At 61.4% G+C, this 57671-nt stretch carries 41 protein-coding genes (1 of these 41 running past the window's edge); 12 read left to right on the top strand and 29 right to left on the bottom strand.

Going from position 1 to position 57671, the window contains the following annotated elements; all coding sequences use genetic code 11:
- Positions 1 to 580, top strand: partial view of an AI-2E family transporter gene (locus tag ACIOUG_RS10685; protein ID WP_401065090.1) — the 3' portion only. 434 nt of this gene lie to the left of the window's left edge; the window shows 580 of its 1014 coding nt (coding positions 435-1014); its start codon lies off the left edge, out of view; the stop codon is at positions 578 to 580.
- 128 nt (positions 581 to 708) lie between these two features.
- On the opposite strand, the gene ACIOUG_RS10680 is transcribed toward ACIOUG_RS10685, so the two are convergent.
- Positions 709 to 1983 (bottom strand): Hsp70 family protein, encoded by a 1275-nt coding sequence (locus ACIOUG_RS10680; RefSeq protein WP_401065088.1) that lies wholly within the window; start codon positions 1981 to 1983, stop codon positions 709 to 711.
- 291 nt (positions 1984 to 2274) lie between these two features.
- Here ACIOUG_RS10680 and ACIOUG_RS10675 point away from each other — a divergent pair, with 291 nt between their 5' ends.
- The gene (locus ACIOUG_RS10675) at positions 2275 to 3225 is read left to right on the top strand and encodes a DnaJ C-terminal domain-containing protein (protein ID WP_401065085.1); all 951 of its coding nucleotides are present in this window, start codon (positions 2275 to 2277) and stop codon (positions 3223 to 3225) included.
- A 23-nt stretch (positions 3226 to 3248) separates the two neighbouring features.
- Positions 3249 to 3554 carry a chaperone modulator CbpM gene (locus ACIOUG_RS10670; protein ID WP_003221201.1) on the top strand — a complete coding sequence of 102 codons (306 nt, stop codon included), beginning with the start codon at positions 3249 to 3251 and terminating at the stop codon, positions 3552 to 3554.
- A gap of 139 nt (positions 3555 to 3693) precedes the next feature.
- Here the strand turns inward: ACIOUG_RS10670 and ACIOUG_RS10665 are convergent, their stop codons facing one another.
- The 24 genes from ACIOUG_RS10665 to cbiE all read right to left on the bottom strand — a co-directional run bounded on the left by ACIOUG_RS10665 (position 3694) and on the right by cbiE (position 29235).
- On the bottom strand, positions 3694 to 4821 hold the full coding sequence (locus tag ACIOUG_RS10665; protein WP_401065082.1) for an ATP-binding protein: 1128 nt from the start codon (positions 4819 to 4821) through the stop codon (positions 3694 to 3696).
- A 147-nt stretch (positions 4822 to 4968) separates the two neighbouring features.
- On the bottom strand, positions 4969 to 6669 hold the full coding sequence (gene ureC, locus ACIOUG_RS10660) for an urease subunit alpha (RefSeq protein ID WP_027613556.1): 1701 nt from the start codon (positions 6667 to 6669) through the stop codon (positions 4969 to 4971).
- Positions 6670 to 6839: 170 nt separating this feature from the next.
- The gene (locus tag ACIOUG_RS10655; RefSeq protein WP_401065081.1) at positions 6840 to 7148 is read right to left on the bottom strand and encodes an urease subunit beta; all 309 of its coding nucleotides are present in this window, start codon (positions 7146 to 7148) and stop codon (positions 6840 to 6842) included.
- The gene (locus ACIOUG_RS10650) at positions 7145 to 7681 is read right to left on the bottom strand and encodes a GNAT family N-acetyltransferase (RefSeq protein ID WP_401065079.1); all 537 of its coding nucleotides are present in this window, start codon (positions 7679 to 7681) and stop codon (positions 7145 to 7147) included. Before ACIOUG_RS10650 ends, ACIOUG_RS10655 begins: the two co-directional genes overlap by 4 nt.
- 4 nt (positions 7682 to 7685) lie before the next feature.
- Positions 7686 to 8219, bottom strand: coding sequence for a GNAT family N-acetyltransferase (locus ACIOUG_RS10645; protein ID WP_401065078.1), 534 nt, complete (start codon positions 8217 to 8219; stop codon positions 7686 to 7688).
- A 9-nt stretch (positions 8220 to 8228) separates the two neighbouring features.
- Positions 8229 to 8531 (bottom strand): urease subunit gamma, encoded by a 303-nt coding sequence (ureA, locus tag ACIOUG_RS10640; protein WP_003221215.1) that lies wholly within the window; start codon positions 8529 to 8531, stop codon positions 8229 to 8231.
- Positions 8532 to 8675: 144 nt separating this feature from the next.
- Positions 8676 to 9515, bottom strand: coding sequence for an urease accessory protein UreD (locus ACIOUG_RS10635; RefSeq protein ID WP_401065075.1), 840 nt, complete (start codon positions 9513 to 9515; stop codon positions 8676 to 8678).
- Positions 9516 to 9545: 30 nt separating this feature from the next.
- Positions 9546 to 10244, bottom strand: coding sequence for an urea ABC transporter ATP-binding subunit UrtE (urtE, locus tag ACIOUG_RS10630; protein ID WP_401065074.1), 699 nt, complete (start codon positions 10242 to 10244; stop codon positions 9546 to 9548).
- A gap of 120 nt (positions 10245 to 10364) precedes the next feature.
- The gene (urtD, locus tag ACIOUG_RS10625; RefSeq protein ID WP_401065072.1) at positions 10365 to 11234 is read right to left on the bottom strand and encodes an urea ABC transporter ATP-binding protein UrtD; all 870 of its coding nucleotides are present in this window, start codon (positions 11232 to 11234) and stop codon (positions 10365 to 10367) included.
- Complete coding sequence (urtC, locus tag ACIOUG_RS10620; protein WP_401065070.1) at positions 11231 to 12310, bottom strand: urea ABC transporter permease subunit UrtC; 1080 nt, start codon at positions 12308 to 12310, stop codon at positions 11231 to 11233. Before urtC ends, urtD begins: the two co-directional genes overlap by 4 nt.
- Positions 12310 to 13812 (bottom strand): urea ABC transporter permease subunit UrtB, encoded by a 1503-nt coding sequence (gene urtB / locus ACIOUG_RS10615; RefSeq protein ID WP_401065068.1) that lies wholly within the window; start codon positions 13810 to 13812, stop codon positions 12310 to 12312. The genes urtC and urtB overlap by 1 nt, the downstream gene beginning before the upstream one ends.
- Before the next feature lie 237 nt (positions 13813 to 14049).
- Positions 14050 to 15315: an urea ABC transporter substrate-binding protein gene (gene urtA, locus ACIOUG_RS10610; RefSeq protein WP_401065066.1), complete on the bottom strand. Its 1266-nt coding sequence runs from the start codon at positions 15313 to 15315 to the stop codon at positions 14050 to 14052.
- Positions 15316 to 15639: 324 nt separating this feature from the next.
- Positions 15640 to 16650 carry a FecCD family ABC transporter permease gene (locus ACIOUG_RS10605; protein WP_401065064.1) on the bottom strand — a complete coding sequence of 337 codons (1011 nt, stop codon included), beginning with the start codon at positions 16648 to 16650 and terminating at the stop codon, positions 15640 to 15642.
- The gene (locus ACIOUG_RS10600) at positions 16647 to 17594 is read right to left on the bottom strand and encodes an ABC transporter substrate-binding protein (RefSeq protein WP_401065062.1); all 948 of its coding nucleotides are present in this window, start codon (positions 17592 to 17594) and stop codon (positions 16647 to 16649) included. Before ACIOUG_RS10600 ends, ACIOUG_RS10605 begins: the two co-directional genes overlap by 4 nt.
- Positions 17591 to 18379, bottom strand: a complete 789-nt coding sequence (locus ACIOUG_RS10595) for an ABC transporter ATP-binding protein (protein WP_401065060.1) — start codon at positions 18377 to 18379, stop codon at positions 17591 to 17593. The genes ACIOUG_RS10600 and ACIOUG_RS10595 overlap by 4 nt, the downstream gene beginning before the upstream one ends.
- A 120-nt stretch (positions 18380 to 18499) precedes the next feature.
- Entirely contained in the window at positions 18500 to 20623 is a 2124-nt protein-coding gene (locus tag ACIOUG_RS10590; RefSeq protein ID WP_401065059.1) for a TonB-dependent receptor, read from the bottom strand.
- Positions 20624 to 20773: 150 nt separating this feature from the next.
- Positions 20774 to 22153, bottom strand: a complete 1380-nt coding sequence (locus ACIOUG_RS10585) for a PepSY-associated TM helix domain-containing protein (protein ID WP_401065057.1) — start codon at positions 22151 to 22153, stop codon at positions 20774 to 20776.
- A gap of 123 nt (positions 22154 to 22276) precedes the next feature.
- On the bottom strand, positions 22277 to 24397 hold the full coding sequence (locus tag ACIOUG_RS10580) for a TonB-dependent copper receptor (RefSeq protein ID WP_401065055.1): 2121 nt from the start codon (positions 24395 to 24397) through the stop codon (positions 22277 to 22279).
- Between the two features lie 85 nt (positions 24398 to 24482).
- Complete coding sequence (locus ACIOUG_RS10575; RefSeq protein ID WP_401065053.1) at positions 24483 to 24929, bottom strand: DUF2946 domain-containing protein; 447 nt, start codon at positions 24927 to 24929, stop codon at positions 24483 to 24485.
- A 21-nt stretch (positions 24930 to 24950) separates the two neighbouring features.
- Positions 24951 to 25427: a copper chaperone PCu(A)C gene (locus ACIOUG_RS10570; protein WP_401065052.1), complete on the bottom strand. Its 477-nt coding sequence runs from the start codon at positions 25425 to 25427 to the stop codon at positions 24951 to 24953.
- 47 nt (positions 25428 to 25474) lie between these two features.
- The gene (locus ACIOUG_RS10565; protein ID WP_401065051.1) at positions 25475 to 25873 is read right to left on the bottom strand and encodes a DUF2946 domain-containing protein; all 399 of its coding nucleotides are present in this window, start codon (positions 25871 to 25873) and stop codon (positions 25475 to 25477) included.
- A gap of 335 nt (positions 25874 to 26208) precedes the next feature.
- The gene (locus tag ACIOUG_RS10560; RefSeq protein WP_401065049.1) at positions 26209 to 26937 is read right to left on the bottom strand and encodes a cobalt-precorrin-6A reductase; all 729 of its coding nucleotides are present in this window, start codon (positions 26935 to 26937) and stop codon (positions 26209 to 26211) included.
- Positions 26934 to 28031, bottom strand: coding sequence for a cobalt-precorrin-5B (C(1))-methyltransferase (locus ACIOUG_RS10555; RefSeq protein WP_401065047.1), 1098 nt, complete (start codon positions 28029 to 28031; stop codon positions 26934 to 26936). The genes ACIOUG_RS10560 and ACIOUG_RS10555 overlap by 4 nt, the downstream gene beginning before the upstream one ends.
- Positions 28024 to 29235, bottom strand: a complete 1212-nt coding sequence (cbiE, locus tag ACIOUG_RS10550) for a precorrin-6y C5,15-methyltransferase (decarboxylating) subunit CbiE (protein ID WP_401065045.1) — start codon at positions 29233 to 29235, stop codon at positions 28024 to 28026. The genes ACIOUG_RS10555 and cbiE overlap by 8 nt, the downstream gene beginning before the upstream one ends.
- A gap of 233 nt (positions 29236 to 29468) precedes the next feature.
- On the opposite strand from cbiE, the gene ACIOUG_RS10545 reads away from it, so the two are divergent.
- From ACIOUG_RS10545 to ACIOUG_RS10515, 7 genes are all read left to right on the top strand, one after another.
- Entirely contained in the window at positions 29469 to 30125 is a 657-nt protein-coding gene (locus tag ACIOUG_RS10545) for a hypothetical protein (protein ID WP_401065042.1), read from the top strand.
- 148 nt (positions 30126 to 30273) lie between these two features.
- Positions 30274 to 31572 carry a precorrin-3B synthase gene (cobG, locus tag ACIOUG_RS10540; RefSeq protein ID WP_401065163.1) on the top strand — a complete coding sequence of 433 codons (1299 nt, stop codon included), beginning with the start codon at positions 30274 to 30276 and terminating at the stop codon, positions 31570 to 31572.
- The gene (locus tag ACIOUG_RS10535) at positions 31565 to 32191 is read left to right on the top strand and encodes a precorrin-8X methylmutase (protein ID WP_401065040.1); all 627 of its coding nucleotides are present in this window, start codon (positions 31565 to 31567) and stop codon (positions 32189 to 32191) included. Before cobG ends, ACIOUG_RS10535 begins: the two co-directional genes overlap by 8 nt.
- A complete protein-coding gene (locus ACIOUG_RS10530; RefSeq protein WP_007967900.1) occupies positions 32188 to 32922 on the top strand; it encodes a precorrin-2 C(20)-methyltransferase in 735 nt (244 codons plus the stop codon). Before ACIOUG_RS10535 ends, ACIOUG_RS10530 begins: the two co-directional genes overlap by 4 nt.
- Entirely contained in the window at positions 32922 to 34622 is a 1701-nt protein-coding gene (gene cobJ / locus ACIOUG_RS10525) for a precorrin-3B C(17)-methyltransferase (RefSeq protein WP_401065161.1), read from the top strand. The genes ACIOUG_RS10530 and cobJ overlap by 1 nt, the downstream gene beginning before the upstream one ends.
- Positions 34623 to 35035: 413 nt before the next feature.
- Positions 35036 to 42118, top strand: a complete 7083-nt coding sequence (locus tag ACIOUG_RS10520; protein WP_401065037.1) for a TcdA/TcdB pore-forming domain-containing protein — start codon at positions 35036 to 35038, stop codon at positions 42116 to 42118.
- A gap of 110 nt (positions 42119 to 42228) precedes the next feature.
- Positions 42229 to 49194 (top strand): TcdA/TcdB pore-forming domain-containing protein, encoded by a 6966-nt coding sequence (locus ACIOUG_RS10515; protein ID WP_401065158.1) that lies wholly within the window; start codon positions 42229 to 42231, stop codon positions 49192 to 49194.
- Positions 49195 to 49266: 72 nt separating this feature from the next.
- Here ACIOUG_RS10515 and ACIOUG_RS10510 read toward each other — a convergent pair whose 3' ends face one another.
- Entirely contained in the window at positions 49267 to 49860 is a 594-nt protein-coding gene (locus ACIOUG_RS10510; protein ID WP_401065034.1) for a MarC family protein, read from the bottom strand.
- Between the two features lie 236 nt (positions 49861 to 50096).
- Between ACIOUG_RS10510 and ACIOUG_RS10505 the strand changes: the two genes are divergently transcribed.
- Complete coding sequence (locus ACIOUG_RS10505; RefSeq protein ID WP_401065032.1) at positions 50097 to 50879, top strand: hypothetical protein; 783 nt, start codon at positions 50097 to 50099, stop codon at positions 50877 to 50879.
- Between the two features lie 60 nt (positions 50880 to 50939).
- Positions 50940 to 51629 (top strand): hypothetical protein, encoded by a 690-nt coding sequence (locus tag ACIOUG_RS10500; protein ID WP_401065029.1) that lies wholly within the window; start codon positions 50940 to 50942, stop codon positions 51627 to 51629.
- Between the two features lie 50 nt (positions 51630 to 51679).
- On the opposite strand, the gene ACIOUG_RS10495 is transcribed toward ACIOUG_RS10500, so the two are convergent.
- The 3 genes from ACIOUG_RS10495 to purH all read right to left on the bottom strand — a co-directional run bounded on the left by ACIOUG_RS10495 (position 51680) and on the right by purH (position 57607).
- The gene (locus ACIOUG_RS10495; RefSeq protein WP_401065027.1) at positions 51680 to 54454 is read right to left on the bottom strand and encodes a response regulator; all 2775 of its coding nucleotides are present in this window, start codon (positions 54452 to 54454) and stop codon (positions 51680 to 51682) included.
- Positions 54455 to 54553: 99 nt separating this feature from the next.
- Positions 54554 to 55849, bottom strand: coding sequence for a phosphoribosylamine--glycine ligase (purD, locus tag ACIOUG_RS10490; RefSeq protein ID WP_103485973.1), 1296 nt, complete (start codon positions 55847 to 55849; stop codon positions 54554 to 54556).
- A 150-nt stretch (positions 55850 to 55999) separates the two neighbouring features.
- Positions 56000 to 57607 carry a bifunctional phosphoribosylaminoimidazolecarboxamide formyltransferase/IMP cyclohydrolase gene (gene purH / locus ACIOUG_RS10485; RefSeq protein WP_401065025.1) on the bottom strand — a complete coding sequence of 536 codons (1608 nt, stop codon included), beginning with the start codon at positions 57605 to 57607 and terminating at the stop codon, positions 56000 to 56002.
- Between the last annotated feature and the right edge of the window lie 64 nt (positions 57608 to 57671).

Below are 57671 nucleotides of genomic sequence, written 5' to 3'. Positions count from 1 at the left end.
GGGCAAGGACGCGGCGCACATGTTCGTCACCCTGCTGATCGGCATGGTCCTCGGCGCGATCATTGCCTTGCAGCGAGTGCCGGACCTGACCAAGCGCAAACCGCTGGCCGCGGCCCTGTTCGACCGTCTGCACCTGGTGGTTCAAGCCTTTCGCAACATCGTCTTCGCGCAGATCAAGATCTCTCTGCTGAATACCCTCTTCACCGCGATTTTCCTCGTTGTGGTCCTGCCGCTGTTCGGCATCAAGCTGCCGCTGACCAAGACCCTGATCGTCCTGACGTTCCTGCTCGGCCTGCTGCCGGTGATCGGCAACCTGATGTCGAACACGCTGATCACCATCGTCGGCCTGTCGCTGTCGATCTGGGTGGCGGTGGCGGCGCTGGGCTATCTGATTTTTATCCACAAGCTCGAATACTTCCTCAACGCGCGCATCGTCGGCGGGCAGATCAGTGCCAAGTCGTGGGAGTTGCTGCTGGCGATGCTGGTGTTCGAAGCCGCGTTCGGCCTGCCGGGGGTGGTGGCGGGGCCGATTTATTACGCGTATCTGAAGAGTGAGTTGAAGCTGGGCGGAATGGTTTAGGGCGATCCTCTGTGGCGAGGGAGCTTGCTCCCGCTGGGGCGCGAAGCGCCCCCCCGCTCTTTGAATCAAGAGCTTGGGCCTGCTGCGCAGTCCAGCGGGAGCAAGCTCCCTCGCCACAGGTTGTGTGATCAGTTCATGGCGCCGTAACGCTTCATCGCCTCAATCGCCAGACCGCTGCCAATGCTGCCAAAAATATTCCCTTCGACATGTCGCGCATTCGGCAGCATCGCCGAGACGCTGTTGCGCAGTGCCGGAATGCCGCTTGAACCGCCGGTGAAGAACACCGTATCGACCTGCGCCACCGACACGTTGGCATCGTTCAACAGCTGCGTGACGCTGCCGCGCACGCGCTCAAGCAAGGCGTCGATGGAGGCTTCGAACAGGGCGCGGCTCAGTTCCACGCTCAGGCCCGGCTCGATCCGGTCCAGCGGTACGTGGCGGCTGTCGGCGTGGGTCAGCTGGATCTTGGTTTCTTCGACTTCCATCGCCAGCCAGTGCCCGGCGCGCTGTTCGATCAGCTTGAACAGACGGTCGATGCCGCCAGTGTCCTCGATGTCGTAGCGCATGCTGCCCAGCGCCAGAGTCGACTTTTGCGAGTACACCGAGTTGATGGTGTGCCAGGTCGCCAGGTTCATGTGGTGGCTGGTCGGCATGTAGGCGCCGCTCTTCATCCGGCTGCCGTAGCCGAACAGCGGCATCAGGCCTTGCAGGCTCAGCTGCTTGTCGAAGTCGGTCCCGCCGATGTGCACGCCGCCGGTGGCGAGGATGTCATCGTGACGGTTGTCCATGCCGCGACGCTCGGGCGACAGGCGCACCAGCGAGAAGTCGGACGTACCACCGCCGATGTCGACGATCAGCACCAGTTCTTCTTTTTCGATGGTCGACTCGTAGTCGAATGCCGCGGCAATCGGTTCGTACTGGAACGACACGTCCTTGAAGCCGAGCTTGCGCGCCACTTCGACCAGGGTGTCTTCGGCTTCCTGGTCGGCCAGCGGGTCGTCATCGACGAAAAACACCGGACGCCCCAGCACCACCTGCTCGAACTCGCGACCGGCGGCCGATTCAGCGCGGCTCTTCAGTTGGCCGATGAACAGCCCCAGCAGGTCCTTGAACGGCATCGCCGTGCCGAGAACGCTGGTGTCGTGCTTGATCAGCTTGGAGCCGAGCAGGCTCTTGAGCGAGCGCATCAACCGTCCTTCGTAGCCTTCCAGGTACTCGTGCAGGGCCAGACGACCGTAAACCGGACGGCGCTCTTCGATGTTGAAGAACACCACCGACGGCAGGGTGATCTTGTCGTCTTCCAGCGCGATCATCGTTTCCATGCCGGGGCGCAGCCAGCCGACGGTGGAGTTGGAGGTGCCGAAGTCGATACCGCAGGCACGGGCTGGAGAGGCGTTGTTCATGTCTTTCGGGTTCCGGTCAAAAAACGGCCGCGCAGTGTATGTCAGTGCGCGGCAGATTCGAAGGCCGGTCATCTGCTATTTCGCGACTAAGCTTCTTGAAAGTCGCAGCTTCGCCCCAAACTTGCTGGCATGGGCCGGCAGACATACCGGCGGTCGCAAGAACCGTCGTCCACTGCCGATAAACTTCTGCTGCGCCACCCGGTCACAAAGTTGAGATCGGTCAACCCGGCACGCGCGAATGAGCGCATGCTGGCCTCGGCGCGAAATCGATAACGGATGGTGATTCCTTCGATGGACTTCAAAGACTATTACAAGATACTCGGCGTGGAGCCGACAGCGGACGACAAGGCGATCAAGGCTGCCTATCGCAAGCTGGCGCGCAAATACCACCCCGATGTCAGCAAGGAAAAAGACGCCGAGGCCAAGTTCAAGGACGCCTCGGAAGCCTATGAAGCGCTGAAAAGCGCCGACAAACGCGCCGAGTACGACGACCTGCGCCGTTATGGCCAGCATGGTCAGCCGTTTCAGGGCCCACCGGGCTGGCAGAGCCGTGGCGGTTTTGGCGGCGGCGGTGGCGACACCGGCGACTTCTCGGACTTCTTCAGTTCGATCTTCGGCAATCGCGGCCCCGGTTTCGGTGGCGGCGAAGGTCGGCAACAACGCAGTGCAGGGCGCCGAGGGCAAGACGTGGAAATGGAACTGCCGGTCTTCCTTGAGGAGACCCTGTCGGACGAATCGAAGAAGGTCAGCTTCCAGGTCCCGCAATACAACGCCAATGGGCAGCACGTCAGCAACACCAGCAAGAGCCTGAACGTGAAGATCCCGGCGGGCGTGACCGACGGCGAGCGTATCCGCCTCAAAGGCCAGGGCGCACCGGGCATCGGTGGCGGGGCCAATGGCGATCTGTACCTGACCATTCGCTTTGCACCGCATCCGAAATTCGATGTCGAAGGCGAAAACCTGATCATCACCCTGCCATTGGCACCGTGGGAGCTGGCGCTGGGCGCTGAAGTCGCCGTGCCGACCCTGACCGGCAAGATCAACCTCAAGGTTCCGGCCGGCAGCCAGAATGGCCAGCGCATGCGCGCCAAGGGGCATGGCTTGAAAAACAAGGCCGGTGAACGCGGTTATCTGTTCGTCCAGCTCAAGGCCGTGATGCCGAAAACCTCGGACGACGAGGTCAAGGCGCTGTGGCAGGAACTGGCGAAGAAAGCCGCGTTCAACCCACGCGAGAACTTCTGAACCCGACGACGGAGTAGCCCATCATGAGCAGCCCCCTGATCGTTCAACTGGACATGGCAGAATTCTGTGAGGCGGCCGATCTGTCGGACGTCTACGTGATCGAAATCGTCGAACACGGCATCCTCGAACCTCAGGGCGCGCAGCCCCGGGAATGGCGGTTCACCGATTACGAGCTGAGCCTGGCCAAACGCGCCGCGAAGTTGCGGCGCGAGCTGGAGCTGGAGTGGGAAGGGGTCGCCCTGGCACTGAATCTGCTGGAGGAAGTGCATGAGTTGCGGGCGGAAAACCGGATGCTCAGGCAGCGCTTGGGGCGCCTGGTGGTCGAGTAGGTTCTCGGTGGTATGGGCCGGCCTCATCGCTGGCAAGCCAGCTCCCACAAGGAACTATGTCGTACACAAAGTTTGTATTTGACTCCGGACCTGTGGGAGCTGGCTTGCCAGCGATGAAATTCACCGCAGATTTCCCTGCTTAAACCTTTCTCGGCAACACCACACTGAACAACGTCCCGTCAGCCTCGCTTGAGCTGACTTTGATCGTCCCGCCATGGGCAATCACCACTTCCTTGACGATAAACAGGCCCAACCCGAGGCTGGTCGATGGCTGCCCGAGTTCTTCGTCGGCGCTGCGCACCAGCGGGTCGAAAATCGTGCCGATTGCCTCCTCGGAGATCGGTGTGCCGTAGTTGTGCACCGACAGGTACACGTTGTCGCCTTCGCCACTGATGGCGAGGGTTACGTCGCGGGTGTGGCTGCCGTGCTGCAGGGCGTTGCCGATCAGGTTTTGCAGTAATTGATCGAGCCGCCCGGCGTCCCAGGTGCCGCGTGTGTCGCCGCTCACCTTGAGCTTCGGATCGGATAGCGGATTACCGGCGCAGGCTTCGGCAATCGCCGCTCGCGCTGCAACGGCCAGATCCATCGGCACCGGCTCGATCGGCAGGCTTCGGCCCAGACGACTGCGCACCAGTTCCAGCAGATCGCTGACCATCGTCGCCATGTGCCGCGCACCGCGCTTGATGTGCTGGGCGCAGGCCAGCGCATCGCCCTCAAGGCTGGATTTGCGCAGCAGCAGTTCGGTGGACATGCTCACCGCCTGCAGCGGCGCGCGCAGGTCATGGCCGAGGATGGCGAGGAAAATGTCCCGCGAGCGGTTGACCTGCTCGGCGTAGGCCGCTGTGGATTCGGCGAGGGCTTCGTCGATGGCTTCGTTGAAACGGATCATGTCCTGAAAATAGGTCATGTCCGGTGACGTCAGGCTGCTCACCCAGCGGCGGATCACGCAGGCGCGCAAATGGCGGAATTCGCTGGTCATCTGCACCAGATCGAAACCGACGGTGTGGCGCAGTTCGCCATGGCTGGCGCCGGCCTCGTCCAGACTCGGGGTCTTTTCCGGGCCTTCGCCCTTGGCTTTGGCAGCCTGTTCGGCGGCGCTTTGCGGCTTGTTCATGTCGCGCGCGGCGGCCCGCAGAATCTCGCTGGCGTGATCGCGCAGCGCAGTGGAATCCAGATAGTCGGCGGCCGGCGTGATGGTCGCTGCGAACTGTTCCCACTCATCGACGATAGGGTCGATATTGGCCACGATGAACTCGGAAAGACGCATGGGCAGTTCCTGAAAATAGGCGGAGCGAATCGAATATTAGCCCCTTTGGCGGGAAATACACGACCGTTTGCACCGTGCTTTTCCAGCACCCTGAAAAAGGCCCTGAAGCCGTGCGCGGGACACGGCTCCGGGGCCTTTTGCCGTGCGTCAGAACAGGAAGTAGCGCTGCGCCATCGGCAGGGTTTCCGCCGGTTCACACCAAAGCAGCACGCCATCGGCCTTGACCTGATAGGTCTGCGGGTCGACGTCGATGTTCGGCAGGTAATCGTTGTGGATCAGGTCGGTTTTCTGCACGTCGCGGCAGCCTTTGACCACGCCGATTTTCTTCTTCAGGCCCAATGCCTCGGGCAGCCCGGCCTCCTGCGCGGCCTGACTGATGAAGGTCAGGCTGGTGGCGTGCAGCGAACCGCCGTAGCTGGCGAACATCGGGCGGTAGTGCACCGGTTGCGGGGTTGGAATCGACGCGTTGGCGTCGCCCATCAGACTGGCGGCGATCGCCCCGCCCTTGAGGATCAGCGTCGGTTTCACGCCGAAGAACGCCGGACGCCAGAGCACCAGGTCGGCCCATTTGCCGACCTCGATCGAACCCACTTCATGGCTGATGCCGTGGGTGATCGCCGGGTTGATCGTGTACTTGGCGATGTAGCGCTTGGCGCGGAAGTTGTCGTTGCCTTCGCCGTCCTGCGGCAGCGGGCCGCGCTGCTTTTTCATCTTGTCGGCGGTCTGCCAGGTGCGTGTGATGACTTCGCCGACGCGGCCCATGGCCTGGCTGTCCGAGCTGATCATCGAGAACGCGCCGAGGTCGTGGAGGATGTCTTCGGCGGCAATCGTCTCGCGGCGGATGCGGCTTTCGGCGAACGCCACGTCCTCGGCGATACTCGGGTCGAGGTGGTGGCAGACCATCAGCATGTCGAGGTGTTCGTCGATGGTGTTGCGGGTAAACGGCCGAGTCGGATTGGTCGAACTCGGCAGCACGTTAGGGAAGCCGCAGGCCTTGATGATGTCCGGCGCATGGCCGCCACCGGCACCCTCGGTGTGGTAGGTGTGGATGGTGCGGCCCTTGAACGCGCCGAGGGTGGTTTCGACGAATCCCGATTCGTTGAGGGTGTCGGTGTGGATCGCCACCTGCACGTCGTACTGGTCGGCGACGCTCAGGCAGTTGTCGATGCTCGCCGGGGTGGTGCCCCAGTCTTCGTGCAGCTTGAGGCCGATGGCGCCGGCCTTGACCTGCTCGATCAGCGGCTCCGGCAGGCTGGCGTTGCCCTTGCCGGTGAGGCCGATGTTCATCGGGAACGCGTCGGCGGCCTGGAGCATGCGCGCCAGGTGCCACGGCCCTGAGGTGCAGGTGGTGGCGTTGGTGCCGGTGGCAGGCCCCGTGCCGCCGCCGATCATGGTGGTGACGCCGCTCATCAGCGCTTCTTCGATCTGCTGCGGGCAGATGAAGTGAATGTGCGTGTCGATGCCGCCGGCAGTCAGGATCATGCCTTCACCGGCGATCACTTCGGTGCTGGCGCCAATGGCGATGGTCACGTTCGGTTGTACGTCCGGGTTACCGGCCTTGCCAATCGCGGCGATACGCCCGTCCTTGAGGCCGACGTCGGCTTTGACGATGCCCCAGTGGTCGATGATCAGCGCGTTGGTGATCAGCGTGTCGACCACTTCGGCGGCGAGCAACTGGCTCTGCCCCTGGCCGTCACGGATCACTTTGCCGCCGCCGAACTTCACTTCTTCGCCGTAGGTGGTGAAGTCTTTTTCGACTTCGATCCACAACTCGGTGTCCGCCAGGCGCACCTTGTCGCCGACGGTGGGGCCGAACATGTCGGCGTAGGCTTGCCGGGAAATCTTCATTTCAATTCCTTGCACAAATTTATTGTGGCGAGGGAGCTTGCTCCCGCTGGGCTGCGCAGCAGCCCCAAAACCTGCCAATGATTTCTTACAGACACACCGCGTTCCCCGAGTTGGCGAGTGCTACGCACTCGAGCGGGAGCAAGCTCCCTCGCCACAGGGTTGTGTGCATGTCAGTCGAGATCACCCATCACCCGCCCGGTAAAGCCGAACACCCGCCGATGCCCGGCATACTCCACCAGCTCGACTTCACGGCTCTGCCCCGGCTCGAAGCGCACCGCCGTGCCGGCCGGAATATTCAGGCGCATGCCACGGCTGGCGGCGCGGTCGAAGGTCAGGGCGTCGTTGGTTTCGAAAAAGTGATAGTGCGAGCCGACCTGGATCGGCCGGTCGCCGCTGTTGGCGACTTTCAGGCTGAGGGTGCGGCGGCCGACATTCAGTTCGATGTCGCCGGGCTGGATCTGATACTGGCCGGGGATCATGGCCGGGCTCCTTGCAGAATCTTGTAGTAGAGGGCGGTCGGTCGATACGTGCCCTGCGGATCGCAGGCGTAATCGGGAATTTCGCCGGCACGTGTGTAACCCAGGGCCTTGTAGAAATCTTCGGCGGGCGAACCGGCCTCGGTGTCGAGGTAGAGCATGCCGCGCTTGTGCTTGGCCGCTTCAAGTTCCAGCGCATTCATCAATTGCTGGCCGAGGCCACGACGCCGCGCCTGTTCGCGCACCAGCAGTTTCTGCACTTCGGCGCGATTGAGGCCGTTGGCCTTCTGGCACAGGCCCAACTGCACGCTGGCCTGCACCTCTTCATCCTTGACCACCACCCAGAGCAACACGCTGCCCTTGTTCACTTGTTGCTGCACTTCATCGAAATAGGCGCGGGCCTGCGCGGCATCGAGGTCGGCCATGAAACCGACGCTGGCGCCATAACCCACGGCGTCGAGCAGCAGATCAATCAGGCCCTGACGATAGTGCGCAAAACTTTCCGCATTGACGCGTCGCAGTTGGGCGGCGTTCATGGTGTCACTCCTTGTTGGCTGCAGGCGGCTCCGCGCCAGGATTGAGGGTCAGTTGCATGAAGGTCAGATCGAGCCAGCGGCCGAACTTGGTGCCGACTTGCGGCATCTGCCCGGTGATGCTGAAACCGGCGCGTTCATGCAGACGAATGGAAGCGGTATTGCCGCTTTCGATGGCGGCGACCATCACGTGCTTGTCGCAGGCTTTGGCCCGCTCGATCAACGCAGTCATCAGTTGCGGGCCAAGGCCGTTGCCGCGTTGGTCGCTGCGCACGTAAACCGAGTGCTCTACGGTGTGGCGGAAACCGTCGAACGGCCGCCAGTCACCAAAGGAAGCGTAGCCGAGCACGCTGTTGTCGGCGTCGACGATCACCAGAATCGGGTAGGCCTGGGCCTGCCGGGCGCTGAACCAGGCCTGGCGGTTGCCGAGGTCGACCGCCGATTCGTTCCAGATCGCCGTGGTGTTGAGCACCGCGTCGTTGTAGATGTCGCGGATCGCCGGCAGATCGGCGTGCAGGGCATCGCGAATGGTGTAGGTCATGGCGCGGCCTCAGACGATCGGTTGGTGGACGGTGACTAGTTTGGTACCGTCGGGGAACGTCGCTTCGACCTGAATCTCCGGAATCATTTCCGGGATCCCTTCCATCACCTGCTCGCGGCTCAGCAGGGTGGTGCCGTAGTGCATCAGCTCAGCCACGGTCTGGCCGTCACGGGCGCCCTCAAGCAGGGCGGCGGAAATGTAGGCCATGGCTTCCGGGTAGTTGAGCTTCACGCCACGGGCCAGTCGGCGCTCGGCGACGAGGCCGGCGGTGAAGATCAACAGCTTGTCTTTTTCGCGTGGGGTCAGGTCCATTTGTTTTTCAAATCTCGGCAGAAGAAAGTTAAGTCGTACACCCTGTAGGAGCTGCCGCAGGCTGCGATCTTTTGATGTTGATTTTTTAAAGCAAGATCAAAAGATCGCAGCCTGCGGCAGCTCCTACAGGGGTTGGATTGCATTTCAGGTGTTCCAGATTCGCGGGGGCTGGGCTTCACGGCCGAGCAGAACCGGGCGTAACAAACGCCACAAATCGATCAGCCAGGCACGGGCGAGCAGTGCTTCTGACGCCAGACACCGGGCTACCAACAGGCCGGGCAACTGGGTCAGATCACCGCGCACGTCATGGCTCAGTGAACGGCAGCGTTCCAGCAATTCGGCATCAATTTCACCGGTGACCAGCAGCGTCGCCAACACCGGATGGCCATCCAGTCCGATCGGTGAATCAAGCAAACCATCATTGCCACTGATGCGTTGACGCTCATGCCAGAGCAATCGCCCGTCGCGGCGGATATCCAGATGCGCTTGAAAGTGTCCGAGGTCGAAGCGCTCGCCACTCGCCGGTCGGCCCAGCGCCACCACGTCCCAGTAGAACAGCCGCGCATCGCCCTCCAGCTCGATCGAGGTGCTGAGTTCGGCCTGGGCGGCGCTGTAGACGATGGTTTCCTGCGGCAGCCACTCCAGCGTCGCGCCAGCCGCGATTTTCAGGTCAAGCTGCTGATACGCCGGCCCCGCTGCGCGATACCACTTGGCGGCGCCGGGACTGGTGATCTGCGCCCAGGCGTCCCGTTCGATGCGGGCGCTGATGTTCAGCCGGTCACCCCCGGCGATGCCGCCCGGCGGGTGGACGATGATGTGCTGGCAGACTTCGGGGCCTTCGGCGTACAGGTGCTTTTGCACGCGCAGCGGGCCGAGGTGTCGGCGCTGAACCGGGCGCGTGCAGTCGCCGAAGCGGGCGTAGGCCAGCTCCAGCTCGGCGTGCCAGCTCGGGGTAAACAGGGCAGTGGAAAGCGCTAAATTCATGGTTTGTAATTATCGTTAGGAAGCTACAGATTAAATTGTTACCAGACCTCGTACACCCTCGGCCTCCATATTTTCACCACGGCCCTGCTGCACGATCTCGCCCCGGGACATCACCAGGTACTGATCGGCCAGTTCGGCGGCGAAGTCGTAAAACTGCTCCACCAGCAAAATCGCCATGTCGCCCCGCGCCGCGAGCTTCTTGATCACCGCGCCGATCTCCTTGATCACCGAGGGCTGGATGCCTTCGGTGGGCTCGTCGAGGATCAGCAAACGCGGACGACTGGCCAGGGCGCGACCGATAGCCAGTTGCTGTTGCTGACCGCCGGACAGGTCGCCGCCGCGGCGCTGCTTCATTTGTAGCAGCACCGGGAACAATTCGTAGATGAAACTTGGTACTTCTTTCGCTTCGCTGCCGGGAAACCGCGACAGGCCCATCAGCAGATTTTCGTCCACCGTGAGCCGGCCGAAGATTTCCCGGCCCTGTGGCACATAGGCGATCCCGGCGTGTACCCGCTGGTGCGGCTTGAGCGTGGTGATCGCTTTGCCTTCCCAGTTCACCACGCCCTCCTTGGCCGGCAACAGGCCCATCAGGCATTTGAGCAGGGTGGTCTTGCCCACGCCGTTGCGCCCGAGCAGGCAGGTGACTTCGCCGACTTTCACGTCAAAGCTCAGGCCGCGCAGAATGTGGCTACCGCCGTAGTACTGGTGCAGCTTGTCGACTTGCAGCATGTTCAAATTCTCCTCAAATCCCTGTGTAGGAGCTGCCGCAGGCTGCGATCTTTTGATCTTGATCTTAAAAACAAGATCAAAAGATCGCAGCCTGCGGCAGCTCCTACAGGGGGTGGATCGTCAGCGGCCGAGGTAGACCTCGATCACCCGCTCGTTTTCCTGCACCTGCTCCAGCGAGCCTTCCGCCAGTACGCTGCCCTGATGCAGCACCGTCACGTGGTCGGCAATCGAGCCGACGAAGCCCATGTCGTGCTCCACCACCATCAGCGAATGCTTGCCGGCCAGCGACTTGAACAGCTCGGCGGTAAATTCGGTCTCGGCGTCGGTCATGCCCGCCACCGGCTCGTCGAGCAGCAGCAATTGCGGGTCCTGCATCAGCAACATGCCGATCTCCAGAAACTGCTTCTGCCCGTGGGACAACAGTCCGGCAGGGCGATTGACCGAGGCCGTCAGACGAATGGTTTCCAGCACTTCGCTGATGCGATCCTTCTGCTCACCGCTCAGGCGTGCGCGCAAACTGGCCCACACTGACTTGTCGGTTTTCTGCGCCAGCTCCAGGTTCTCGAACACGCTGAGGGCTTCGAACACCGTCGGTTTCTGAAACTTGCGCCCGATCCCGGCCTGGGCAATCTGCACTTCGCTCATCTGCGTCAGGTCGAGGGTTTCTCCGAACCACGCCTTGCCGTGACTGGGGCGGGTCTTGCCGGTGATCACGTCCATCAACGTGGTCTTGCCCGCGCCGTTGGGGCCGATGATGCAGCGCAGTTCGCCGACGCCGATGTACAGGTTCAGATTATTCAGCGCGCGGAAGCCGTCGAAGCTGACGCTGATGTCTTCCAGGGTCAGGATCGTGCCGTGGCGGGTGTCGAGGCCCGGGCCGACGCGCTGGCCGAGGCCGATCGAGTCGCGGCTGGTGCCTTCGTCCTTGTTCGGTTCCACGGGGAAAAACGCCGGCTCGAGCATGAATTCAGCACTCGCAGTGACTCTCATTGTTCACCTCGTTTTTTCAGCAGGCCGATCACGCCTTTGGGCAGATACAACGTCACGACGATGAACAGCGCGCCGAGGAAGAACAGCCAGTATTCGGGGAAGGCCACGGTGAACCAGCTCTTCATGCCGTTGACCACGCCGGCACCGAGCAGCGGCCCGATCAGTGTGCCGCGACCGCCGAGGGCGACCCACACTGCCGCTTCGATCGAGTTGGTCGGCGACATTTCGCTGGGGTTGATGATGCCGACCTGCGGCACGTACAACGCTCCGGCCAGACCGCACAGCACCGCGCTCAAGACCCAGACGAACAGCTTGAAGCCGCGCGGGTCGTAGCCGCAGAACATCAGGCGGTTTTCCGCATCGCGCAGCGCGGTCAGCACCCGGCCGAACTTGCTCTGCGCCAGACGCCAGCCGATGAACAGACTCGCTACCAGCAACAGCACGGTCGCCAGAAACAGCACCGCGCGGGTGCCCGGCTCAGTGATGCCGAAACCAAGAATCGTGCGGAAATTGGTGAAGCCGTTGTTGCCGCCAAACCCGGTCTCGTTACGGAAAAACAGGAGCATGCCAGCGAAGGTCAGGGCCTGGGTCATGATCGAGAAATACACGCCCTTGATCCGCGACCGGAAGGCGAAGAAGCCGAACACCAGCGCCAGCAGACCCGGTGCCAGCACCACCAGACACATCGACCAGATAAAACTGCTGGTGCCGCTCCAGTACCACGGCAGTTCGGTCCACGACAGAAAGGTCATGAACGCCGGCAAGCCATCACCGGCGGCCTGACGCATCAGGTACATACCCATCGCATAACCGCCGAGGGCGAAGAACAGGCCGTGACCCAGCGACAGCAGCCCGGCGTAACCCCAGACCAGATCCAGCGCCAGGGCGACGATGGCGTAGCAGAGGATTTTGCCGACCAGCGTCAGCGTATACGCCGACACATGCAGCGCGTTGTCCGGCGCCAGCAGCGAGAGCAGCGGCAGGGCAATCAGCAACGCGAGGATCACCGCGCCGACGGCGAGGGTGAGTTTCGGGCCGGCCTTTTGCGTGGCCGTGACAAGTAGAGGCTGGTTCATCAATCGATCACCCGTCCTTTCAGTGCGAAGAGGCCTTGCGGACGTTTCTGGATGAACAGAATGATCAGCGCGAGGATCAGGATCTTGCCCAGTACCGCACCGATCTGCGGTTCGAGAATCTTGTTGGCGATGCCCAGCCCGAATGCTGCGAGCACGCTGCCGGCAAGTTGACCGACGCCACCGAGCACCACCACCAGGAACGAGTCGATGATGTAGCTCTGGCCGAGGTCCGGGCCGACGTTGCCGATCTGGCTCAGCGCCACGCCACCGAGGCCGGCGATGCCCGAGCCGAGGCCGAAGGCGAGCATGTCGACGCGCCCGGTGGGCACGCCGCAGCAGGCGGCCATGTTGCGGTTCTGCGTGACCGCTCGGACGTTAAGGCCGAGGCGGGTCTTGTTCAGCAACAACCAGGTCAGCACCACCACGAACAAGGCGAAGGCGATGATCACGATGCGGTTGTACGGCAGCACCAGATTCGGCAGCACCTGAATCCCGCCGGACAGCCATGCCGGGTTCGCCACCTCGACGTTTTGCGCCCCGAACAGCAGGCGCACCAACTGGATCAGCATCAGGCTGATACCCCACGTGGCGAGCAGGGTTTCCAGCGGTCGGCCGTAGAGATGGCGAATCACCGTGCGTTCCAGCGCCATGCCGATCGCCGCCGTGACGAAGAACGCCACCGGCAGCGCGATCAGCGGGTAGAACTCGATGGCTTGCGGGGCGTAACGCTGGAACATCAGCTGCACCACGTACGTCGAGTAGGCGCCGAGCATCAGCATCTCGCCGTGGGCCATGTTGATCACCCCGAGCAGGCCGAAGGTGATCGCCAGACCGAGTGCCGCGAGCAGCAGAATCGAGCCGAGGGACATGCCGCTGAACGCCTCACCGAGGATTTCGCCGACCAGCAGTTTGTGTTTCACCTGCGCCAGACTGGTTTCGGCGGCAGTACGCACGCCGGCATCGCTTTCGACGCCGGGTTCGAGCAAGCCTTCGAGGCGGGTGCGGGCCAGTGGGTCGCCGGTTTCACCGAGCAGGCGCACCGCGGCCAGCCGCACCGCCGGATCGCCGTCCACCAGTTGCAGGTTGGCCAGCGCCAGGCTCAGGGCGGCGTGGACGTTCTCATCTTTTTCGCCAGCCAGTTGCTGGTCGAGGAATTTCAGCTGCGCGGGTTTCGCGCTTTTCTGCAATTGCTGCGCGGCAGCCAGACGGATTTTGGCGTCGGCGGCGAGTAATTGGTGGCTGGCCAGAGCGGTGTCGATCAGACCCCGCAGGCGGTTGTTCAGGCGCAGGGTTTTCGGCTGGCCGTCGACGGTCAATTCGCCTTGTTGCAGGGCGTTGATCAGCTCGACACGTGCCGGCTCGGGCTGCGCGGCCCAAGCTTCGAGCAGTTTGGCTTGCTGCACGGGATTGGCGGCGACGAAGTCTTCGGCGTCGCCGGCAAAGGCAGTCATCGGCAACAGCAGTGCCAGGGCCAGGATGAAGCGAAAAAGGGCGGTGGGCATGGTAAGTCGCCTTGACACGGACATTGTGGGAGCTGGTTTTGTGGCGAGGGGATTTATCCCCGATGGGTTGCGAAGCAGCCCTGAATCCAGCGGTCGCGGTGTATCAGATTGATCGCGCCGACTGATTTCGCGACTGCTTCGCAGCCGGTCGGGGATAAATCCCCTCACCACAAAAGATTGTTCCCACAGAGGGATTGTGTCGGGCCGAAAATGCTCATCAGCCCGACACCCAATGGCTCAGTTGCTCTTCACCGCATAATCCGGCTTCTTGTCGTTGCCATCGATAAACGGGCTCCACGGCTGGGCACGGATCGGGCCTTCGGTCTGCCAGACCACGTTGAACTGACCGTCGCTCTGGATTTCGCCGATCATCACCGGCTTGTGCAGGTGGTGGTTGGTCTTGTCCATGGTCAGGGTGTAACCGGACGGCGCGGCAAAGGTCTGGCCGGCGAGGGCTTCGCGGACCTTGTCGACGTCGGTGGACTTGGCTTTTTCCGCTGCTTGCGCCCACATGTGGATGCCGACGTAGGTGGCTTCCATCGGGTCGTTGGTCACCGCTTTGTCGGCGCCCGGCAGATTGTGTTTCTTCGCGTAGGCCTTCCAGTCAGCGACGAACTTCTTGTTCACCGGGTTCTCCACGGACTCGAAGTAGTTCCACGCGGCGAGGTTGCCCACCAGCGGTTTGGTGTCGATGCCGCGCAGCTCTTCTTCACCCACGGAGAACGCCACCACCGGTACGTCGGTAGCCTTCAGGCCCTGGTTGGCCAGCTCTTTGTAGAACGGCACGTTGGAGTCGCCGTTGACCGTGGAAATCACCGCGGTCTTGCCGCCGGCAGAGAATTTCTTGATGTTGGCGACGATGGTTTGATAGTCGCTGTGGCCGAACGGGGTGTAGACCTCTCCGATGTCCTTGTCGGCTACGCCTTTGGAGTGCAGGAACGAGCGCAGGATCTTGTTGGTGGTGCGCGGGTAGACGTAGTCGGTGCCGAGCAGGAAGAAACGCTTGGCACTGCCGCCTTCTTCGCTCATCAGGTATTCAACCGCCGGGATCGCCTGCTGGTTCGGCGCGGCGCCGGTGTAGAACACGTTCGGCGACATCTCTTCGCCTTCGTATTGCACCGGGTAGAACAGCAGGCCGTTGAGTTCTTCGAACACCGGCAGCACCGATTTACGTGACACCGAGGTCCAGCAGCCGAACACCACGGCGACCTTGTCCTGAGTCAGCAACTGCCGGCCTTTCTCGGCGAACAGCGGCCAGTTCGAAGCCGGGTCGACCACCACCGGTTCGAGCATCTTGCCGTTAACGCCGCCCTTGGCGTTGATCTCGTCGATGGTCATCAGCGCCATGTCCTTGAGCGACGTTTCGGAGATCGCCATGGTCCCGGACAACGAATGCAGAATCCCCACCTTGATGGTCTCGGCGGCCTGGACAGTCCAGGTCATGCCCATCGCGGCAATGGATGCCGTGAGTGTGAAAGCCTTGATCAAACTGCGACGCTTCATTGTGCGATCTCCATGAACATTAAAGTTTTTTATGGTTGGCAGATGCGGACGACTGAAGGTGTGTTTTGCAAGGGCTGTGCCCGGTCGGGATCGGGCAGGAAAATGTCGGTTTAGAGCGGTTGCGCGCTGGCGGGGTGCACCATGAAGGAACGCGGAGAGCGCGTTGGTGCAGGCAACCGCGCCAGATTGGGGCGCGATTTCAAGGACAACACTGTCCCCTGTAGGAGTGAGCCTGCTCGCGATAGCGTTCTGTCATCCGCATTGATGTCGAATGTGCCGCCGTCATCGCGAGCAGGCTCACTCCTACAAGTTGATTGTGTTGTGTCAGCGGCGGCGCATCAGGCCGATGAAGAACAGGCCGCCGATAGCCGCTGTGGCCACGCCGATGGGCAGGTCTTCGGGGGCAATCATCGTGCGCGCGGCAACATCGACCCACACCAGAAACAGGCTACCGAGCAGCACACAGGCCGGCAGCAATCGCCGGTGTTCGGCACCGACCAGACGCCGGGCAATGTGCGGCACCATCAGCCCGACAAAACCGATCGAGCCACTGATCGACACCAGCACCCCGGTCATCAGCGACGCGATCACAAACACCCGCAAACGCACCGCGCGGGCATTCAGGCCGAGGGTGACGGCGGTCTGTTCGCCGGCCATCAATGCGTTCAATGGCCGAGCCATGCCGAGCAGCAGACCGAGGCCGAGCAACACGCTCAGCGCCGGCACCGCCAGCAACTCCCAACGTGCCAGGCCGAGGCCGCCGAGCATCCAGAACATCACCGCCGAGCTGGCGCGATGGTCGCCCATGAACAGCAGCAGATTGGCGATCGCCATCATCACGAACGACACCGCCACGCCGCACAGCAGCAAGCGGTCGCTGTCGAGCCGACCCTGACGGTTGGCAATGCCCAATACCAGAAACATGCTCAGCAAGGCGCCGATGAACGCAGCAATCGGCAAGGTCAGCAGGCCGACGATTTCACCGATGTGCAGCACCACGATCACGGCGCCGAGGGTCGCGCCGGAGGTGACGCCGAGCAGGTGCGGATCGGCCAGTGGATTGCGCGTCACCGCTTGCAGCACCGCGCCGATCAACGCCAGCCCGGCACCGACCAACGCCCCGAGCAACATGCGCGGCACGCGGACCAGCCAGACGATGTGTTCCTGCCCGGCGCTCCAGCTCACCTCGCCGAGACCGAAGGCCTTGTGCAGCAGAATCCGCCACACCACGTCCACCGGCACCCGCGCCGGACCAAAGCCCAGCGACACCACGCACGACACCAGCAACACGGCGCCGAGGGCGGTCAACAACAGGGCGTAGCGCCGGTCGATCATTCGCCGTGGAACCCCTTGGCCAGGGTTTCCACCGCCAGCACGTTATCGATCCCCGGCGTGGCCTGCACGTAGGGGATGACGATGAAACGCTGGTTCTTGATCGCATCCACCGATTGCAGCGCCGGGTTCTTCAGCAGGAATTCGATCTTCTGCTCGGCGGTGATTTCGCTGTAATCGACGATCACGATCACCTGCGGATTGCGTTCGACCACAGTCTCCCAATTGACCCGGGTCCAGCTCGCCTCGACGTCATCGAGAATATTGCGCCCGCCTGCGGCATCAATCAGCGCTTGCGGCATGCCGAGACGCCCGGAGGTCATGGCGCGGTCTTCGCCGCTGTCGTAGAGAAACACCCGTGGCTGGTCGGCGGGCAGGTCTTTGCGGATCTCGGCGACCTGATTCTGCATGTCGGCGATCAGTGCGTTGGCGCGATCCTGTACGTCGAAAATCTTCCCGAGATTGCGCAGGTCGTTATAGGTGTCGTCGAGTGTCGCCGCCGGACGTTTCATCACGAAGGCGCAGGATTCGGTCAGCTCATACACGTTGATGTCCAGCGGTTGCAGGGTCTGCGGGGTGAGGTCACCGCCGACGCGCATGCCGTAATCCCAGCCGGCGAAGAAGAAATCGACGTTGGCGTTGAGCAGGGTTTCCACCGACGGATATTTCGCGGCCAGTTCCGGCAAACCATCGAGCAGCGACTGCATCGCGGGCGTCACCGACTTCCAGCCACTGACGCCGCTGTAACCGGCCATGCGCGATTTGAGGCCGAGGGCGAGCATCATCTGGGTCATGTTGATGTCGTGACTGACCGCGTGTTTTGGCGCTTCCTTGAAGGTCACTTCACGGTTGCAGCTGTGGATGGTCAGCGGGTATTTCGTGGCTTCGGCCAGGGCTTGAGCACTGCACAACAAAAGAGCGACGCAAAGCAGGGAACGCACAGTCATGGTCGGGTTATCCAGGTGATTCGCGGGTAGCCGTGGAGGGGGTGGGAGTCGATCAGCGCCTCGACGCCGAACACGTCGCGCAGCAGCTCGGTGGTGAGTACTTCCTGCGGCGTGCCGCTGGCGACAATGCGCCCGTGATTGATCACGTACAGTCGGTCGCAGAAGGCGGCCGCGAGGTTCAAGTCATGGATGCTGGCGAGGGTGCCGATCTGCAAGCGTTTGACCAGTTGCAGCAGCTCGAGCTGATAACGCGGGTCGAGGTGGTTGGTCGGCTCGTCGAGGATCAGCAGTTGCGGTTGCTGGGTCAGGGCGCGGGCAAGGATCACCCGCTGCTTTTCACCGCCGGACAGCGTGGCGAAAGCATGGTCTTCGAAGCCGTCGAGACCGACGGAGGTGAGCGCTTGCGTCGCCAGATTGCGATCCTCCAGCGTGTCGCCATCGAACAGGCCTTTGTGCGGAGTGCGGCCCATGGCGACCACTTCTTCGACGGTCAGGCCAAAGGCATCGGGGAATTCCTGCAAGACCACGGCGATGCGTTTTGCGCACCAGCGCGAGGATTGCTTCCATACGTTGTGATGATCGAGTCTGACCTCGCCGCTTTCCGGCTGACTGAAGCGATAGGCGCACCGCAGCAGGCTGGTCTTGCCGCTGCCGTTGGGGCCGATCAGCCCGACGAACTCACCGGCGGCCACCTGCAACGAGGCGTCACGCAGCTGGAACTGGTGATGGCAATGGCCGTGGCCCAGAGGTGTCCAGGCGAGGTTGGTGAGGTTTAGCGAGGTCATCAAATGCTCATGATGCTTGCCCCTGTAGGAGCTGCCGAAGGCTGCGATCTTTTGATTTTGTTGTTTAAGAAGATCCAGATCAAAAGATCGCAGCCTGCGGCAGCTCCTACAGGGATTGGGTTAGAAAGTGTAATCAGCGGTGACGAAGAACGATCTCGGCTCGCCGAGAATCCACTGCTGGCCCTCATTGTATTGGCTTTGTGCGTACTGGCGGTCAAACAGATTGTTCACCTGCAGGCCGAGCGTGGTGTTGCGCAGGGCTTGCCACGACAGGGTTGCATCGACCACGGTGTAACTCGGCAGCTCGTTGCGATTGGCCATGTCGGCGTAACGCGCATCGACATAACGCACGCCGGCACCGGCCTTGAGGTCATCCGTGAGGTTTTTGTTCAGCCACAGATTGGCCGTACGCCGTGGCACATCCACCGGGCGATTGCCGTTGTACGACAGCGTCTGCCCGTTGATCACTTCGGAGAAGTCATCGTACTTGGCCTTCACAATCGCCGCGTTGGCCTGCAATTGCCAGGCGTGCGGCAGTTGCAGGTCAAGGCTGGCTTCCAGGCCGTTGGACGATTGCTGGCCGACTTGCTGCTTGAGCGTCGGGTTGCCCGGATCGTCGGTCAGCAGTTTCTTTTTGACGATGCGATAGGCCGCCAGGGTGAACTCGCCGCGTTGATCCCAGAACAACTGCTTCATGCCGACCTCGGTCTGGCGTGCAGTCGACAGGTCGTATTGCTGCTGGCTCGGGCTCAGCGAAATCAAGCCACCGATGCCGTCGGTGCTGGTTGCGACCTGGCCGTAGAACGAGGTCTGCGGTGTCAGGGCAAACACCAGCCCGGCCTTCCAGTTGTTGCCGGTCAGGGTCCTGTCGCTCTGGCTGTCGTCCACCAGGTTGGTGCGATCCACATGTACATAGTCGCGGCGCACGCCGGTCACCAGCGACCAGCGCTCGCTCAGTTGCGTGCGGTTTTCCGCGAACACTGACATCTGTCTGGTGGTGCTGTCGAACTGGTCGCGGTACGGGTTGGCGCTTTCGAAATAGCCCGGTTGCGGGTGATACAGGTCAAGCACCTGACCGTTCGGCAATACATCGTTGAAAGGCGAGTTGCTGTTGAGCTGGAAGCGGATGCGGTTGTAATCGACGCCGGTCACGGTCTGGCTGTCGAGGCCGAACAGCGAGTGCTTGAAGGTGAAGGTCTGGCGGTCGCCGACCTGCTCTTGCTGGTGGCCGATGCCGAAGTAGCCGCTGCGGCTGAGTTGTTGCGTGGCAGCGTCGAAGTTGTAGTTCTCGGCGTTCTGCCAGCGGCGCTGGGCCTTGAGGTAGTACAGCTCGTTGCTGGCGCTGACCGCGTCGTTGATCTGCCAATCGGTAGTCAGGCGTGTCCACTGATCGTTGTAGTGCTGCTGGTCGTCGCGCACGTTGTAGTTCTTGTTGCGCAGGCTGTTTTTCAATTCGCCGTTGATCAGTGGCGTGCCGAAGTAGTTCTGCGGGCGCTGATCGCCGTAGTCGTGGGCGAGGGTGAAGGCCAGGTCGTCGGTGGCTTGCCAGCGCAGGGCGGCGCTGATGAAGTCGTTTGAAGAATCACCGCGATCGACCCAGCCGTTGCTGCGCAGACGGTTGAGATTGAGCCGATAGCTCAGGGTGTCGCTCAGCGAACCGCCGCTGTCGAACGCCTGTTGCTGGCTGTCGTAGGAACCGTAGCCGAGGCGCAGGTGATTTTCGATTTCGCCCTCGAACGGTTTCTTCGGGATCACGTTGACCACCGCGCCGGTCGCGCCTTCGCCGTACAGCACCGAAGCCGGGCCGCGCAGCACGTCGACGCGCTGCACCGCCCAGGTGTCGACCGGAAAGGTCACCGTGCCCATGCCGGTGTACATCCGATTGCCGTCATACAACTGCATCACCGAACTCTGCCCGGTAAAACCGCGTGCCTGCAACGAGGTGCCGCCATCGCCCGGGGTGCCGGTGCGGCTGATGCCGGTGCTGCGCGACACCGCGTCCTGCACGCTGCGATCACCACGGGCGCGTATTTGTTCGCCGCTGAGGCTTTCGACGCTGGCCGGGGTTTCCATGGCCGTCAGGTTCAGGCGCGAGCCGGCGGTGGTCGGCGTGCTCAGGCTGACACTTTCTTCGTCAACCGCAGGCGCGGAGATGGTGCCGGCGGGCAGCGTCAGCGGTTGGCCGTCGGCGTTGGCGTTGTTCAGGGCAAGCAGGCAGAGGCTGGACAAGAGGTACTTGTTCATCGGGACGGTGAATCACTTCTTCAAAAGAAAGCCCGCAACTTGTGGTTGCGGGCAGAGCGGCATATTTGGGTTATACAGTAACACTAAAAAATGCCGGAGCTTAAGCCCCGGCAGTTTAAAGATCTGTCTGAAACACGCATCTCGCCTGCTTCATGATGAAGTTGAGGCAGATTCAGCTTGGCGGCCCAGACGCGACAACAGCAGGCGATCCAGCAACCACACCACCACCAGCGAAGCCCCCACCAGCGGGAAAATCACCGCCAGCCCCAGCATGATCGCCACCCCGGTTTTCCACTTCGGCAGGTCATGGCGCAGCGGCGGCACGCCGAATTTGCCCTGCGGACGACGCTTCCACCAGATCACCACACCGCTGACGGCGCTGAGCAGAATCATCAGGCAGATCAGCAGCACGACGATCTGGTTGAAGGTGCCGAACATCTTGCCTTCATGCAGCATCACGCCGATTTCCGTGGCCCGCGCCACCGCGCCGTACTGTTCGAAACGCACATCGGCGAGGACCTTGCCGGTGTACTGATCGACATGCAGGGTCGCGTCGTTGCGCGGGTCGTCGGCGAACACGGCGATGGTGAACACACCGGTCGCGGTGGTCGGCAGGGTGATGCTGTAGCCGGGCTCGACCTTGCGTTCAATGGCGATGTTCTGCACGTCTTGCAGGCTGATGATCGGCGCGGCGGGGCCGTGCTGCATGCCGCCGTGGGCCATGTGTTCGGCGTGGTCGCCGGACATCGGCATCGGCGTGTTTTCCATTGCCCATGGCACGGTCTGACGCGCGGCGTTATTGAGGCTGCCGGCCTCGACGTCGGAGGTCGGCACGTTGTTCCACATCGCGGCCGGGAACACGTTCCATACCTGCGCGTACTGCTTGCCCCAGAAGCCGGTCCAGGTCATGCCGCTGAGCAGCATCACCAGCAGCAATGCCGCGCCCCAGAACCCGGTAACCGCGTGCAGATCACGCCACAACACCCGACCACGACTGTTCAGCCGTGGCCACAGAATTCCGGCGGCTTGCCCGCGCGGCCACCACAGAAAGACGCCCGATACCACCAGCACCACGCCCCAACCGGCAGCGAGTTCGATCAGGCGATCCCCCACCGTGCCGATCATCAATTCGCCATGAATGGCGCGGGCGATGGCTTGCAGATTTTTCTTCGCATCCTGCTCGCCGAGGATGTCGCCGTGGTAGGGATCGATGAATACGTTGAGTTCATTGCCTTCATTCTTGACGACAAACTGAGCGCTGCGTTCGGCGTTGACCGGCGGCAGGTATTGGGTGATCTGACCCTGTGGGTAAGCGCTCTTGACCCGTTGCAGCAGATCATCGGCCGGCACCGCGTGATGCCCGGCGGGGACGTTGAGCAGGCTGCTGTACATCAGCGCGTCGAGTTGCGGTTTGAACAGGTAGATGATGCCGGTCAGGGCCAGCATCACCATGAACGGCGCGACGAATAATCCGGCATAGAAATGCCAGCGCCAGGCCAGGTTGTAGAAATTCGGTTTGGGCTTTTGCATCACGTTTGCTCCGCTTGGCGAATCGTTTTTAGATCAAAAGATCGCAGCCTTCGGCAGCTCCTACAGGATCTACGCGTTCCCCTGTAGGAGCTGGCGCAGCCTGCGATCTTTTGATTTTTCTTGTTAGAAACTCATATCGACCTTGGTCCAGAGCGTGCGCCCCGGTTCGTTGATCGCTTGCGGGTCGTTGGCCGGGTAGCCGAAACCGGCGTTACCGGCCAGGTTCAGGTGCTCGGCGTAAGCCTTGCCGAACAGGTTGTCGATGCCGGTGCTGACCTTCCAGTTCTTGTTGATCCGGTAGGCGCCATTGAGCGAGAACACGCCAAAGCCGCCGCTCTTGTCGTAGTCCTTGCCGACCACGTTGCCCTTGTTCTGGTCGATGCGGTTTTGCGCCGCGACCACGCGCCACAGGGCCCCGGCGCTCCAGTTGTCTTCGCTGTAAGTCAGGCCGAAACGGGCGTCCAGCGGTGGCATTTGCGGCAGGGCCTTGCCGTCGCTGCTGTTCTTGCCCCAGGCGTAGGCCAGGGTCGCATCGGCTTTCCAGTGCTCGGTGAGCTTGTACGCAGCACCAAGTTCACCACCCATGATTCGCGCGTCGATGTTCTCGGCACGGGAGCTGCTCATGCCCATCATCGTCGGCGTGTAGTCGAACAGGATGTAGTCGCGCACCACGCCGATGTAACCCGAGGCCCAGGCTTCGAGTTCGGCGGTCTTGTAGTTCACGCCGAAGTCGAACTGGGTGGTCTTCTCCGGTTTGATCGAGTCGAACGCATTCAGCGAACCGGCCGGCCCGGACTTCGGTGAAAACAGCTCCCAGTAATCCGGGAAGCGCTGCGCGTGGCCGAGGCCGGCATACAGCGTCGCCGGGCTGTCGGCCAGGTCATGCTCGTAACGCACGAAACCGCTCGGCAGGGTGTCGGCACGCGTGTCGTTGGCGGTCGGGTTGGGGCTGCTCATCATTCCGGAACCGATGCTCTGCCGGTAATCCTTGGCCGAAGCACGGTCGACCCGGGCGCCAGTGATCAGCCGATCACGGTCGGCGGCGTACCAGGTCATTTCGCCGAACACGCCGTAGTTATGGAAATCGGCGTCCTTGGTGTACGGCTGATCCTTGTAGGTGTCGATGCCCATGCCGCTGCGCTGGCGGTGTTCGTTGGTCTGCGCATCGAGGCCGGTGATCAACTGGATGTCGGCCCAGCGCCAGGTCGCCTTGATCCGCGCGCCGAGGGTGCGACGGTCGACGTTGGAGGCCATGGGACCGGCCATCATCCCGGTGCCGGAGGGTGTGCGCAGGGTGTAGTTGTCCATCACGTGGTCGGCGTAGTTGTAGTAGACCTGTGCTTCGAGTTTTTCCAACACGTCGGTGATGTTGGACTTTTCGAAGCGCAGGCCGAGGCTTTCGCGCAGGAACTGCGAACCGTCCATGCCGCGTCCGGCGTAGCGTGCTTCGCCGTCGCCCTTGCCGGCGGTCAGTTCGAGCAGGGTGTCGGCGTCCGGGGTCCAGCCCACTGCGATGTCACCGTTCCACTTGTCGTAGCGCGACGGCACGCTGTCGTTGTTGCCGTCGCGATAGTCGTCGGAGTGCGCGGTGTTGCCGACCACTCGCACGTAGCCCAATGGCCCGCCGGCAGCGGCGTCGACCACCTTGTCGAAGCGTCCGTTGGAGCCGGCCAGCACGCTGGCATTCACCCGCGTGCCGAGCTCGCCGAAGCTTTCCGGCTCACGGTCGAAGAGGATCGTGCCGGCCGATGCGCCCGGCCCCCAGAGCACGGTTTGCGGGCCCTTGATCACTGTGAGCTTGTCGTAGGTTTCCGGCGAGATGTACGAGGTCGGCGCGTCCATCCGCCCCGGGCAGGCGCCGAGCAGCATGCTGCCGTTGGTGAGAATGTTCAGCCGTGAACCGAACATTCCGCGCAGCACCGGATCACCGTTGGTGCCGCCGTTGCGCACCAGGGCGAAGCCGGGAATGGTCTTCAGGTAATCGCCGCCGTCACTGGCTGGCACCGGTTGGCGCGGGTCCTTGGGGTTGGTGACGATGGTCAGTGGCGAGCTGGGAGCGATGGCAGTGATCACCGTTGGACTGAGTTCATCAACGTGACCGGCGTGGTCATCGGCCAGCACCAGCGGCGATAACAGGACGCCGCAAAGGACGGCGATGGCGTGCGAGAAACGAATGCGCGATTCGTTCAAGGCAAAGGACGCCTGAGCAGCGCTCAAACGTGGAACAGCAGAAAACCTGGACATGACAATTTCCATCAAACAGTCGTAAACGACACGGCCGGCAGCCTGAGGCTGTCTTCTCAACCGTGTGCAATCAAAGGTGCGGTGTTTACGCGGCGATGGGCGGGGCGCGGGTACGGGCGCCGGGAAAGAAGGTCTGCCGGGCATGGCCCAGACGTGGGGAGGGTGGAGTGAAGGTGTTGGCGTGGGCGATGCTGAACGTAGCGAAAGTGCCGCCACCGGTCAGCGCCGGGCAGTTGAACAGCAGGCTGCAATAACCGCATTTTTCCCATAGGGCGTGGTGCGAGGATGGCGGCGGACAGTGTTCGGCAGGCGGTTGTGCGCCGTGCGCGGCGTGATCCATGCCCGGCATGTCCATCGCCATGTCCATGGGCATCGCCATGGAGGTCGAGGCGTGCTGATCCATCGGCATCGACTGAGAAATCAGCGGGCCGATGAAGATCATCAACATGGCGAACAGGGCGATCCAGCTACCGCGAGTCAGAGTCTGGCTCTGGCGATGCAGGCGGGATGCCCCGGCGCGTTGCGGGTGCACGGGCGTGGTCAGCCGGATCGGTTACTGGGCGTGATCGTGTGCCTGGGTTTCCGGCGGCTTCTTCTGCACCGCGACTTCGACGGTCACGTCACCGGCTTTCTCGAAATGCAGGGTCAGCGGGAAGCGTTTGCCGTCGCTGAGCAGGCTGCGGTCTTTCGGGTTGAGCAGCATCACGTGATAGGCCATCGGCGCGAACGTGACCTTGCCGCCGGCAGGAATCACCACGTTGGGCACTCGCTGCATTTTCATCAGGTCGCCCTGCATCACATGCTCATGCAGTTGTGCTTCGGCGGTGATCGGCGAGTCGACGCTGAGCAGGCGGTCGTCGGTCTTGCCGGGATTGCTGATCACGAAGTAAGCGGCAACGGTCGGTGCGTTGGGCGGCAGCTCCTGTGACCACGGGTGAGCGATTTCCAGCTCGCCGGCCTTGTATTCGTGGGCATGGGCGAAGCACGCCGGCAGCAACAGCGCAGCGATGACGAAGAGTTTGTTCAACATGGCAGTTCTCCAGAACGATGTGAAACGCAGGTCAATTGCGAGACAGATCAGACCAGAGGCGAGGCGCGGGGATTGAGGCTCGGCCATTGCTGGCGCGGTGTCGGTGTTTGCAACGAGGGCGGCGCCACGCTGCGATTGCTTTCGTAGCGGGCGAAATACAGCTGCGGTGTATGGCCCGGCAACGCCACCAGCGGCGCTGAACCCGAGCAGCACCAGCAATGCTGCATGTTGGAATGGCTGTCGTTGGCCGGGGCTTTCTGCTCGGTGGTGCCGATATTGATCGCCACCATCTTCGTGCCGCTGCCGGTGCAGAAACTGCTCCACAGCAATTGTTCGGCCGGTGAACTGGCCGCCTGCGCCATCGCCCCGGTCATCGGCATGGCGAGCATGTTGAACAGCACTGCGAAGCAGGCGATCCAGGCAAATGCGAGCCGGTGTCGGTTCATGGGACAGATCCGTTGGGTGGGCGATCAGGCGCGGCTATTTAGCCTGATCAGGGCCGATAAGTAAAAAGGCGTCGTGCGGTTTGGTGTCGCAGATCAATTGAAAAGAGTGTAGCGGTGGAAATTCGCCACGCCATTCTCCTGTAGGAGCTGATGAGTGAAACGAGGCTGCGATCTTTTGATCTGTTTTTACGTTCAAGTTACGAGCTGTCAGGTCACACGCCTTCGCGAGCAAGCCCGCTCCCACAGGATCCCTGGCATACACAGACTATGCAGTCGCCGCCGACCACTGTGGGAGCGGGCTTGCCCGCGAAGGCGTACTCGAGATCTGCGCTTAGTTAAAGTCGAGTGAAGGAGGCAAGGGCAGCGAGGACTTCAGCCGTCGTCAGAAACTCCCGATCAACCCCCGCCAACTCCGGCCGCTTCAACACCATCACCGGCACGCCCAACTCCCGCGCCACTTCCAGCTTCGGCTCGGTCGCGGTGCTGCCGCTATTCTTGCTGATCAGCACGTCGATCTGCCGGCGCTTGAACAATGCGCGTTCTTCCTCAAGCAGAAACGGCCCACGGGCGCCGATCACTTCGCAGCGTTCGTTGCCGGGGTAGACGTCGAGGGCGCGCAGGGTCCAGTACTGGTTGGCAGGGATTTCGTCGAGGTGTTGCAGTGGTTCGCGGCCGAGGGTGAACAGCGGGCGGCGGAACGGTTTGAGAGCTTCGCTCAGTTCGGCCCAGTCGCTGACTTCGCGCCAGTCGTCACCGGCCTGCGCCTGCCACGCGGGGCGGCGCAGGGCCCAGCAGGGGATGCCGGACAGTTGCGCGGCGCGGGCGGCGTTGTGGCTGATTTGTGCGGCGTAGGGATGGGTCGCGTCGAACAGCAGGTCGATGCCTTCAGCGCGAATGAACTGCGCCAGACCTTCGGCGCCGCCGTAGCCGCCGACCCGCACCCGGCAGGTCAGATCGGTCGGCACCCGGCCCACGCCCGCCAGGCTGTAAATGTGTTCTGGCCCCAGCGTGCGGGCAATGGCCAGCGCCTCGGTGACGCCGCCCAGCAACAAAATGCGTTTCATGCAAAACCTCCGGCGTGCCCGACGATGCCGCCCTGACGATCAATCGCAAACACCTCGACTTGTACCTGCGCCGGGACCACGCTGCGGGCGAAATTCAACGCGTGACGACAGACCTCATCGCCGAGGGCGACGCCTGCCGCGTTGGCCATCGCCAAGGCCTGCTGGCTGGTGTTCGCTTCACGAATGCTCTGCTGCAACGCCTGATCAGCGCCAATCGCCGCCGCCCATTCGGCCAGTTGCGGCAGGTCGATACTCGAATGCCGCGAATGCAGATCCATGTGCCCGGCCGCCAGTTTACTGATCTTGCCAAAGCCGCCGCACAGGCTGAGTTTATCCACAGGCACTTTGCGCAAGTGCTTGAGCACCGCACCGACAAAGTCACCCATTTCGATCAGGGCGATTTCCGGCAGGTCGTAGACCCGGCGCATGGTGTCTTCGCTGGCGTTGCCGGTGCACGCGGCGATGTGCAGATAGCCGTTGGTTTTCGCCACGTCGATGCCCTGATGGATCGAGGCGATGTACGCCGCGCAGGAAAACGGCCGGACGATGCCGCTGGTGCCGAGGATCGACAGGCCGCCAAGAATGCCCAGGCGCGGGTTCATGGTTTTCAGCGCCAGCGTTTCGCCGCCCTCGACATTGACGGTGATCTCGAAACCGCCGGCATAACCGCTTTCGGCGGCGAGCAGGCTCAGGTGATCGCTGATCATCTTGCGCGGCACCGGATTGATCGCCGGTTCACCGACTCCGAGTACCAGCCCCGGGCGGGTGACGGTGCCGACGCCTGCGCCTGCGATGAAGCGAATCCCCGGTTCAGCCAGCAGCCGCACGTGTGAATAGAGCAGCGCACCGTGGGTCACGTCCGGGTCGTCGCCGGCGTCCTTGATCGTCCCGGCCTCGGCGCCGTCCGCGGTCGAGCGGCAGAATTCCAGGCGCATCTGCACCTGTTTGCCTTTGGGCAAGACGATCTGCACCGCATCTGCCGACGTACCGCCAAGCAGCAGGCGTGCGGCGGCGAGGCTGGTGGCGGTGGCGCAACTGCCGGTGGTCAGGCCGCTGCGCAGGGGCGCGGGTTGTTCAGCGGTTTCGTCACGCATCGAGGGGTTTGACCAGATCCAGCAGGGTGATCGGCAGCGCCTGACGCCAAGTGTCGAACTCGCCCAGCGGTTGCGCCTGGGCGACATGGATACGGGTCAGTTCGCCGCCGTGGCGTTCGCGCCAGTTCATCAGGGTGACTTCGCTTTGCAGGGTCACGGCGTTCGCGACCAGTCGACCGCCGGGTTTGAGTTGTTCCCAGCAGGTTTCAAACACGCCTTCACGGGTCACGCCGCCGCCGATGAAGATCGCGTCGGGTCGCTCCAGCCCGGCAAGTGCCTGCGGCGCACGGCCACGCACCAATTGCAGGCCGGGTACGCCCAGCGCGTCGCGGTTGTGTTCGATCAAGGCCTGTCGGCCTGCGTCCGCCTCGATGGCGATGGCGCGACAGCTTGGATGCGCGCGCATCCATTCGATGCCGATCGAGCCGCAACCGCCGCCGACATCCCACAGCAGTTCGCCGGGGATCGGTGCGAGGCGGGCGAGGGTGATGGCGCGTACATCGCGTTTGGTCAGTTGGCCGTCATGCTGAAACGCCGAGTCAGGCAAACCGGCAAGACGCGACAGGCGCGGCGCCTGCGCATCGGCCAGGCATTCGATGGCGATCACATTCAGATCGGCAATCGTTGGCTCATTCCAGTCATTGGCAGTGCCGTCGATACGCCGTTCGGCGTCGCCGCCCAAGTGCTCCAGAACACTCAGGCGACTGCCGCCAAAACCGCGCTCACGCAGCAGCGCCGCGACCGCCGCCGGACTCTGCCGGTCATTGCTCAGCAGCAACAGGCGTACGCCGCTGAACAGATGCGCATTGAGTGCTGCCAGCGGCCGCGCGACCAGCGACAGAATCACTGCATCCTGCAACGGCCAGCCGAGTCGGGCGGCAGCCAGAGAACAGGAGGATGGCGCCGGCAGGATCAACATCTCGGCGCTCGGCACCTGGCGCGCAAGGCTGGCGCCGACGCCATAGAACATCGGATCACCGCTGGCCAGCACGCACACCGCTTCGCCGCGCCGCTCCAGTACCGGCGCGAGGGCAAACGGGCTCGGCCACAACACGCGTTCGCCGCGAATGCACACCGGCAGCAGGTCCAGCTGACGCTGACCGCCGATGATCCGCGAGGCGCCCAGCAGGGCGCGCCGGGCATTTTTGCCCAGGCCCTTGAAGCCGTCTTCACCGATTCCCACAACCGTCAGCCAGGGTGTCATGCCGTTCCTCAAATCCAGGGTAGATCGTCAAGGGCGGCATGATAACGCGGCGGCCGCCCTCTGACGCGGGTCTGTCGTCGCGGGGTAGCGAGTACGGCGCGGAAACTTGCTGTTGAGCAATAGTGGTTTTTTCAACAGGCATTTTTGTTAGTTTGGTTTCGGTCAGTTATTTTAATAAGTCTGGCGCAATCAAACCTATAACTTTAATCAGTGCCAAGTTGGCAGGAGATGATATGGATATCAGTTCCAGTACACGTTTAAGTCAAATTGATGCAGTGGCCGTTAACAATATGTTATTCACCGGCCTCGAAGGTCGGGCCGAGGCCGATAACAATTTTGTGAAGAACTGCATTTATCTCGCGCAGATCAAGGCAGACAGCGTTTATAACAGCAGTACTCAGCCTGCGCAGTGGTTCGATCATTTTGCCGGCATCCTCTGGGCGTTTGGCTGGAGCCTTGAGGAACAGCCGGTGGTGCTGGTCCAGACGGAGTTTTCCGGGAGTGTGCAGGAGGCGTGGCGGCGATTGGCAGCGCCTTTGCTCACTCGTTCACAGTTGGCCCAGGTTGAAGCAGGGCTTGCAGCGCTGGAAAAGGACGCGGCGATCCTGAAAAGGTTTACCGCCCTGAGTGGCAAAACCTTCAACTCGCACATTTTGCCGGTCAGTCAGAGCGCCAGTGGCGAACTGGTCGTGGTGCTCAGCCATATCCGCTTTATCAAGCTGGTATTGAGTACCAACTATCTGTTCTGGCAGGTCCACCAGCCGATGTCGCAACTGGACATTCGCGCCAGAAAACTGGTGATCAAGCGCCGGGCCATGGACGCCAACCGGGCAAGCGTGGAGCAAGCCATTCGCCAAAGTGCGTCCAGGTTTGAGGAATACCAACTCTGAAGCAGTGCCAAACGGGCAGATTTGCAGCCTGGGTGCAGTTTCCGACCGGCAGGCATTTTCATGCGCTCGGGCAAAGCAGGCATAATGGCGACCTTTCGCCCACCACAAGCGCTGCCAGCCAGCCGGTCATCCCTTGAACGAACGCCCTCTGTCCACCGCTTTGCGCCCCTCGGCTTGTCCGGGGTTGCTGCGTATTGTCCAGGCGCTGGACGGTGGCATCTGCCGGATCAAGCTCAATGGCGGCTCGATCAGCGCCGATCAGGCCGACGCGGTCGCCAATGCTGCAGAGCGTTTTGCCAGTGGCGCGATCGAGGCGACCAATCGCGCCAATCTGCAGATACGCGGCATTGGCGAGCAGTCCGCAGCGTTGATCGACAGTTTGCTCACCGCCGGCCTGGGGCCACAAACCGCAGCGGGCGACGATGTGCGCAACCTGATGCTCAGCCCGAGTGCCGGGATCGATCGGCAACTGCTGTTCGATACCCGGCCACTGGCCGAACAGATTCTGGCGACCCTGCAGACGCATCCGCGCTTTCACGAGCTGAGCGCCAAGTTCGCCGTGCAACTGGACGGCGGTGAGGCGTTGGCGATGCTCGAGCATCCGCATGATCTGTGGTTGTCGGCGTTCCAGCGCGACGGTGAAGTCTTGTTGGCGTTCGGTCTGGCCGGCTGCCCGACGGATCGTGCGGCCGGTGCCGTGACCGTGGAAAACGGCCATGCGCTGGTGGTCGCGGTGCTGGAGTTGTTCCTCGAGCTGGCTCGGCCGGAGCAGACGCGCATGCGCCACTTGCTCGATGAATGGCCGATGCTGGCCTTCCTCGAGCAGTTGCGCGAACGCGTGGCGATCAACGCCGCCGTTGCCCGCCAGCGCACGCCGTTGGCGGATGCGCTGCACATCGGTGTTCACGCGCAAAACGCTGACGACCGGGTGTATGTCGGTGCGGTGCCGGCGCTCGGCCGTCTCGATCCGGCCATGCTGCGTGGTGCGGCCCGACTGGCCCGCGAGTTCGGTGATGGCAGCCTGCGTTTCACCCCTTGGCAAAGTCTGCTGCTGCCCAACGTGAAGCCCACCGACGCGGCGCAAGTCTTGCAAAAACTGGCGCAATTGCACTGGCTGACCGACGCCGGCGAGCCGCTGTCCCGGCTGATTGCCTGCACCGGCTCCAGCGGCTGCGGCAAAGGCCTGGCCGATACCAAAAACGACGCCCGGCTGCTGGCGACGCTGTTGCCACAGGCGCAGCACGTGCACCTGTCCGGTTGCCCGCGTTCTTGCGCAGCAGCCCATCGCACCCCGGCGACATTGCTGGCGGTCAGCCCCGGTCATTACGACCTCTATTTTCGCGATGCCGCGCTGCCGGGTTTTGGCACGCTGCACGCACGCAACCTTACTATTGAAGCGGCCGCGATCCTGCTCGACGCCCGCTCACGGAGCCCCCTTGATGCTTGATTACATCCGCGACGGTCAGGAGATCTATCGCAACTCCTTCGCGATCATTCGCAGCGAGGCCAATCTGGCGCGCATCCCGGCCGACCTGGAAAAACTCGCGGTGCGGGTGATCCACGCCTGCGGCATGGTCGAGGCGGTCGACGGTCTGCAATTTTCCGAGGGTGCCGGCAAGGCCGGGCGCGATGCGCTGGCGGCCGGTGCGCCGATTTTGTGTGATGCGCGGATGGTTTCCGAAGGCGTGACCCGTGCGCGTCTGCCGGCCAATAACCAGGTGATCTGCACCCTGCGCGACGACAGGGTGCCGGAGTTGGCCCGCGAGCTGGGCAACACCCGTTCGGCGGCGGCACTGGAGTTGTGGCGGCCGCACCTGGAAGGCAGCGTGGTGGTGATCGGCAACGCGCCGACGGCGCTGTTCTATCTGCTGGAAATGCTCGACGCCGGCGCACCGAAACCGGCGCTTATCCTCGGCTTCCCGGTGGGCTTCGTCGGTGCCGCCGAATCGAAAGCGGCGCTGGCGGCCGACAGTCGCGGTGTACCGTTCGTGATCATGCAAGGCCGGCTTGGCGGCAGCGCCATGGCCGCCGCCGCAGTCAACGCGCTCGCCACGGAGATCGAATGATGCAGGCAAAAGGACGTCTGATCGGCCTCGGCGTGGGCCCCGGTGATCCGGAACTGATTACCGTCAAAGCCCTGCGTCTGCTGCGCGAATCGCCGGTGGTGGCGTACTTCGTCGCCAAGGGCAAGAAGGGCAATGCGTTCGGCATCATCGAAGCGCACCTGCAAGACGCGCAGAATCTGCTGCCGCTGGTGTACCCGGTGACCACTGAAGTGCTGCCGGCGCCGCTGTCGTACGAGCAAGTGATCAGCGATTTCTACGATGAAGCCGCCGAGACCGTGGCTGCGCATCTGGACGCCGGCCGCGATGTCGCCGTGATCTGTGAAGGCGACCCGTTCTTCTACGGTTCTTACATGTATCTGCATGATCGGTTGTCCACACGCTATGAAGCCGAAGTGGTGCCGGGCGTTTGCTCGATGCTCGGCGGGGCGTCGGTGCTCGGCGCGCCGCTGGTGTATCGCAACCAGAGCCTGTCGGTGCTTTCCGGCGTACTGCCGCATGAAGATCTGAAGCGCCGTCTGGCCGACGCCGATGCGGCGGTGATCATGAAGCTGGGGCGCAACTTTCCCAAAGTTCGTGCGGTACTCGAAGAACTCGGTCTGGCCGAGCGGGCGCTGTACGTCGAACGCGCGACCATGGCCAATCAGAAGATCGTGCCGCTGGATCAGGTCGAGCCGATGTCCTCGCCGTACTTCTCGCTGATCATCGTCCCGGGCGAACGGTGGCAAGGTTGATCACGCCATCCACACCGGCCATTGTCATCCTTGGACAGGGCGCACTCGCCACCGCGCGACGGATCCAGCAGTTGTATCCGACGGCGCAGATCCACGGCCTCGCCGGACGCGTCGAAGGTGCCGACTGCAGCTATCAGGAATTCGGTGCGACCCTGCGTGAACTGTACCAGCAGGACGCGCCGATCATCGCCCTGTGCGCGGCCGGCATCGTCATCCGCACCCTGGCGCCGTTGCTGCTGGAGAAGGGCGCCGAACCGGCGGTACTCGCCGTAGCGGAAGACGGCAGCGCCGTGGTGCCGCTGCTCGGTGGCCTCGGTGGGGTGAATGTCATGGCCCGGGAAATCGCTGCCGCATTGCAGGTCGCCGCGGCGATCACCACCAGTGGTGAACTGCGCTTCGGCACCTGTCTGCTCAATCCACCCAACGGTTATGCGCTGGCGGATCTGGAGCTGGGCAAGCGTTTCGTTTCCGATCTGTTGGCCGGGCACAGCGTGCGCATCGAGGGGGCGGCGCCGTGGCTGGATCAGGCGCAGTTGCCGCAAGACCCGCAGGCGCAGCGCTCGATTCATGTCGGCAGTGCCGAGCGTGTCGCGAGCGCCAACGAGTTGTTGATCTATCCGCGCAGCGCTGCGGTGGCGGTGACTGCGCAGCTGGACGATCTGCCGAACGCCGTGCGCGCAGCGTTGCAGCAGGCCGGGGTTGCGCAGCAGTCGCTGGCCTGTCTGCTGGCGGCTGACACTGAAATGGCTTCGACCGGACTGCGTGAAGCCGCCCTTGAACTGGGTGTGCCGCTGCGCTTTGTCGCGGCGCAAAAAGACCTCGGCGAGTTGGCTCGTCACGCACTGCCAGACGCCACAATCAGCAATGCCAACGGCCTGACGATTGCGCTCGCCGAACAACCGCTGGACGTCGCGCAGATCGGTCGCCCGCGTGGACGCCTGGCGGTGATTGGCCTCGGCCCGGGCGCTGCCGAATTGATGGTGCCGGCGGTCAAGGCGGAACTGGCGCGGGCCACCGATGTGCTCGGTTATGAAACCTATGTGCGCATGGCCGGCCCGTTTCGCGATGATCAGGTGCAGCATTGCACCGACAATCGCGAGGAAATGCAGCGCGCCCGCCACGCGTTCCGGCTGGCGGCCGAGGGCCGTTCGGTGATCGTCGTCTCGTCCGGCGACCCGGGCGTGTTCGCCATGGCCGCGGCGGTGCTCGAAGCGTTGCACGAGTCGACCGATCCGGCCTGGCACAGCGTCGAGCTGGAAATCCTCCCCGGGGTGTCCGCCTCGCTCGCCACGGCTGCGCAAGCGGGTGCGCCGCTGGGGCATGACTTCTGTGTGATGTCGCTGTCGGACAACCTCAAACCGTGGTCGATCATCGAAAAACGCCTGGACCTTGCCGCCGAGGCCGATCTGGCCCTGGCCTTCTACAACCCGATTTCGCGGGCGCGTCCTTGGCAACTGGGGCGCGCACTGGAAATTGTCGCGCAACATCGCACGGCGGCAACGCCGGTGGTGCTGGGGCGCGACATTGGCCGGCCGGGGCAAACCCTGCGGGTGACTACCCTGGGGCAATTGACTCCGGATCAGGTCGACATGCGCACCATGGTGCTGATTGGCTCCTCGACCACCTGTACCTTCCCCAGGGCTGAAGGTGGCGAGTGGGTGTACACCCCGCGCTGGTACGGCGAAAAACCGCTGTCCTGACGGGTTGGCGAGGGAGCAGGCTCCCTCGCCACGTCCGCAATCGGATGCACCGTGCTGGCGTGGGTGGATTTGCCTGTGTCGTATTTATCGGCAGTCTCTGTAGGATTTGCTTCGCCTGGTTGTGGGCGCTTTCTTGTTACTTATATTTTGTTCGACTTATCTTGAATCCATATAAACAGGCACAAACAGTCAGGCACGTTACTTTTGCGACTTGATTAATTGTATGGATTTATATCTGCACTTAGAGTAATGCCCGGTTACTGTTACAGGTGTTATTAGTTGTTTTTAAATGGTCTGTCTTGACATGTATTGAAAGTCTTGAGGTTTGTAGCTTTATTCTCCGGTCGTTAGTTTTACCTTCATGCAAGTGCCAGTGGCACTCATGTCATGGGTCAAGGTAAAGGAGAACTTTCATGCAGGATCAGAGACCGCAAGACGCTAGTGGTTATGTCAACTTTATCAACTTGTTCAAACAGGCGGATCTGGAACAGGCCATGCTGTTGCACCGAGACAGTGATGCCTATCAGTCTGTATGGCGTTATTACTTTGCCTGTGTCGGATTGCTCGATTCTCCCCGGTTGCTTGAACCACTGGCATTGCTCAAGCAGTCGCTGGGGCAGTTGATCGGCCTGTCGCGGGTTCGCCGATCCAACGAGGAAAAATTCGCAGCAACGGCCGGGGTTCAACCAAAGGACACTTTACCGCGCATCTACGAGAATATTCAGGCCTTCGAGACCCGGCTGAAAAGCACCCTTGCCTATGAGAAAAGTGCGCCAACGGCGGTTGCGAAGATCATGCACTTTGTCTGGCTCGGTGGCGGTCTTGGCGCGATCCAGCGTGACTACCTCAACCTGTGGAAACAGGTGCTCGGAGGGCATGGCTACAGTCTCCATCTGTGGTACGACAGTGACGCGCTGCTGGCCTGGCAAACCAACAAGCTGATCGTCGAGGCTGCCAAGGCGGACGCGATGCAGCACGGCGGCAGCGAAAACATTTCCGAAGCCGAGCTGGGCACTTTGTACGAGGAGCGGGCCATTGTCCTCAAGCAGCAGATGTTCATGCACATCAACGCCGCACTTGAACAGGGGATGGCGGCAGATGAGGCGCGGATCGACCTGTTGACGCGCGCCTACGGGCAGAACGCCGAGCAACTGGAAGGGACGATCGAAAAAAACCGGCGCAGCCTGCTGGATCTCGCGGGAAATGATCTGCAGTTGCGCGATCTGCATGACCTCGACACCCCGATGCAGTTGCAGCGTATCTATGATCGCGAGACCCGGCTGCGCGGCAATCTGGCTGCGGCCTCCGATGTGGTGCGTGTCGAGGCGCTGTACAACGAGGGCGGCGGCTATGCCGATGTCGATTATCTGCCGCCGCTGGCGAAGAACCTGGCTGGCGTCGACATCAGCGCGTTCGGCGGTGATGCGCGCCTTGGCGTCCTGCAACTGCTGCTCGACCACAACCCGCACTGGATGCCGGGACGCCAGGCACGGCGCGACGGATACACCGATTACCTGGGGCAAATTCCCGAGGCACATCGCGCCGCACTTGAAGCTTTTGCCCGTCAACAACCGGCGCTGAACGAGGTGTTTCAGGTGCCGGCCGAAGTGCTTGTGCGACCGCAGGCGTTGCGTGCTGTTGCTGTGCAGAACTCGCTGAGCAACGCCTTTCTGATGGCTCATGCACAATCGCCGATGCTCAAAAGCGTGATCGAGCGGTTTCGCTTCAATTACCAACTGATCGACCAGACGGCCCGATTGGCAGAGAAACGCGGCGTCGCCTTGAGCGATTTCGACCACCTGTCAACGCTGTCACGCGAGGTACTCGAGCAGGCCTACGGCTCTTTCGCCGAGCTGTCGATGAGCGAAGATGTGGCGGCCAGCTATCTGTCTCTGGCGGCTGCGGGTTACTACAGCGACGGTATACGTGCGCAGAGCGAATGGACCATCTACCTGACCGGTCCGGCGGCGATGCGCGATGGCATGGCCGATTACCAGCGGCACAACTTCATCCCGCGAGAGGAAGAGCACTTGCGTCTGGAGGCGGCGATCGCGCCGCTCGGGGTGGTCAACGACAAGACCGAGGAGGAGCAGGATCACTCCTGGAAAGACAATGCCAGCGACATCGAGCAATGGGTCAGCGAAGAGCAGCAGCGTTGGCGGGAAGGACAATACAGCGCGCGTTACAACGGCGATGTCACCGCGCTGCTCACGCAGCAGACGGTCATGTTCGAGGAGGGCTGGCCGGTCATCGAGGGCCGGCCGGTATTGTTGGTCGATGTCCTGCAACGGATGATGGACAGGCTCGGTGAACCCTTTCTGGCAGCGATGCGGCGAGGCCATAACGGAGCGCTGGTTTTTCCGGCAGGTGGCGGGCTCGGTTTCGATGATCGCGAGGCTATAAAGGCCCAGCCCGCGGGCCTGCGAGCCCCGGCTGCGCTCGGCGATGCGCACACTCAGGGGCTGGCTCTGGATGAAGTGCTGAGTGCGATTGCCGAGGGCTCGCTGCAGCTTTTCCAGGTCAGTGCGTTGCAACGGGCGCTACTCGGCCAACTGTTGGGTGTGCGCTCTCTGGATAACCAAAGCTTGAGCGCGGTCAATGCCGAACTCGATAACCTGGCCAACAGCGTCGCGGAGGTCGGGGCTTCGGTACGTTATGCGGCGATTGAACGTCATCTTTACCAGCAACATGCCGCAGCGTTCATGGCCGGTCTCGCCAGTCATGCCGATCAGCCGACGCAATCGTCGGACAGCGCGTTGACGTTGAAACGAACGGCGCTGGTCCAGGCGCACACGCTGTTCGAGTGGGGGCGTCACGTTGCCCGTATCCAACAGGTAGCGACGCGTGAGCATCGTGAACAGGTGATCCTGCAACTCGGCCAGGTGCTGAGTCAGATCGACGCCAGCGACGTCAAGCTTGTGCCCCAGGATTTGTTGCTCAGCGGGCCAGGCGATCCCGGTGCGCGCTGTTATCCGCTGGCGCTGATCATGAGCGCAGCCCTTGAGCACGGCGCAACGGCGTCGCGAAGATTGCGCGAGCGCTTCTACCTGGCGACCGCCGAGCCGCACCAAAGCGATTCGGCGGTGTTTCTGCAAGCACTCGAGGAATTGCGCGGTGTGCAGTTGCATGAAGTCGGCAGCCCCTTGGGACGCTTTGATCTACCCCAACTCGGCGCCGCGCTGGAAGCGTACGCGAGCACTTGCACGCTGATGCTCAATTCCGACAATCACGCCATGCTGGTGGCGAAAACCTTCGATGGCGCTCAGGCCACTTATCACTTTTACGATCCCAACTTCGGCGTGTTCGAGTTCAGTCAACCGGCGCTGTTATTGCGTGCACTGAGCGACCTTTTCCAGAGGCAGGGCCTGGCGAAATACTATGCGGCCTATGGCGATGAAGCGCGTCCGACGTTTGATCTGGTCGAATTGCAAGGGCAAAAGATATCGGCCCTGAACCTGTCCGGCGGACTTCAGGTCAGGCAACTGCTGGAGTCCGACAATGTGCTGCCGGAGTATTCGGGGCGCCCGATACGCCAGCGCCTGAACAGTGCACGCGGGCAATCGCTGGTCAGCAATCCGCGTCTGGAACGCAGTCTGCGTGATCTCGATAGTCATTGGTGGGGACAACAGATTGCCCACGCAACCGACGCGTTACAGGCGTTGCACACGTCAGTGACACCACTGGTGCCGCTGTTCGAAACCCTCAACATCACGCCCGGCGGCAAGTACCTGATCAGCCTGATCGATCCGTTGCACAGCGAGCATGTCGTCGAGGTGGTCAGCACCGATCATCGCCTGTTGAGAATCAAGAGCTACCTGTCGGAGCAGTTTTCGACCCTGGGTACCAGACCCGCACCGGAACTGGCCGAGGCTGGCGCTGTTCACACGCTCAATACCGGGTTCACGATCCAGGCATTGATGAATGCCTTGCGCGCCCGAGAAGGCGACGACCGCACCTTGACCACTGCCGTGCGGCTGCATGCCTACGTCAATTACGCACAGTTGGCGCACGGCAATATCACCGACGTTGCCGGCCTGATCAGCCTGGTGAAAACAGCGCTCAATGAAGAGAAAGTCATCGCCCGCACCTGTGCACCGGTGGTTGGCGAAGCGCTGGGACATGTTCTCAACGAAGGTGTAGGTGCGGTGCTGGGGCTGGCCAATGTCGGTTTCGATATTTATCAGCTGGCGACGGCGGACAACGAAGTCGAGCGGGCGCAATTCGGCACGCAACTGGCCTTCGACTCCGCCAGTCTGGCGTTGACCGCCGGTGGCCTCGGTGCGGCAACGGCGGGCGCCGCGACTGCAGCCGCAGTGCTCGGCGGCGCCGGAGTGATCCTCGGCGGGCTGGCTGTCGGTGTCGCGGCGCTGGCCCAGGGTTTCGCCAACATCGCGCAACAGGCTCAGGCGGTAGGGCTGTTTTTCGACAATCTGGAGCGGGCCTATCGGGGGGGTGGTTATCGCTACGACGATGCTCTGAGTGGCTGGACCGCAGACCCTGCACTGATCGTGCAAACCCTCGATTTCAAACTCGGTACCCTGACGCTGGACAGCCCGAAGCTGTATCGACTGCGTGACCATTTCGGCGTGCCGGATTTCGATCCGGATTATCAGAAGGCGCTCAGTCTTCAGCGGGAACTGGGGCTGCCGCGCACCATCAGGCGGGCGCTACCTGAGGGGCAACTCGTGGTGCTGCCATGCACGCCGCAAACCTGTTACGGCTATGAGTACAAAGCCTTGCCGTTTTCCACCTTGCGCCACGACACGGGTTTCGACATCGCGCGGCGTCTGGAAAAAAAGGATCGCGAAGGGCGGCGACTGTTTCTGTTTTCCTTCTATTCGTTTCCCACCCACTACATTGTTGATCGCCTTGCGCCGGCGTATCGGCCAACCGTGATCGAGATTCACCTGGACGCCAACGAGCGTGCGCTGGCAGTGCCGGTGACACCTGCGGTCTGGCACGGGCTAGTGTCCTACCGGATTGAAGGCGGTGGGGCCTCATGCTCACTGATCCTCAATCGTGGCATCGACGTTGAACTCGAGTCGCCCAGCTCGCAGGTGTGCCAATGGAATCTTGTGGCGACCTGGGCCACCGAGCGTGATGTCCGGGTAGCGGTCGGCGGGGATCTTCTTATCGGTGGCGTCAGGCTGGCATTGTCAGGCAAGGGCCGGCATGAAGTGTTGATCCGCCTGGCCGACCGGCAGTTGTACAAGGTCGATCGCGCCCGTGGCCAGTTGCTGATTCTCGAGCAGACCGCACCATCCGGCGCGGACGAACAGGCTTTACTCAAGCACTATCAGTCACTGGTGCGTGAACACCGACTGGTATTGCCTTACACACCGCTGCACAACTACCTCATCCCGTTCGAGCCTGCCCATCAACCGCGTTACACCACGGCCTGGTACGACGCGGCCGGAGAGCGTTTTCTGTACATCCGCAATGAGCAAGTGTTGCAGGCCGATGAAACATTGCTGGCGGCGGTCGTCGACGGTTCGGCGTTCTTTTACGAACCACAGAACTACGTGATCTGGCAGGTCGATGCCGTCAGCGGCCTGCTGCGATTCTGTTATCGCTTACTGGTAATGCGCGGGCAGTGCAGCATCCGCCGCATCGACGTCGACGATCACGGCGTGATTCATATCGAACAGCAATGGACCGACCCTGAAGGGAAAATCTCTCAATTCAACTATTTGCTGCATGACGGCCAGCTGCTGCTGACCTCGGTCACCCGTGACATGGACCGTGAGTTGGGCGAAAGGGTTTTTGCCAGGCAGACGCTGACGCAGTGGTCGCAGGTACTCGGTGACTATGTGTCGTTGTCGACAATCCCCGAGCGCGACGGCGTCGCCACGCTCGATTGGCAACCGGCTGCTTACGTTTCAGTCTGCTGGGCGTTCGATCCTGACAAACGCGATCTGGTCTGGATCCGCAGTCGTGATCGCCTGTGCATTCATCCGTTTGCCTTCGGGCGTTTCCGCGGCTGGGCCGATTCCGTCAAGCAGCTTGGCGATCTGCAGCTACTGCCGGTAAACGATGCTCATGACCTGTTTTTGATCTACGACCGGCCAACGCAAAAATTGTGCAAGGTGCAACGGAGCGCATCCGCAGGCAATGATCGCTGGCCGAAGCAATGGACGCATCAGTGGGTGCAGCCCGATGGCCTCAAGGACATCGTGGCAGTGGAGGGCGGGTATCTGGCGCTGACCGACGAGGGGTTGTTCTTCAACCTGACGGTGAACGGTGACGTGCATCTGGGTGGGGTCAGTGAGCGCTGGCTCAATGGACAGACGCAGTGGTGGCTGGCGCTCGAGGTGCTGGCGCAGAAGTATCCGGTCAACAGCTTCGCCATTCTCGGGGTGCGCAACGCGAGCGGTGAGCGCAGCCTGTGCGCCTGGTTCCTGGACAATCGCTTGTTGCTGTGCGATCCGGGACACGATCGGGAAATGCGTTTGCTCGGCGTCACGCCGGACCATCAGGCCGCGTGGCTGCTGGACGTTGCCAGCGGTGAGATCTGGCGTCAGACGTTCTTCGATAGCGGGCAACTCGAGCAGGCATTTGGCAAGGGCCAACAATTATTGGCGCGCGACCGGTTGCCGGCACCGCAGGCGGAGTGGGACGAATGGCGGTTCGGCGGTGTGACCAATGACGGCTCGGGCTTGCGTGGCATGACGGTGGAAGGGGTGTCACTCGAACTGCGCTACCAGGAGACGGAACGCGTCATTGGCGTTGGTCACCGCTGGGCGAGGGAGCACGCCGACCATCTGCTTGAGTCACTGCAAGCGTTGCTGGAGACCACCGAGCACGGTGAGTTCGTCTCTGTGGAGTCTTCGGCGGGCGTTCTGCAATGGTATGACGTGGCCAACGCCCGGGTGATTCGGGTCGCCAGCCATGATCTGCCCGACGACTGCGAACTGCTCGGCACCTGCCGTGGCAGTGTGCTGTTGCATGAGCCCCGGGAACATCGCGTTTCCATCTATCCCGGTCGCCATAGCGTCGGTCCTTTCGATTATGTGCAGCGCAACGCCGACGTGCTCGTGGTAGAGGGGCAAAACAAGGTTACTGACCTGCTGCCGTTGATCGCTGATGACGTCAAGCGTCTGGTATTGCGCATGGGCCAGGGCGGAGTCAGCTATCACTTGTCAAAAGCCAGCTGGCTGCGACTGGACTTTGTCATTGTCGATTGTCGGCCAGGGCCTGGAGAGCGCTCGGCAATTCCCGGCAAGTTGATCTGGACGGTCGATGCGCCGGGGAAACTGCAACTGTCGGTGGTCGGCGAGCATTTGCTCATCGTTGATCCGGATTGCCAGCACAGCCTGATCCTGCGTGATGTGTGCTCGGCTGATCCGGCGATACGCGGCGACGTCTTCCTCGGGTTCGAGGGCGGGCGTTCTTATGCGGTATCGAATCTGGTGCAGAGGCTGCGTGAAGTCGTCGAAGCCGATGATGCCGACGGCAGTGCAACGCTGGCGCAGTTGCTGGGAGCGGTGCCGGCCTGACGCAAGTCTTCGTTGGTTTTTTTTGAAGTTTGTTTTTTCTCTGTGTCGCGATGGCTCATGTCGTCGTGATGCATTCGCTTGGCTAAAAAAAGGAAATTGCATTGAGCATTATGGATGAAGTCACGATGGGCAGTGTGTTCGCCGATCTTGTTGCGCGAACTGAATTGGAGTCCGTCAGCGGTAGCCTTGGAGAGGCTCCTTTGCGCTACTACGACGGGGCCGCTGCGGCCACCAGTCTTCCGGAGCAACTGATAGCGATCAGGTTGCTCAAGGACGCGATTGAATCACCACAGCTGGACGCCGCGAATGCTCAGGTCAAGGCGCTGCGCCTGAAACTGGGTGACTACGATCGCCGCCTGAGCGCCACTGTGGAGATGCTATCGGCAGGCAAACCGATACCGCGCATCATGCATTTTGTCTGGGTCGGAGGCAGTGAGGTCGGGCCGAATCAGCGCGACTACATGAACATCTGGCGCAAGGTACTGGCGTCGCAGGGATATGCGTTCAATCTCTGGTATGACAGTGACGCACTGCTGGCCTTTGAAATGAACCGGGTGATTCTCGACAGTGCCCGTGCGGACACAATGAAGGTATTGAAGGACGAAAAGATAACCCCGACGGGACTGTCGAGAATGATCGAAGACCGCGCCCGGGTACTCAAGCAGCAGATGTTCGACCACTTGAAGCAGCCACGCTGGGACGGGCGTGCGGACGAGGCGCGGATCGACCTGATGGTGCGCGGTTATGGCAAGGACCGTGCGACGCTCGAAGCCTTCCGCCAGAAATGTCTGCATTCGCATCAGGCCATGGTGGGTGAGGACTTGCGCCTGCGCGATGTTCGCCAGGAGTTTTCCGGCCACTTTCTGGCGGACGTCTACCAGCGCGAAGTCGCCATGCGCGGCAACTTTGCTGCAGCCAGTGATGTGGTGCGGTTGCAGGCCGAGTTTCTCGAGGGTGGGCGTTACAGCGACATGGATTATTTGCCGCCGCTGATCGAGAGGCCGGGCGGCGTAGATATCAGTGGTTTCAGTGAGGATGCGAAGATCGGTGCTCTGCAGTTACTGCTCAACCATGACGATGCCTTGATGCCGGGGCGCGATCGGCAACGTTATGTCGACAGAGTCGGAAAGATCCCCGCCGAACATCTTGAGGCACTGAGTGCATTCGCCCGGAGCAAACCGGGTGTGGAGAAGATTTTTTCTGCACCTTTGCCGACTTCTTTGCCCCAGGATGCCATCGGGCGCGGCGCGGCCATGGGCAATCCGTCGGCGAGTGAAATGAATGCCTATGTTCTGGCTCACCCTGGCAGCGGCATGGTCAATGCGAGCATGCACTTGATCCGGACGAACTATGACTGCCTGTATGAGGTTGAGCGCCGCATGGGCCTCGCAGGCGTGACGCCATCAGATGTGGCGGCAGTCCTGGATATTACAGTCAAGGTCGTACTTGAAGCCCAGGCTGACGGGCGCTTGCCAGGTTCGGCTGGCTATTCCCCGGACCGACTCGTAAGGGCCATCGCCGGTTATTACCAGGATGGAATTCGTCTCGACGCCTTGGGCACTATCGACATGACCGGACCAGGTGCGCTTGAAAGCGGTGTAGTCGGCTATGTCGAAAGCGACATGCAGCATGAGCAACTGCCCACGATTCGCAAACACCTGAAGCAGGTCGAGGGCTTCAACGTCTTCACCGAAGAGGAAATGATCTCCGGTTGGGCAGTGAAAGGTACCCCCGAAGACTGGCTGGCGAAAGAATATGAGAAGTGGAACTCGGGCAAGCTCAAGTCGCGCTACGCCGGCAATCTGTCCGATTTGCTGAAAGAGCGGACTCTTACGTTCAAACGTGGCTGGCCGGTCATAGAAGGAAAATCCGTGTTGCTGACCTCGGTTCTGCAGCAACTGCTGGATGATCTGGGTGAGCCGTTTGTGCGCGCCATGAATGACCGCTTGACCGGCGATGTGACGTTCAACGTTCCCATCCACCTCGACTTTGATACTCGACAGCAGGTGCTGAACCAGACAGTCGACAAAGCTCCAACGTCCATGGGGGCCGAGTCACTGGGCAATCTCAACGAGGCCTTGGCGCGCATCGCCGCGGGCAAGTTGCCGCTGGATCAGTTGAGCCCGTTGCACCGGGTGATGTTTGGCGGCCTGTTCGGTGCCGTGACGCTGGATCAGGCCGGGTTCGCCGACGCATGGGCAACCACGGTTGCCTTTGCCGAAGATACGCGAGACCGGGGCCTGGTCGCGCGCTACGAAGTGATCGAACAGACACTGCTCAGTCGCGATCCAGCACCGGTCGAGGCGCGAGTCAATGCATCGGAGCGTGAATCGCTCGGGCAGAACTCCAGGGTGTTGAAGGCGCAGGCATTTGCCGAACCGATCAGCGTACGGCAATGGCGCGAGTACGTGAGCCAGATAGAAACCGTGGCCAAAAAAGAACAACGGGCGTCGATTCTCACGCGCGGCCATTCGGTACGTGAGCTGTTTTTCCAGGCCGGGGCAAGCTCGGCCAAACAGTTTCCTCAAGGGTTGCTGGTGCAGGGTGCGGGAGATCCGGGTCGGCGCTGTTATCCGTTGGCGTTGGCCATGGCGGCAGCATTGGAAAAAGGCGTTGCTGCCGAGCGCGCCCTGATCGGTAGACTGGCGCTGGCCAACATCGCCCCTGACTCGGCGCAAACCCATGCATTGCTGCATGTGCTGGATGACTTGCGTGGCATCCCGATGGCGCAGTTCGGCAAAAAGACGCCGGTGGCGAATCTGGATGCAGTGATACAGACGCTGAATGCGAAAACCAGCGGCGGCAGTTTGCTGCTCAATACCGAACATCATTCGATGCTGGTGAGCAAAGTCGCGGGGGCAGATGGAACATCCTATCGGTTCTACGATCCGAACTTCGGCCTGTATGCGTTCAGTCGAATAGATGAACTGCACAAGGGTATCCAGGGCTTTTTGCAGGATGAGGTGATAGCCAGGCTGTATGGCATCGCAGAGGGCCCCGGTGCCACTTTCGATGTGGTAGAGCTCATTGGCGTGAACATTGCCGACACAGCTTTACCCTCTGAAATCAGTGTTGGAAAACTGCTGAGCAATGACCCCATCGCTGGCGGGACGCCTGTCGAGCCGTGGCGCCATCATGCGCAGTTGCGACTACGGTCGCTGTCGGAGAACGCGCGTCTTGGCCAGGCGTTCGCCAGTGCGGACGCCGGCAAGTGGGCACGGATCATCAAAGGTGCCACCGATCAGTTGCATGAGAGACATCAACTGAGCCGTGACTTCGTGCCGGTGTTCGAGTCTCTGAAACCTGCCGCGCAAGGGCGCAGTGAAATCACCCTGGTCAACGCGAAAAACCCGCAGCAGACGCGTACGGTGTTGACTGATGACAACCGCCTGTCCGGGATCAAGTCTTATCTGAGCGATTCCTTTGAAGAGTTATCCGGTAGACGCGCGGGTTCATCCGCGGTCGATCCGACCGACGTTGGTGCGGTGCACACACTCAATGCCGGTTTTGCCATTCAGTCGTTGTTGCTTGGGCTGAAGGAGGCGGAAAGCGCCGAGGGTTCTACGGCGTTGACGTCCGCAGTGCGCATTCACGGTTATCTCACCTATGCGCAACTGGCCCACGGACTCGTGGTTGACGCGGTGCAACTGGTGGGAGTGGTTCGTCATGCGTTCACCGACAGTGTGCGTGTGGCCAACACCACCTCCTCGATCGTCGGCGATGCGCTGGGCAGCGTATTGAATGAAGGTGTGGGGAATGCACTGCAATTGGCGAGTATCGGTTTCGACATCTACCTGTTGCTCAACGCGGAAAATGATACCCAGCGTGCGATGTTCGCCACCCAGCTGGCTTTCGATACCGCCGGACTGGTGTTGGGCGTTGGAACACTTGGTGCAGGTATTGCCGGAGCGAGCACGGCGGCTGCGTTTCTTGGCGGGGCCAACGTCATTCTGGGCGGACTGGCTATCGGCATCAGTGCATTGGTCGAAGGTTTCAGCGCCAGGACGGAGCGTGGCAAACAGATCGGCAGGTATTTGAATCGGGTCAACGAGGCCTATCGTACCGGAGGCTATTCGGTAAGGGGGGATACCCTCTTTGCCAACCCGCATGCTGTTTACTCGCAACTGAACCTGCGCAACGGAACGATCACCTTTGGCAGTCAGAAAATCTTCGCGGCAGACGACTATTCCGATTTGCATCCACCGAAAATCGATCCGGATCGTGAGCATGCGTTCAGCATTCGAGAGGCACTCGATCTGCCGGAAAAATTTGTCATCAGTGACAAAGTAAACATTGAAAGCGTGGTGTTGCCGAGCCTGCCGGATTGCTTCCTGGCCTATGAGTTTGGCGGACTGCCGTTCTCGACAACCCTGCGCGAAGATCTGCAAACGGCACTGGCACTTGAGCATGACCGTGACGGCAAGCGGCAATTCTGGTTCTCCTTCTACAAAGTGCCCACCGAATACATCATTGAAAAAATGGTGCCCAACTACGTGGCAACCACAGTCGCCGTGGTGGTGGGCAGGCAACACCGTTTTCTTCATGTACCGACCTTGCCGCGAGAAGTGCACGGTCACCTTTCTTATGACATCGATGCACTGGGCGGGCACTGTTCGGTCACCTTGGCCGTGGGGGTCAAGTCTTTGCGTTTGCAGGTCTCGACTGGCGAAGCAATGACCTGGTCGTTACGCGCAGCCTGGTTGAATAAAAATGACGTGAAAATTGAGGGCGACGTTCTGCAACTGGGCGCGATAACTGTGCAGGTGCCTGGCAAACATACTGTGCTTGTGCAACTCGACGGGCATTCGTTGCAGGTGGACTGGGCAACCGGAAACCTTTTGCTCAATGAACTGCAGGCCGGCCCGGATGAAGACGGCCCGATGACACGCCAGCGGGTGCGCGAACTTGCACGTTCAAGCCATCTGGCGGATGGCCCCACGGTCATTCGCAATTACCCGGACGCTCTGACCGGTGTGCGCACCAGCGCCTGGTATGACCGGGGGCAAGATTCTTTCCTGTTGGTTCGCGGGCTGGACCCGAAGCATGCCGCGGATATTTGCATGGGCCCAAGGATGGGCCAGAACATCTACTACTACTGCCCCGCTGATGCATTGATCTGGCGCGTTGATGTTGTCACCGGGAAAATCATGCGGGTTTTCCAGTTGGTGCCTACGGAATCCAAAGCCTGGATTACCGCGATCCAGGAGACGCCGGGCGGTCTGTTGCAAGTGGTTCGGCGTATCGAACTCGATGAAGACCGGTTTGTGAAAATGACTTACCTGATCGAAGAAGATCAACTCTCGATTACTTCTGTGTCCGGCTATCTCAGCTATCAGGAAGGTCGGGGCATTCGCAACGGGTCTGTCACCCTTGACGATTTCCTCGCGTGGTATCAGTTGATTCCAGACGAGTCAGGCGTTGATGACGAGCACGTTGTGAATGCCGTTTGGTCCAGGTTCATTACCGTTGATTACATGGACTATGACTTAAAAGCGTTCAGCAGGGTCTGGGTGCGTTGCGACGACGGAAGGGTCTTTAGCCCACTGCTCGAAGAGGAGGACAACAGAGCCGATTCCTTCGATTGGGTGCTCCTGGATCCACAGCAGTCGGCACGCGATACGGTGCTGTTTCATCACCTGCGCTCTGGCCTCCTTTATCGACAACACATCGGTGCGCAAGATCAGTCGCCGGTGGTATTCGCACAATCGGTCTTGCCGCTCGAGGTGCAGCAAATTCATCGTCGGGACCGGCAACACACTGTATTCACTGAAGATGGCATGGTGTTTCGACTTGATGTCGCGGGTGAAGCGCGTTTGGCAGGCCTCAGTAATGATTGGCTGGTCGCTCGCCAGCAGCGCTCAGGCGGCAATTTCCGCTGGTGGGATTCGGTTCTTGGCACTGCCGCAATGTGGTCCGCCGGGGCTACGGAGGTCGGCGGTATAAGCGCTGCTTCGAATCATTCGCCGCTCTATGTCGTGTGTCTGGATCAGCAACTTCTTATCGCCGACACAGCGGGGAAAAGCTTTGGGTTGCTGAGGCAGACCGTGGACAAGAAAGCCGTGTTGATGATCGATTGGACTACCGGGCGGATCTACCGACAAGCGTTCATGCCCGGCGAAAGCTTGTCCGCAGCGTTTGGCGCGGGAACTCGTCTGTTGCGGGCTGACTTGATCCCGCCATTGCAGCGGATTCTGCCGCAGCGCACGTTTGCCTGGGCTATGCCCCACGCCTCCGGTCTGCGCGCCAGGACACATGACCACGTATTGTTCGACCTGTTCGAAGGCGAGCCACCGCGTATTGTCGGGGTGGAAAACGAGTTCTTTGACGGCGTGGACTCGCATCAGGCGCAGGAACGGAAAATGGCGAAGCTGCTGGCTGGTCAGCATTCTGCTCCGTATCTGACTGCAGGCAGGATTGATGATCTGTGTCGTTGGTACGACGTCGACGCGGGCCGCTTGCTCAGTGCAACGGCACCAGGGAAAGACTTGCCTGGTTACCTGGGCGTCGCGAACGGTCAAACCCTGGTGCTGCATGACTTGCAGAGCCGGCAACTTTTCAGCAACCGCAGCGAAGATGGAAGGCTCAGTGACGTATGGATGACGGCGCAAACCGTCAGCCGCGCAGCCAATACGCTGGTCATCGAAAGCGATCAGTCATCTGGCAGGATTGCGCCGATTCCGGACGGTGTTGATACGTTGATCCTGAGGTATGCGGCGGATGGTGCTTCCTTTGTGATCGACCAGCGGACCTGGGCACGACTCGATTGCCTGATTGTCGATCTCGGTTTTCCCGACGTGTTTAAAAGTCATCTGTTGTTGCAGTTGGCATCAATGGAGCAGTGGCTGGTCACGCACAAGGATGGGCACCTGCTGCTGACCGACGCCGACACGGGGCGCAGTATCATCTTGCGCAATGTCGTTGCTATCGACGCGGAGTCTCGAAAGAAAGTGGCATTCAGCATCCCCTTGGCTGGAGACATCGTGCTGACGGTCTACCTGGATGAATTGATGAACGCATTGCAGGAGGAAACATTGAGTGAACTCGGCGCGCTGATCTCGATACCCGAGAAGGTGTAAAGCGGCAGTTCAACATCGACGAGTTGGTAGAAGGGGCTGCGGTTGTGATCAACCACAGCCCCTTTTTCATGTTCAGGAAAGGTAGCCCTTCACCCCGGTAAAGATGATTTGTGCCGCCAATGCGCAGACAAACAATCCCATCAACCGACTGACGATCTGCAGGCCTTGATCGCCGAGGATGCGTTCGATGTGATTGGACAGGTACAGCACCACCCCGACAGTGAAGCTGGCCAAGGTGATGCTCATGATCGCGGTCAGTTTGTCGTCCCAGTGCGGCTGGCTGACGCCCATCACCAGCAGGGCGCCGATGGTGCCCGGACCGACCGTCAACGGAATGGTCAGCGGGACGATGGTCACGTCTTGCTGCACGTTGTCACTCTGCACCACCGGTTTGCCCTGGGCCATGCCCAGCGCCGAGATGAACAACACGCTGCCGGCACCGATGCGAAACGCGTCAGCGGTGATCCCGAACACATCGAAAATCACCCGTCCGAACAGATACAGCAAGACGCTGGAGACCAGCGTGGCTATCGCTACTTTCCAGGCCAGGCGCCGCTGCTCCTTGCGCGAATAACCGCGGGTCAGGCTGATGAAGCAGGACAACACGAAGAATGGGCTGTAGAGCACCAGCATCTTCAGGTAAACGCTGAATAACACGTGGAGCATGGTGTTGGCTCGCGGCGGCAGATGGACAGAGCGGAGTCTATCAGCCGGTTTAATTTTTGGGGGGATGACGTAAACAGATACCGCGTGAATAACTAAGCAAGTTGTTATTTGAAGTGACTGCTTGCTGGGTTCGTTATTGGCAAGTTACATGTTCTGGTTTGAAGTTTGTTGTTCTTCTGGTTATTGTTCTTCCGCGGGTTCAAGAGGAGCCCGTTCTAATTGAAAAGGATTTGATAATGAATGTTCATAGTGTTGAAGAGTGCTCCGTAGCCGAATGTATTCACCGCTTACAGAATTATGAGCTGGACGGCGCGGCTATTCGTCCTCGCGGTCTTTCGCTGCCGGCCATCGAAGAGCCGGGCAAGGGTTCCATCGTCGGTGAGGGCATTCTGTCCTTTACCGGTAACTTGAGTGAACAGAATCGCGAAGATGTGCAACACGCATTCCTGTTCGCCACGCTGGTCGCCAACAAGAAGTATCCGCACGAATATCAGGGCAAGGAATGGTACTACCAGTTTCTGGAAGTCATGACCAATGCCGGCTGGCTGCCAACGAGCAAGTACTATAACGACATGAACATCGGCGGTAATACCGTACGGATGGATCAACTGGTGCTGGAAATCCTCGGCAGCGTCGTGGCCGGGCTTGCTGTGCCGGGCTCGGCGTCGGTGTTGATGCTGAAAGTGGCAGGCGACGCGATCACCGCCCTGAAAAAGCGTGAAACCGCACTGACGCTGTATGAGCGCAATATGCTTGAACATGGTGTCGGCGGTATGGCAGCCGGTACTTGCACCGAGATCAATGGCGAGGTCACCATGGCCTTGGGGACTGTTCGTTTCATCCGCAAGAACACGGCGAAACAAGTGTTGTTCATGGATTGGGATTCGCGCGAAGTGAAACTCTATCGGGGTGATTCGGTGTTCCGCAAAGTGCCGTCCATCGTCGAGCAAACCCGCGATACCATTCGCGCCAAACTGGGTTTGAATGCAAAAACCAAGATCGAAGATTACGAGATCTGATTGAGTGTTATTGACAGGGCGGCCGTTATCGGTCCGCCCTTTTTTCATTGAGGGTTGATAATGGCTCGGTTATACAAGTTGTTGACAGTGGGGCATGCTGTTTTGGCGTTGTCGAAGTCTGGACGCAGCGCGGATTATGACGATCTCGTTCAATCAAATCTGTTGGCGCAACTGGTCGCCAATAAAAAAATCGAAGACGCGAAAGTTGAAAGCTGGTACGACGCTTACATCGCCGTGCTGGATGATTTCTGGGTGCGAAGCGTGAAGTTTCGCGAGGATTTCTCTGTCGCTCAGGCAGGTACAGGTTCGGCGCTGGGGTGGGCCACGACGGTGTTGGCCAATAATGCTGGCAACGATCCGGTACTTGCCGGGCTGGTGGCGTATGCGGCGCGAATGCCTGATGGTGTTTCGGCGGTTCAGACGTTGCCCGAGCCGACTGGCGAAGAGCCGATGCAGACGCCGCGGCCTGCGCTTCAGAGGGTACGCCTGCTGACCGTTGCGGCGCAGAGTCCGACGTCGATCAGCAGCCTGTATCTTGAGTTCAAGACGCGGCAGACGCTGGCTGCAAATCCGTGGTCGCAGCGTTTCGCCAGCGCTGAAGTGGAAGGTCCGGTCTGCGTGCGTTATGCGCGAGCGACACTGTCGCAAACGCTCTACGCATTATCCCGTCAGGCCGTGACGCGCAAGCTCGGAGATCGACTGGCGCAGAACGTGGCGCCATTGGCTGAAGCAATCGATATCGGTGTTTGAGGCGGGTTGCCCGATGGCTGCAAGTGCTTTCGGGCGTTGAACGGCAATCGTCAGAATGTCGAAGCCGTGCGGTTCTGCTGATCGCGCTGGGCGACCCAATGTTCGATCAGCTCGCGCAGTTGCGACAGCTCCACCGGTTTGGCCATGTGCCCGTCCATCCCGGCCTGACGCGCGCGTTCCTTGTGTTCGGCGAGGATGTGCGCGGTCAGCGCAACGATTGGCGTGCGGATGCGCTGATTGCTGACTTCCCACGCACGCAGTTGCTGGGTTGCCGAGAAGCCATCGAGGATCGGCATTTCGCAGTCCATCAACACCAGGTCGTAACGCTGCGCCTTCATCGCCTGCAGGGCTTCTTCGCCGTTGCTGGCGGTGTCCGGTTGCAGGTTGAGCTTGCCGAGCATGCCGCGAATCACTTTGGTCGAAATGGTGTTGTCTTCAGCGACCAGAATGCGGAAATCGCTCGGCACCTTGGCTGCCGTGGCCGGGGTGACCACTTGCGGCTGGAACACCACCTGACCCTTGTTGCGCTGATTCAACTCGTCGGCCAGTGTGGTCTTGAGCGTGTAGCCGGCCACCGGTTTGGCGAGGATGCGCTTGATCCCCGAATTGCGCGCGATGATCTTGCTCGGCGCGTTGCTGATGCCGGTGAGCATGATCAACAGAATGTCGTGATTGAGGCTCGGGTCTTCCTTGATCTTGGCCGCCAGTTGCATGCCGGTCATGCCGGGCATGTTCTGGTCCAGCAGCACCACATCGAAGTAGTCACGCAGGTGCGCCTTGGTGCGCAGCAACGCCAGCGCTTCCTTGCCCGACGGCACGGCGCTGACGTTCAGGCCCCAGGCGCTGCATTGCTGCACCAGCACCTTGCGGCAGGTGTCGTTGTCGTCCACCACCAGCACCCGCGCACCTTGCAACGGGCCATCGAGGTCGGAGGTCGGGTGTTCGAGGCGATCCGGGTCTAGCGGCAGGGTCAGCCACAAGGTGCTGCCCTGATTGGCGCCGCTCTTGATCCCGAATTCACCGTGCATCAGGCGGATCAGTTGCCGTGCAATGACCAGGCCGAGGTTACCGCCCAGGCGGTTGGCCGAGAGGAAATGCTTGCTGTGCAGTTCGGCGTGCAGCAACGCCTCGCGCTCTTCCGGCTCCATCGGCTGGCCACTGTCCTGCACGGCGATGCGCAGGCGCGGCTTGACGCTGCGCTCGTCGAGGGCGACGACGATCAGCACTTCGCCTTCGTCGGTTTTCTTCAGGGCGTTTTCCAGCAGGCTCAGCAGGGTCTGGCGCAGGCGCGTCGGGTCGCCGCTGATCACCCGCGGGACTTGCGGCTGGATGAAGCTGATCAGCTCGACGTTCTGCTGTTCGGCTTTGGCCCGGTAGATGCTCAGGCAGTCGTCGATCAGTGCGTTGAGGTCGAACTGCACATCGTCCAGTTCGATCTGCCCGGATTCGAGCTTGGAGATGTCGAGAATCTCGTTGATCAGGGTCAGCAGTTCGTTGCCGGCGCTGTGGATGGTTTGCACGTAATCGCGTTGCTTGACCGACAGCGGCGTGCCCAGCAGCAGCTCGGTCATGCCCAGCACGCCGTTCATCGGGGTGCGGATTTCATGACTGATCTTGGCGAGGAATTCGGCCTTGGCGTTGATCTCGGCGTTGCTCGCGGCGAGGTCGCGGCTGATGCTGAAACGGCTTTCGGTGATGCTGCGCTGGCGTTCACCCAAGGCGATGCTCATCAGCAGGCCGCTGATACAGATGAAGCCCATCAGGGTCATGATCAGGCCTTGCGGCGCCACCAGCGTCAGCCCGAGCAGGGCTGGCAAAATGATCAGCGTGCCGATGTTGAACACCACCATCGCGGCGACGAACAACCGCGCCGGGCGGTAGCCTCTCTGCCAGTGATAGAAACCGACAAACAGCATGCTCAGGCCGGCCAGCGCCACCAGCGCGTAAGTGATGATGTTCAGCGGCAGGGTGTTGACGAACAACAGCAGCAGGCTGCAAATCACGATGAACAGAATGTCGCCCAGCAGCAGTTTGTTCAGCGGGTGCGGGCCGAGCGGGGCAAAGAACCGCAGGGCGAACATCAACCCGGCCGGGGCGGTCAGCAGCAGGGCCAGATACGCGCCCGGGGTCTGGATCGCGTGCCAGTTCGGCAACCATGGGCCGGCGAGGTTGAGCAGCAGCAACAGGCTCAGGCCCAGCAAGCCTTCGCAGACCGCCAGCCACAGGCTGCTGCGCGAACGCGAATAGGCGTAGCGCACGAGGTTGTGCAGCAGCAACATGCCGAGGCAGCCGAACAGCAGGCCGAAGATCAGCGTCTGGTTCTGGTTGGCGGCGCTCATCACCGCCGATTGCAGGGTGATGTGCGGGCGTAGCTGATGGTCGGAAACCATCCGCAGGTAGACGTCGAGGGACTTGTCGCTTTGCGGCAGCGGCAACAGGAAGTCGCTGCTCGGCAGTGGCCGCTCGACCTGCGGCTGCTGGGTGCCGGAGGTGCGTTGCTCGATCAGCTTGTCGCCGTCCAGCACGTAGAGGCTGAGGTTGGACAGGTCCGGGGCGAAGATTCGCAGCACTTGCTCATGCTTGCCCGGCGCCAGTTTGAAGCGCAGCCAGAGTGCGCCATCGGGCTCGGCCGCCGTGAGGCGATCCAGTTCGATGGGGCTGAATTGATTGGTGTAACGCGCCGAGCGGATGTCGCTCAGTTGCAGATTGCCCTGATCGTCAAGCAATACCGACCAGCCACTGCCTTGCGCGGCCAGAGCCGGAAGCATGCAGAGCAAGGTCAGCAGCGTGACGGTGAAGCTTATGGCAATCCTGAGCCAGCGCACGGCGAAATCCCTTCGTAGGTTGATGCCAGAATATAACGATGCGCGGCGGCGGAACAGCCCGGCGAGGGACTGCATCCCGCGCCGGACTTGAAGGACAGCTTATTCCTGGGTTTCGCCACGTTCACGGGCAATGGCGCGGTAGCCAATGTCCTTACGATAGAAGCAGCCTGCCCAGTCGATGGCGGCGGCCAGCTTGTAGGCTTGCTGCTGCGCTTCGCTGACGCTGGCGCCCATGGCGGTGGCGCAGAGTACGCGACCACCGGCCGTCACCACGTTGCCATCTTTGAGCGCAGTACCGGCGTGGAAGACTTTGCCTTCCAGGCCTGCGGCGGCGTCCAGACCGTTGATCGCCGCGCCCTTGGCGTAGTCGCCCGGGTAGCCGCCGGCGGCCAGCACGATGCCGACGCTCGGACGTGGATCCCACTGTGCTTCGACCTTGTCCAGCGCTTGCGCCAGAGCGGCTTCGACCAGCAGCACCAGGCTCGACTGCAGACGCAGCATCACCGGTTGGGTCTCCGGGTCACCGAAGCGGCAGTTGAATTCGATGACTTTCGGGTTACCGGCCTTGTCGATCATCAGACCGGCGTACAGGAAACCGGTGTAGACGTTGCCTTCTTCGGCCATGCCGCGCACGGTCGGCCAGATCACCTGATCCATCACGCGCTGGTGCACGTCGGCGGTGACCACCGGGGCAGGGGAGTAGGCACCCATGCCGCCGGTGTTCGGGCCGCTGTCGCCGTCGCCGACGCGTTTGTGGTCCTGGCTGGTGGCCATCGGCAGCACGTTCTTGCCGTCGACCATGACGATGAACGAGGCTTCTTCGCCGTCGAGGAATTCTTCGATCACCACGCGCGAACCGGCGTCGCCGAACGCATTGCCGGCGAGCATGTCGCGCACGGCGTCTTCGGCTTCGGCCAGGGTCATGGCAACGATCACGCCTTTACCGGCGGCCAGGCCATCGGCCTTGATCACGATTGGTGCGCCTTTTTCACGCAGATAAGCCAGGGCCGGCTCGATCTCGGTGAAGTTCTGGTAGTCGGCGGTCGGGATCTTGTGGCGCGCGAGGAAATCCTTGGTGAAGGCTTTCGAGCCTTCCAGCTGCGCGGCACCGGCGGTCGGACCGAAGCAGTCCAGGCCACGGGAGCGGAACAGATCGACCACGCCCGCCACCAGCGGCACTTCCGGGCCGACGATGGTCAGGGAAACGTTTTTCTCGGCAAAATCGGCCAGTTGCTCAAGGGCCAGCACGTCGATGGCGACGTTTTCGCACTTGGCTTCAATCGCGGTACCGGCGTTGCCCGGCGCGACGAAAACCTTCTGCACGCGCGGATCCTGAGCCACTTTCCAGGCCAGGGCGTGTTCACGGCCACCGCTGCCAATGATCAAAACATTCATTTCAAAAACCTCGAATTCTGTGGGGCGCTTCCAAACCTCTGCGGACTGAACCTGTAGGAGCTGCCGAAGGCTGCGATCTTTTGCTCTTTTTCAACAACAAGATCAAAAGATCGCAGCCTGCGGCAGCTCCTACACAGAGGGAGCGTTGAATCAGTGACGGAAGTGGCGCATGCCGGTGAAGACCATGGCGATGCCCGCTTCATCAGCAGCGGCAATCACTTCGTTGTCACGCATCGAGCCGCCTGGCTGGATCACCGCGGTGATGCCGACCTTGGCCGCGTTGTCGATGCCGTCGCGGAACGGGAAGAATGCGTCGGAAGCCATGACCGCGCCCTGCACTTGCAGACCGGCGTGCTCAGCCTTGATCGCAGCGATACGTGCGGAGTTTACGCGGCTCATCTGGCCGGCGCCGACACCGATGGTCTGACGGTTCTTGGCGTAGACGATGGCGTTGGACTTGACGTACTTGGCCACTTTCCAGGCGAAGATCAGATCGTGGATTTCCTGTTCGGTCGGTGCACGCTGGGTCACCACTTTCAGGTCGTCGGCGCCGATCATGCCGATGTCGCGGCTCTGCACCAGCAGGCCACCGTTGACGCGCTTGTAGTCCCAGGCCGCAGCGCGATCCGCCGACCACTCGCCGCAGGCCAGCAGGCGCACGTTGGCTTTGGCGGCGACGATGGCGCGAGCCTCTTCGCTGACGCTTGGCGCAATGATCACTTCCACGAACTGACGCTCGACGATCGCCTTGGCGGTCTCGGCATCCAGTTCACGGTTGAAGGCGATGATGCCGCCGAAGGCCGACTCGGTGTCAGTGGCGTAGGCCAGTTCGTAGGCCTGACGGATGCCGCCCTCGGCGTCCGGGCTCACCGCCACGCCGCACGGGTTGGCGTGCTTGACGATCACGCAGGCCGGCTTGACGAAGCTCTTCACGCATTCCAGCGCGGCGTCGGTGTCGGCCACGTTGTTGTACGACAGCTCCTTGCCCTGCAGTTGGGTCGCGGTGGCGATACCGACTTCGGCAGGCTTGGCCTCCACGTAGAACGCCGCGCTCTGGTGCGGGTTCTCGCCGTAGCGCATTTCCTGAGCCTTGATGAACTGGCTGTTGAAGGTGCGCGGGAATTCGCTGCGGCCTTCGGTGCTCAGCACGTCGGCAGCCTGATTCACGGTGCCCATGTAGTTGGCGATCATGCCGTCGTACGCGGCGGTGTGTTCGAACGCCTTGAGCATCAGGTCGAAACGCTGAGCGTAGGTCAGGCCGCCGGCCTTGAGGTTTTGCAGAACGCCGGCGTAATCGCTGGCATTCACCACGATCGCCACGTCTTTATGGTTTTTCGCTGCCGAACGGACCATGGTCGGGCCGCCGATGTCGATGTTCTCGATCGCGGTCGGCAGGTCGCAGCCTGGCTTGTTGATGGTGGCTTCGAACGGGTACAGGTTGACCGCAACCAGGTCGATCGGCTTGATGCCGTGCTCGTTCATGATCGCGTCGTCGATACCGCGACGACCGAGGATCCCGCCGTGGATTTTCGGGTGCAGGGTTTTCACCCGACCGTCCATCATTTCCGCGAAACCGGTGTAATCCGCGACTTCCACTGCAGCAACACCGTTGTCGCACAGCAGCTTGAACGTCCCGCCGGTGGAGAGGATCTCGACGCCGAGGGCTTCAAGCTCCTTGGCGAATTCGAGGATCCCGGTCTTGTCGGAAACGCTGATCAAGGCGCGGCGGATCGGCAGGCGGGTAGTCTGGTCGGTCATCTCAATTTCCATCAAAAGCAAAGGAAGTCAGCAAAAAAGGCGACCGGTTTTACGCGGGCGCCTT

This window comes from Pseudomonas sp. NPDC087803 (assembly GCF_044742995.1).
GTDB lineage: Bacteria > Pseudomonadota > Gammaproteobacteria > Pseudomonadales > Pseudomonadaceae > Aquipseudomonas.
Note: the sequence above shows the minus strand (reverse complement) of the source record. Positions and strands in the feature narration are given on the sequence as shown.

Excerpts from the sequence above, each read along its gene's own strand:
- ACIOUG_RS10670 (WP_003221201.1), top strand. The coding sequence starts at position 3,249 with ATGAGCAGCCCCCTGATCGTTCAACTGGACATGGCAGAATTCTGTGAG.
- urtC (WP_401065070.1), bottom strand. The coding sequence starts at position 12,310 with ATGAACCAGCCTCTACTTGTCACGGCCACGCAAAAGGCCGGCCCGAAA.
- ACIOUG_RS10520 (WP_401065037.1), top strand. The coding sequence starts at position 35,036 with ATGCAGGATCAGAGACCGCAAGACGCTAGTGGTTATGTCAACTTTATC.
- ACIOUG_RS10590 (WP_401065059.1), bottom strand. The coding sequence starts at position 20,623 with ATGAACAAGTACCTCTTGTCCAGCCTCTGCCTGCTTGCCCTGAACAAC.
- urtB (WP_401065068.1), bottom strand. The coding sequence starts at position 13,812 with ATGCCCACCGCCCTTTTTCGCTTCATCCTGGCCCTGGCACTGCTGTTG.
- ACIOUG_RS10545 (WP_401065042.1), top strand. The coding sequence starts at position 29,469 with ATGGATATCAGTTCCAGTACACGTTTAAGTCAAATTGATGCAGTGGCC.
- cbiE (WP_401065045.1), bottom strand. The coding sequence starts at position 29,235 with ATGACACCCTGGCTGACGGTTGTGGGAATCGGTGAAGACGGCTTCAAG.
- ACIOUG_RS10530 (WP_007967900.1), top strand. The coding sequence starts at position 32,188 with ATGATGCAGGCAAAAGGACGTCTGATCGGCCTCGGCGTGGGCCCCGGT.
- ACIOUG_RS10535 (WP_401065040.1), top strand. The coding sequence starts at position 31,565 with ATGCTTGATTACATCCGCGACGGTCAGGAGATCTATCGCAACTCCTTC.
- ACIOUG_RS10655 (WP_401065081.1), bottom strand. The coding sequence starts at position 7,148 with ATGATCCCCGGCCAGTATCAGATCCAGCCCGGCGACATCGAACTGAAT.
- ACIOUG_RS10515 (WP_401065158.1), top strand. The coding sequence starts at position 42,229 with ATGGATGAAGTCACGATGGGCAGTGTGTTCGCCGATCTTGTTGCGCGA.
- ACIOUG_RS10505 (WP_401065032.1), top strand. The coding sequence starts at position 50,097 with ATGAATGTTCATAGTGTTGAAGAGTGCTCCGTAGCCGAATGTATTCAC.
- ACIOUG_RS10580 (WP_401065055.1), bottom strand. The coding sequence starts at position 24,397 with ATGTCCAGGTTTTCTGCTGTTCCACGTTTGAGCGCTGCTCAGGCGTCC.
- urtE (WP_401065074.1), bottom strand. The coding sequence starts at position 10,244 with ATGCTGCAAGTCGACAAGCTGCACCAGTACTACGGCGGTAGCCACATT.
- ACIOUG_RS10570 (WP_401065052.1), bottom strand. The coding sequence starts at position 25,427 with ATGTTGAACAAACTCTTCGTCATCGCTGCGCTGTTGCTGCCGGCGTGC.
- ACIOUG_RS10675 (WP_401065085.1), top strand. The coding sequence starts at position 2,275 with ATGGACTTCAAAGACTATTACAAGATACTCGGCGTGGAGCCGACAGCG.
- ACIOUG_RS10555 (WP_401065047.1), bottom strand. The coding sequence starts at position 28,031 with ATGCGTGACGAAACCGCTGAACAACCCGCGCCCCTGCGCAGCGGCCTG.
- ACIOUG_RS10635 (WP_401065075.1), bottom strand. The coding sequence starts at position 9,515 with ATGAATTTAGCGCTTTCCACTGCCCTGTTTACCCCGAGCTGGCACGCC.
- ACIOUG_RS10500 (WP_401065029.1), top strand. The coding sequence starts at position 50,940 with ATGGCTCGGTTATACAAGTTGTTGACAGTGGGGCATGCTGTTTTGGCG.
- ACIOUG_RS10510 (WP_401065034.1), bottom strand. The coding sequence starts at position 49,860 with ATGCTCCACGTGTTATTCAGCGTTTACCTGAAGATGCTGGTGCTCTAC.
- urtD (WP_401065072.1), bottom strand. The coding sequence starts at position 11,234 with ATGAGAGTCACTGCGAGTGCTGAATTCATGCTCGAGCCGGCGTTTTTC.
- ACIOUG_RS10680 (WP_401065088.1), bottom strand. The coding sequence starts at position 1,983 with ATGAACAACGCCTCTCCAGCCCGTGCCTGCGGTATCGACTTCGGCACC.
- ACIOUG_RS10585 (WP_401065057.1), bottom strand. The coding sequence starts at position 22,153 with ATGCAAAAGCCCAAACCGAATTTCTACAACCTGGCCTGGCGCTGGCAT.
- ACIOUG_RS10650 (WP_401065079.1), bottom strand. The coding sequence starts at position 7,681 with ATGAACGCCGCCCAACTGCGACGCGTCAATGCGGAAAGTTTTGCGCAC.
- ACIOUG_RS10605 (WP_401065064.1), bottom strand. The coding sequence starts at position 16,650 with ATGATCGACCGGCGCTACGCCCTGTTGTTGACCGCCCTCGGCGCCGTG.
- urtA (WP_401065066.1), bottom strand. The coding sequence starts at position 15,315 with ATGAAGCGTCGCAGTTTGATCAAGGCTTTCACACTCACGGCATCCATT.
- ACIOUG_RS10565 (WP_401065051.1), bottom strand. The coding sequence starts at position 25,873 with ATGAACCGACACCGGCTCGCATTTGCCTGGATCGCCTGCTTCGCAGTG.
- ACIOUG_RS10595 (WP_401065060.1), bottom strand. The coding sequence starts at position 18,379 with ATGACCTCGCTAAACCTCACCAACCTCGCCTGGACACCTCTGGGCCAC.
- ACIOUG_RS10665 (WP_401065082.1), bottom strand. The coding sequence starts at position 4,821 with ATGCGTCTTTCCGAGTTCATCGTGGCCAATATCGACCCTATCGTCGAT.
- purH (WP_401065025.1), bottom strand. The coding sequence starts at position 57,607 with ATGACCGACCAGACTACCCGCCTGCCGATCCGCCGCGCCTTGATCAGC.
- ACIOUG_RS10600 (WP_401065062.1), bottom strand. The coding sequence starts at position 17,594 with ATGACTGTGCGTTCCCTGCTTTGCGTCGCTCTTTTGTTGTGCAGTGCT.
- purD (WP_103485973.1), bottom strand. The coding sequence starts at position 55,849 with ATGAATGTTTTGATCATTGGCAGCGGTGGCCGTGAACACGCCCTGGCC.
- ACIOUG_RS10645 (WP_401065078.1), bottom strand. The coding sequence starts at position 8,219 with ATGACCTACACCATTCGCGATGCCCTGCACGCCGATCTGCCGGCGATC.
- ureA (WP_003221215.1), bottom strand. The coding sequence starts at position 8,531 with ATGGACCTGACCCCACGCGAAAAAGACAAGCTGTTGATCTTCACCGCC.
- ACIOUG_RS10560 (WP_401065049.1), bottom strand. The coding sequence starts at position 26,937 with ATGAAACGCATTTTGTTGCTGGGCGGCGTCACCGAGGCGCTGGCCATT.
- ureC (WP_027613556.1), bottom strand. The coding sequence starts at position 6,669 with ATGAAGATTTCCCGGCAAGCCTACGCCGACATGTTCGGCCCCACCGTC.